A 54,644-nucleotide genomic window follows, 5' to 3' on the forward strand; every position below is an offset into this window, starting at 1 on the left:
TCACGCTCCGGCAGCGGGATGAACGTGTCCAGCGCGTCCACCAGCTTCAGGATCGCCGGCACGCCGATCTCCGACTGGTCGCCTTCCAGCGCCAGGCGGGCCGAACCGTGGATGATCGGGGTGTCGTCGCCCGGGAAGTCGTACTTGCTCAGCAGCTCGCGCACTTCCATCTCGACCAGCTCGAGCAGCTCGGCGTCGTCAACCATGTCGGCCTTGTTCAGGAACACCACGATGTACGGCACGCCGACCTGACGCGACAGCAGGATGTGCTCGCGGGTCTGCGGCATCGGGCCGTCAGCGGCCGAGCACACCAGGATCGCACCGTCCATCTGCGCCGCACCGGTGATCATGTTCTTCACGTAGTCGGCGTGGCCCGGGCAGTCCACGTGCGCGTAGTGACGGGTCGGGCTTTCGTACTCGACGTGCGCGGTCGAGATCGTGATGCCGCGCGCCTTCTCTTCCGGCGCCGCGTCGATCGAGGAGTAATCCTTGAACTCGCCGCCAAAACGCTCCGCGCCCACCTTGGTCAGCGCCGCGGTCAGCGTGGTCTTGCCGTGGTCAACGTGACCGATGGTGCCCACGTTCACGTGCGGCTTGGTGCGCTCGAACTTACCCTTGGCCATGGCTGCTTCTCAATGGTTGTGCGGATGCGTTTGAAAGGATGGTGCTCACGAATGGAATCGAACCATCGACCTCCTCCTTACCAAGGAGGTGCTCTACCGACTGAGCTACGTGAGCACGTTGTACAAGCGGGTCAAACTGTCGCGGCAATCAATGGTGGAGCGGGAGACGGGAATCGAACCCGCGCTAGTAGCTTGGAAGGCTACAGTTCTACCATTGAACTACTCCCGCGCCGGACTGACCTGCTTGGGTACTGCGCCGGCGACTGGTAAGGCCGTCGGTTTACTGCGATCTCCGCCAAGCCCCGTGGAGCTGGTGGAGGGAGGTGGATTCGAACCACCGAAGGCGTAAGCCAGCAGATTTACAGTCTGCCCCCGTTGGCCGCTTGGGTATCCCTCCGAAGAGCCCGCAATTCTGGCGGTGTTGAACGTGGAAGTCAACGCCTGAATGGCGAAAATTTTCGTTGTCACCCCGTGCGGCGGAACGGGTCCTGGATTCTAACGCGAATCCCCCACCCCTGCCGAGCGGACAGGATTCAGACGTTGAAGCGGAAGTGCAGGACGTCGCCTTCCTGTACGCGATACTCCTTGCCTTCCAGGCGCATGCGGCCGGCCTCGCGCGCGCCGGCCTCGCCCTTGTACTTCAGGAAGTCGTCGTAGCCGATGGTCTCGGCGCGGATGAAGCCCTTCTCGAAGTCGGTGTGGATGACGGCGGCCGCCTGCGGCGCGGTGGCGCCGGCCTTGACCGTCCACGCGCGGACTTCCTTGACGCCGGCGGTGAAGTAGGTCTGCAGGCCGAGCAGCTTGTAGGCGGCACGGATGACGCGGTTCAGACCCGGCTCGTCCAGGCCGAGGTCCGCGAGGAACGCGTCTCGGTCCTCATCCTCCAACTGGCTCATTTCCTCTTCGATCGCGGCGCAGACGGCCACGACCTCGGCACCCTCGGTGACGGCGCGGGCGCGCACGGCGTCCAGGTGCGGGTTGTTGTCGAAGCCATCCTCCTGCACGTTGGCGATGTACAGCACCGGCTTGAGGGTCAGCAGGAACAGGTCGCGCAGCAGGGCCTTGTCCTCGTCGGACAGGCCCAGCGAGCGGGCGGCCTTGCCGGCGTCCAAGCCGGCGCGGACGCGACCCAGCACTTCGGCACGGGCCTTGGCGTCCTTGTCGCCGGTCTTGGCCGAGCGCTCGGCGCGCTGCAGGGCCTTCTCCACCGAATCGAGGTCGGCCAGGGCCAGCTCGGTGTCGATGGTGTCGATGTCGGCGATCGGGTCGACCTTGTTGTTGACGTGGATGACGTCATCGTTCTCGAAGCAGCGCACCACGTGGGTGATGGCGTCGACTTCGCGGATGTGGGCGAGGAACTTGTTGCCCAGGCCTTCACCGCTGGCCGCGCCGGCGACCAGGCCGGCGATGTCGACGAACTCGACCGCGGTGGGGATCACGCGCTCGGGCTTTACGATTTCGGCCAGCGCGCCGAGGCGCGGGTCCGGTACGGGCACCACGCCGACATTGGGCTCGATGGTGCAGAACGGGAAGTTGGCGGCCGCAATCCCGGCCTTGGTCAGGGCGTTGAAGAGGGTCGATTTGCCGACGTTGGGCAGACCGACGATGCCGCACTTGATACCCATGACGCGTGTTCTCGCTCTGTTGTGGGGCCGGCGGGGCCGGACCCGGAAAATGCGCCTGCCCGGTGGCAGGCCCGTTGTTGCGGAGGGCCGCCTCGGCGGCCCTTGTGGTGCCTGACCGCCTCCGGCGGCCTCTTGTTGCGTATGGCTGCTTCCGGCAGCCGGATGGGCGGGATGGCGCAAGCGCCCTGCCCCGCCGAGGTCACGTCCGGGCGGTGTGCAGCCGCTTCATGGCCTCGTTGATGTCACCGGTGACGGCCAGCGGCATGACGTCGATGGCGTCGTCGATGGCGCGCAGGATGGCGGCTTCATCACCCTGGCCGGGGCGGCCCAGCACCCACGGGGTGACCTTGTCCTTGTGGCCGGGGTGGCCGATGCCCACGCGCAGGCGGTGGAACTTGCCGTGCCCGAGCAGGCGGATGGTGTCGCGCAGGCCGTTCTGGCCGCCGTGGCCGCCGTCGAACTTGAGGCGGGCGGTGCCAGGGGGCAGGTCGAGCTCGTCGTGTGCCAGCAGCGCTTCCTCGGGCTCGATCTTCCAGTAGCGCAGCGCGGCGGCGACCGACTTGCCGGACAGGTTCATGAACGTGGCGGGCTTCAGCAGCCAGACGTTCTGCCCGGCGATCTCGACCTTGGCGGTCTCGCCGAACAGCTTGGACTCCAGCCCGAAGCGCCCACCGAATTTTTCCGCGAGGGCGTCAACAAACCAGAACCCGGCGTTGTGCCGGGTCCGGGTGTGTTCGGAGCCGGGATTGCCCAGCCCGACGATGAGGCGCAAACCGGCCATCGGTCATTCGCACGCGACCCCGACCGGCATGCCGGCCGGGGTGCGGGAGTGCGGTTACTCCGCGGCTTCGCCTTCGGCGGCGCCTTCGGCTTCGACGCGGCCCGGCTTGGCGATCACGACGGCAACATCGTGCTCCTTGCCCAGCTTCAGTTCCGGCAGCTCGACGCCCTTGGGCAGCTTGAGCTGCGACAGGTGGATCACGTCGCCCGACTTCAGCGCGCCCAGGTCAACCTCGATGAACTCCGGCAGGTCCTTCGGCAGGCAGCTGACGGTGACTTCGTTGAGCTCGTGGGTGATGACCACGTCGGCGGCCTTGCCGGCCGGCGAGCTGTCCTGGTTGGTGAAGTGCAGCGGCACCGCGGCCTTCAGGGCCTGGTTGGCGTCCACGCGCTGGAAGTCCAGGTGCATGATGATCTGCTTGTACGGGTGGCGCTGCATGTCACGCAGCAGCACGCTCTCGACCTTGCCGTCGATGTCCAGGTTCAGGATCGAGGAGTAGAACCACTCGTTCTGCTGGGCGAGCCAGATCTTCTCGTGGTCGAGCTGGATGGCCTGCGGCGCGGACTTGCCGCCGTAGACGATGGCCGGGATCGAAGCAGCGTGGCGCAGGCGGCGGCTCGCACCCTTCCCCTCGACAGCGCGGCCCGTGGCCTTGATGGTGTGTTCGGACATTTCTGTATCTCACTTTGCTTGCATGGAACCCGCCTCGCGGCGGGTGGTAACGCTCATCCGCGACCAGATGAGCGGTTTGCGATGTTGGCCGAAGCCGCCATCGCGATTCACTGCGCACCCGGCCGAGAGAGCCGCGCGCGCGTCTTGATCAATCGACGTACAACGAACTCACCGACTCGCCAAAGGCGACGCGGCGGATGGTCTCGGCCAGCAGCTCGGCGACGCTGAGCTGGCGGATCTTGCCGCAGGCCTTGGCCGCATCGGACAGCTTGATGGTGTCGGTGACCACCAGCTCGTCCAGCTGCGACCTGGTGACGTTGTCGAGGGCCGCGCCCGACAGCACCGGATGGGTGCAGTAGGCGGCGACCTTGCGTGCGCCACGCTCCTTGAGGGCGTTGGCGGCGGCGCACAGGGTGCCGGCGGTGTCGACGATGTCGTCCACCAGCACGCAGGTCTTGCCTTCGACATCACCGATGATGTTCATCACGGTGGCGACGTTGGCGCGCGGGCGGCGCTTGTCGATGATGGCCAGGTCGGCGTCGTCCAGTCGCTTGGCGATGGCGCGGGCGCGGACCACGCCGCCCACGTCCGGCGACACGACCACCATGTTGTCGGTGCCGTGCGCGCGCCAGATGTCGGCCAGCAGCAGCGGCGAGGCGTAGACGTTGTCGACCGGGATGTCGAAGAAGCCCTGGATCTGGTCGGCGTGCAGGTCGACGGTCAGCACGCGGTCGGTGCCGACGGCACCGAACATCTTGGCCGCGACCTTGGCGGTGATCGGCACGCGCGAGGAACGCGGGCGGCGGTCCTGGCGGGCGTAACCGAAGTACGGCACCACCGCGGTGACGCTGGACGCCGAGGCGCGCTTGAGCGCGTCCACCAGCACCAGCAGTTCCATGAAGTTCTCGGCGGTCGGGGCATTGGTCGGCTGGATGACGAACACTTCCTGCCGGCGCACGTTCTCTTCGATTTCCACCTGGACCTCGCCGTCGGAGAAGCGGCTGACCAGGGCCTTGCCCGGACGCACGCCGAGTTCCTTGCACACGGCGTCGGCAAGCGGGCGGTTGGCGTTGCCGCTGAACACCAGCAGGTTGCGATCGGTCTGCACGGAAAAACTCCAGCGGTTGCGGGCGTCGGGGGGCGAATTGGCAGGGGCGGTAGGATTCGAACCTACGGATGCCAGGATCAAAACCTGGTGCCTTGGGCCTCTTGGCGACGCCCCTGCGGTGACTCGTTCAGCAGTTGGCTTCGAGCGCGGCGTGCAGCGGTGAACGCGCAGCGCCCGCCGCCACCCAGGCCTGCAGGCCGGGGGGCAACGCCGCCAGTGCAGCCCCGGCCGACTCGCGCGAGGCGAATTCGACGAAGACCACGCTGCCGGACCCGGTCAAACGCGGCGTGCCGACGCGCGACAGGGCCTGGAACACGGCTTCGACCGCCGGTTCACGCCCGCGCAGCACCGGCTCGAACGCATTGCCGAGCGGTACACCCGAAACGAAGTCCGACATTGTCGCGGGCGCGGCATTGCGCGTCAAATCGGGGGACTGGAACAGCGCGGCGGTGGGCGCATGCACGCCTGGGGCAACGAGCAGGTACCACGCCGGTGGCAGGGATATGGGGGTGAGCTGCTCGCCCACGCCTTCGGCCCAGGCGTTGTCGCCACGAACGAAGACCGGGACGTCGGCACCCAGCCGCAGGCCGAGTGCGGCGAGGCGATCGACGTCGAAACCCGTGCCCCAGAGCCGGTTGAGCGCCACCAGCACAGTGGCGGCGTCGGATGAGCCGCCGCCGAGCCCGCCGCCTGCCGGGATGCGCTTTTCGATGACGATGTCGGCACCTTTGGTACAATTCGCCTCAATTTGAAGCAGCTTGGCGGCACGAACGGTCAAATCATCGGCTTCGGCGACACCTTCGACCGAGCCGCCGTGGCGGACGATCCGGCCGTCATCGCGGACTCGCAGGCGCAGGCTGTCGCCCCAGTCGAGGATGCGGAACACGCTCTGCAGCAGATGGTAGCCGTCGGCGCGGCGGCCCACGATGCGCAGGAACAGGTTGAGCTTGGCCGGGGCTGGCCAGACCGTCCAGCCAGAGGGATTGGCGGGGTGCATGGCGGTTACCGGCTGTCCTGGGCGCCGGCTTCTCCCCACTGGTCGACGATGAGGCGGACGCGGGCGTCGCCGCGGCGGGCATCGATGCGGGAAGGAAACGCGTGGTCGAGGCTGGCCTCGGGCCAGGTATAGGCAATGTCCCACCCTCCCTGGGCGATGCGCGCCGGGCGCAGGTCGGGGCCGAACTGGATCACCGCCCCGCCCGCCGCGGGCGAGCGCAGGCCGCGGACCCAGTCGCCCAGCGAGGTGACGGGGATGTCCCAGCCGGTGGCCTCGCGCAGCAGGAGCGCGGCATCGGAGCCGGTGCGCGGGCCGCCTTCCAGGCCTTCCAGGCGTGCGACGCCTGTCGCGCCGTCAACGCTGAGCTGCCAGCTCTGGCGGGTGACCGGCGCGCTGAGTGCCACCCGGTAGCCGTCACGGTCCTGCGTCCAGTCGATGCGGCCGCTGCCGCCGTTGCTGCCGTTGGACACCGCGATGCGACCGGCCAGTGACCAGTCGGTCCGGGGGCGCAGTTCGGCTTCACGGGCGGCTTGTTGTTGCTCGGCCACGGCCTGCCGCTCGGGCGACAGCACGGTGGCGGACGGCACGGTGACGCAGCCGGCCAGTGTCGCGGCCAGCAGGCCGGGTAGCAGCAGGCTGCGGCGGGAGGCATTCGACGGGGAGGTCATGCGCCCACATTCTCCATCGCGCGCTTGAGCGAGCGGTTGTCAGGATCGAGCTTGCGCGCCTCGTCAAAGTACTTGCGCGCTTCGTCGGTCCTGCCCAGCTTCCACAGCACCTCGCCCAGGTGCGCGGCGATCTCGGGATCCTTCTGCAGGGTGAAGGCGCGGCGCAGTTCGACCAGTGCGTCCTGCAGGCGGCCGAGGCGGTACAGCACCCAGCCGTAGCTGTCGATGATGGCGGCGTTGTCCGGCTCGGCGGTGCGGGCGCGGTCGATCAGCTCCAGCGCCTCCTGGTAGCGGTCGGTGCGGTCGGCCAGGGTGTAGCCCAGCGCGTTGAGCGCGGCCACGCTGTCGGGTTCCACGACCAGGATCTTGCGGAAGTCGGCCTCCGCGCGGGCGATGTCGTCGCGGCGCTCCCAGCCCAGGGCTCGGGCGTAGAGGATTTCGAGATCGTCGGGAAAGGCGGCCAGGCCGCGGGCGAACGCGTCCAGCTCGCCGGCGTCGTTGCGATCCTTGGCGAGCAGCGAAGCTTCCAGCAGATAGGCATCGCGGCGGGCGTCATCGGGGGCCGAGCCATCGGCCTGCAGTTCGCGCAGCGCCCGGAATGCCTCCGGCGCGCGGCCGATCTCATGCAGCACACTGGCGGTGCGCAGCCGCGCCAGCCAGCGCAACGGGCCACCAGGCACGCCGCCGTACCAGTCCAGGGCCTGCTCGTGGCGGTCCAGGAACTCGGCGATCTGGCCCAGCAGCAGGCGGCGCTGCGGGTCTGGACGCGATGCACCGCGCGCCAGCTCGTCGTACAGGCGGCCCAGCCCCTGCTTGTCTTCGGCCTGCGCCATCAGCGAGGCGCGATGCGCAAAGCTTTCGTCATCCTGCGGGCCGGTGGCGAGGATCGCCTCTGCGCGGCGCAGGTCACCCAGCTGCGCGTATTCCTGCGCCAATGCCGTGCGGAGGCTGACGTCGACGGCTGCACCGCCGGCGACCGAATCGAGCGCTGCCTTGGCCTCGCCGACCTTGCCGGCCTCGCGCAGTTGGCTGGCGCGCAGCAGGGCCACGCGCGGTTCACCCGGGAAACGCTCCACCACCTCCGCCACGATGCGCTCGGCCAGTTTGGGCTGGTCCAGGCGCTGGGCGAGGCCACCGAACGCCAACCAGGCCTGCAGTTGGTTGGGCAGCAACCTGCGATCCAGGATGTAGGTGAGCAGGCGCGACGCCTGCGCGGGCTCGCCGGCGCCACTGCCGAGCACCGAGAGCGCCTGGCGCCAGCCCTCCTGGTCGCCGCTGCGCAGCAGGATGGTCAGATGCTTGCGGGCAATGCGCTCCCTGCCCTGGCGCAACGCCAGCGTGGCCTCGGCGGCGGTCAGGCCGTGGCCGCTGCCACCCAGGCGCCGCCACAGCACGAGGGCCTCGTTGGCGCGTTCATCGTCCTTGGCCAGCAACGCGATGCGGGTAGCTCGCTCGGCCAGCGCCACGTCCTGGGCGGTGCGTGCGGCATCGAGGTACCAGCGCGATGCCTCGTCGAGCTTGCCTGACTGCAGTGCGAACTCACCGGCGAGCAACGGCTCGATGGCCTCGCCGACCCGGTCCTTCGCGGGCGCGGTGACCGGCGGCGCGGCATGCAAGGCCCCGGCCAGGCTGAGCGCGACGAGAACGGTGACGGCAATGGAACGCACGGTAGCGGGCATGGGAGGGGCTCGGACCGGTAGAATGGCGGCCCACGGTAGCCAGCAGCTTATCGCAAGCACCTGAACGGAAGTCCGCCCGAAACATGAGCCTGTTCGTCCTCGGCCTCAACCACCAGACCGCGCCGGTGAGCCTGCGCGAGCGGGTGTCGTTCTCAGGCGACGGCGTCACGTCGGCGCTGGAAGCATTGCGCGGGCTGCCCACCGTCAGTGAGGTGGCCTTGCTGTCCACCTGCAACCGCACTGAACTGTACGCGGTGACCGAAGACGATGGCGTGGCCCTGGCGGACTGGCTGTCCACCCACGGCAGCGGCAACGCAGAGCTGGACGCCTACCTCTACCGCCACCGCGATTCCGAAGCGGTGCGCCACCTGTTCCGCGTGGCCACCGGGCTGGACTCGCTGGTGCTGGGCGAGCCGCAGATTCTGGGGCAGGTGAAGGACGCATGGGCCGCCGCGCGAGAGGCCGGCAGCCTGGGGTCGCAGTTGGATCGTCTGTTCCAGCAGGCCTTCTCCACCGCCAAGCGCGCGCGCACCGATACTCGCATTGGGGCCAACCCGGTGTCGGTGGCGTCGGCGGCGGTACGGCTGGCACAGGAATCATTTGCAAGGATCGAGGATTCCACGGTCTTGCTCATCGGCGCAGGTGAGACCATCGAGCTGGTCGCCCGCCACCTGATGCAGGGCAGGCCCAAGCGTCTGCTGGTGGCCAACCGCACCCTCGCCCACGCGCAGGAACTGGCCACGCGCCACGGTGGCGTGGCGCTGCCGCTGACCGAGCTGGAGCGCCACCTGGCCGAAGCCGACGTGGTGTTTTCCGCCACTGCCGCGCGCGATCCGATCCTGACCAGGGCGCACGTGGCTGCGGCGCTGGCCGCGCGCAGGCATCGGCCGATGCTGCTGCTGGACCTGGCGGTACCGCGCGACATCGCGCCGGACGTGGCCGACCTGCGCGATGCCTTCCTGTACACCGTCGACGACCTGGAACGCGCCATCGAGGACAACCGCCGCGGCCGTCGCGAGGCCGCCGCGGAGGCCGAGGCCATCGTCGACCTGCAGGTGGCGCGCTTCGTCGAGACGATGGCGGCCAGCACCCGCACCGCGCCACTCAAGCGCCTGCGCGCGCACGGCGAGGCAGCCAAGGCCGAAGTGCTGGCGAAGGCGCGGCAGCAACTGGCCTCCGGGCAGGATCCTTCTGAGGTGCTGGACTTCCTCGCGCACACACTGACCAACCGGCTGCTGCATGCGCCGACCATTGCCCTGCGGGAGGCCGCGCTGACCGGCAACCACGACCTGGCCCAAGCGGCAAACCGCATGTTCCCCGCCCTCTCTTCCCACGCACCCGGACCGACCCCGCCCGATGACGCCGACCCTGCGCCGTAAGCTGGAAGCACTCGCCGAACGGCGCGAGGAACTGGAACGCCTGCTGTCCGATCCCACGGTGATCGGCAACGCGGTGCAGTTTCGCAAGCTGTCGCGCGAGTTTGCCCAGTTGGAGCCCGTGGCGACCGCGCTGGCTGCCGAGGCGCACGCCAAAGCCGACCTGGAAGCGGCGCAGGCAATGCGCAGCGACCCGGCCCTGCGCGACGATGCCGGCATGCGCGCACTGGCCGACGAGGAGATCGCCAGCGCCAGCGCGCGGCTGGAAGCCCTGGACGCCGAGTTGCTCTCCCACCTGATCCCACGCGACCCGCGCGATGATGGCGACATCTATCTCGAGGTCCGTGCCGGCACGGGTGGCGACGAGGCCGCGATCTTTGCCGGCGACCTGTTCCGCATGTACGCGCGCTATGCCGAACGCCAGGGCTGGCGCGTTGAAGTGGAGTCCGCCAACCCCGGAGAGCATGGCGGCTTCAAGGAGGTGATCGCGCTGGTTCAAGGGGTAGGGGCGTATTCACGGCTGAAGTTCGAATCTGGCACGCACCGTGTGCAACGCGTGCCCGAAACGGAGTCGCAAGGTCGCATCCACACCTCGGCTGCGACGGTGGCGATCATTCCAGTCGAGCCCGAAGGCGAGCCGATCGAGCTCAATCCCGCCGACCTGAAGGTGGACACGTTCCGCTCGTCCGGCGCGGGCGGGCAGCACGTCAACAAGACCGACTCGGCCATCCGCATCACCCACCTGCCCACCGGCGTGGTGGTGGAAAGCCAGACCGAACGCAGCCAGCACGCCAACCGCGACAAGGCAATGAAGCGCCTGAGCGCGATGCTGGCCGAGGCGCAGGCCGCGAAGGCCGCGGCGGCCGTGGCCGAAACGCGCAAGCTGCAGGTGGGCAGCGGCGACCGCAGCCAGCGCATCCGCACCTACAACTTTCCGCAGGGCCGGATCACCGACCACCGCGTGGACGGCCTGACCCTGTACGACCTGCCCAACGTGCTGGCAGGCGACCTGGACGCGCTGGTGGGCCGACTGCAACAGGAACACCAGGCCGACGAACTGGCGCGGTTGACGGCCCACGCATGATGGCATCGGGCCGCAATCCGCTGGAGGCCGCGCGGCAACTGGTCGAACGCGAGCCGCACAACCCCTTTGCGTGGATCATGCTGGCCGAAACGGCGTTGGATGCCGGAGATGCCGTCGCTGGCGAAGCCGCGGTGCAACGCGCCTTGGCGCTATCGCCAGGACATCCGGAAGCGCTCGCCCGCCTGGGTCGCGCGCAATGGATGCAGCGCCGCTTCGACGAGGCCGCGCGCAGCCTGCGCGCCGCGGCGGCCGCCGCTCCCTCCCACGCGGGCATCGCGCTGTGGCTGGGGCACGTGCTGGAAGACACCGGCGAAGCCGAAGCGGCCGCCGAAGCGTATGCACGGGCCCATGCGCTGGCGCCCTTGCACCCGCAGCTGGCCGCTTACCGGCTGGCGTGGCAGCGCAAGCTGTGCGACTGGTCCGACCTGGACGCGTTGTCAGCGCAGGTGCGTGCCGCGGTACACGCGGGCACCGCGGCAGTGGAGCCGTTCGCATTCCTCAGCGAGGATGGGGGCCCGGAGGAACAATTGCGCTGTGCACGATTGCGCGCCGAACCACTGGCCAGGTCGATCGTGCCCTTCCCGCCCGGGCCAACGGCGGCTTCCGAGGCGCCGGTGCGACTGGGACTGTTGTCCAATGGCTTCGGTGCGCATCCGACGGGCTTGCTGACGGTGGCAATGCTTGAGTCCCTGCGGACCGTTCCCGGGGTTGAAACCCACCTGTTTGCGCTCAATCCCGATGATGGAAGCAGCGTGCGCGCGCGGCTGCAGGTGGCGGCGCGCCAGTGGCACGACGTGGGTGGGCTGGCGCACGCGCGCGTGGCCTCGCGCATCCGCGCCGCCGGGATCGAAGTGCTGGTGGACTTGCGTGGCTGGGGTGGTGGCGGTATGCCCGAGGTAATGGCTATGCGCCCGGCCCCGGTGCAGGTCAACTGGCTGGCATACCCCGGCACCAGCGGCGCATCGTGGATCGACTATGTCATCGCGGACCGGTTCGTCCTGCCCGACGCACTGGCACCCCACTTCAGCGAGCAGGTGCTGCGCCTGCCGCGTTGCTTCCAGCCATCGGACACCCATAGGCCGCTCCCGCCGCCGCCGCCGCGCGAGGCCTGCGACCTGCCGCCACGCGGCGTGGTCTTCTGCTGTTTCAACAACAGCTACAAACTCAATCCACGCAGCGTGGGTCGCGCGCTGGCGGTGCTGCAGCGCGTCCCCGGCAGCGTGCTGTGGCTGCTATCAGGGCCAGGGCGCGCCGATGAACGGCTGCGCGCGTTCGCCGCGACGCGCGGAGTGGCACCGGAGCGGCTGGTCTTCATGCGCAAGCAGCCGCATCCGGACTACCTTGCCCGCCTGCGGCACGCCGACCTGTTCCTCGACACCCATCCATACAACGCGCACACCACGGCGTCCGATGCGCTGTGGGCCGGCTGTCCGGTGCTCACCTGCCCAGGTGACACGTTCGCCGCGCGGGTGGCCGGTAGCCTCAACCACCATCTGGGCCTGTCGTCGTTGAACACGGCGGACGATGCGGCCTTCATCGAGTCAGCGGTGGAACTGGGCAATGCGCCGGAACGCCTGGCAGCGCTGAAGGCCTCGCTCGGGGAACGCCGCCGGACATCGGGCCTGTTCGACATGCCGGGTTTTGCCGCTGACTTCGGCGTGGCGGTTCGCTGGATGGCACATCGCCACCGCCAGGGACTGCCGCCAACGGCACACGACTTCGGCTGATTCCGCGCGAAGCCTGCTGGCCTCCCTGCCGACAGGCTCCCCTTCGCCCCGCTGGACGCCCCCCGCCCCTGCCGGGTTAGGCTGCACATGTGCCAGGACGGAGTCCGCCGATGCCCCTCGCCACCACCCTGCGCCTGCTGGCGCTCGCCCGCGGTCTCAATGCCGCCGACATCGCGACCGCCATCCCGCGCGCGGGCGTGGAAACGGTCAGTGCCTGGTTGCGCGGGGAGAAGAGTCCCGGCCGCGATCAGATCGACGCACTCGCCCGCACCTTCGGTGTCCCCGTCGGCACGCTGCTGTCCGAACTGGCCAGTACCTTCGACCCGGCGCGCACCACGGGTGAGCACGAATTACTTGCCGCATACCGCGAGCTGGACGAACGCCAGCAAGGCGCGTTGCTGGAGGTGGCGTGCGCGATGGCCGGAGCCACGCACCGCCGCGCGCGCGCAACCGTGGCGCCCTCCCCCGCCACGCCGCCACGCAAGCCCGCCGCGCGCAAGCCCGCCGCGGCCTCGCCGGCCAGGCCGCGCGGTCGAGGGACCAGCGCATGAGCGGGCTCAAGCGCAAGGACTACGAGGCTGAGCTCGAGCCATTGAAGCTGGAACTGGTGGCGATGGCGCGCTGGGTCCAGCACACGGGGCAGCGCGTGGTGGTGATCTTCGAAGGCCGTGACACGGCGGGCAAGGGTGGCGCGATCAATGCCATTGCCGACACCCTCAGCCCGCGCCAGTGCAGGATCGCCGCACTGCCCAAGCCAAGCGAGCGCGAGACGACGCAGTGGTATTTCCAGCGCTACGCGGCGCACCTGCCTGCCGCTGGCGAGATCACCCTGTTCGACCGCAGCTGGTACAACCGCGCCGGCGTGGAAAAGGTGATGGGTTTCGCCAAGCCGGCGCAAGTCAAGGCGTTCCTGGGGCAGACGCCATTGTTCGAGAAGCTGCTGGTGGACGATGGCATTCTGTTGTTCAAGTATTGGCTGACCTGTGACCAGGCGATGCAGGAGAAAAGGTTCGCGGAGCGGCTCGAGGACCCGCTGAAGCGCTGGAAACTGTCTGCCATCGACGTCAAGGCGCGGGAGCGCTATGCCGACTACACGCGTGCGCGCGAGGCCATGCTTGAAGCCACGCACACTCCGCATGCACCCTGGACGCTGGTGGATTTCAACGACCAGCGCCGCGGCCGGCTTACTTTGATACGCGACCTGCTCGACCGCCTGCCGGACACCCACGTGCCGCCGGACGGCGTTTCCCTCCCGCCGCTTGAGGGCAAACCGCAGAAGGAACGGTTCGGCATCCTGAAGCCGCTGGCGCCGTATCCGATCGACTGAGCCCCCTCGGCCAGCGCCGGAGGCATCGTCGGATCGCAGCGACGGGCAGGCGACCGGCGCGGCCGCGGGAGGGGGGCCGGACGTGGCGGTTCATGCCGCGAACCACGATGTGGTTTCTATCAAGCGGCTCAGCCGGCCTTGGGTCCGCCGGCCTTGGTGATCGCCGCCTCGATGCTACCGGCGGTGACCGGCCCCAGCACTTTTTCCACCACCTTGCCATCGGGGCCAATCAGGTAGGTCATCGGCAATCCACGCGGTGTGTCGAAGTCAACCGGTGGATTGAAGGTATCGACGATGGCAATGGGATACGCCACCGGATGCTCCTTCAAGAAGGCCTGCATCGCCGCGGCGTCGATTTCCTCGTAGGCCAGGCCGATGACCTCGATGTGGTCGCGCATGGCATCGAGCGCCGACAACTCGGGCATCTCCTTCAGGCAAGGACCACACCAGGTTGCCCAGAAGTTGACCACGACCCACTTGCCGCGGTGTGCGGCCAGGTCGTAGGCCGTGCCATCGAGCAGTTGCACCTTGAGCGTTGGCACGGCTACGGCAGCGGAAGTTTCGCCGGGAGCGACCGTGGGTGACGGGGTCGGTGCCTTCGGCCCATCGACCGGGCCGCTGGCATCCGCGGCCGACTCCACGGGTGTCACACCGGAACCAGCCGCCGCCGTAGGCGCCTCCGGACGCTGGCTGCATGCCGCCAGCAGGCACAGGGACGCGGCGACCGCCGCACTACGCAGATACGACATCGGTTACTCCTCGGATTGGGCATGGATCGAAGCCACGCGCCGTTTCAGCAATTCCCGCAAGGGCATTCGCAATGTGTCCATCGCCGCCACGGCAGAGCGACCCAGCGCATCATCGCGGCATGGCAGGTGCGCCTCGGCGATCGGAATGCGCAGCCGGCACGCTTCGTACAACTCGGCCATCGACAGTTCGTCCAGGTCGCGCGCCAGCCACCACTCGCCGTCCTCGGCGCGGCGCAGCACGCGGATGTCGTTGAGTTGACCCAGCATCTCCTGCACCAGGCTGTCGGTCAGGATCGGCTCGAGGTGCTGGATCGAGTCGCTGTGTAGCCCGCGACCCTGGCTGCGGGCCTCCTGGAAGCGCCCCAGCAGGCGCAACAGGCCGTACATTTCGTAGCCCAGCGGCAGGCGCATCGCCGCCGGCTGGTAGCGGAACGCGGAAATCGACGAGGCCAGCGAGGCGCCGAGCAGGATGGCGATCCAGCCCATGTAGATCCACAACAGGAAGATCGGCACGAACGCCAGCGTGCCGTAGATCTTCGAATACGTCGCGAAACTGCCCAGGTACAGGCTCATCACCGCTTTCACCGACTCCAGCAGCAGCGTCGCCAACAGCGCGCCGGCCAGGGCATGGCGCCACTTGACCGTACGATGTGGCACCACCCGGTAGATCGCGGCAAAGGCCAGCAGCTCGATGGCCATCGGCGCCAGCCGCAGCATGGCGTTCTCGAGCAGGTGGCCGGCGTCGGTCTCGAACAGCGCCAGCGCGAAGAACCGTGCCGACAGAGCAAGGCTGGCCGCCGCCATCAGTGCGCCGAGGGTCAGTACCGTCCAGTACACCAGGAAGCGACCCAACTGCGGACGCGCCGCATGCACCCGCCAGATGCGGTTGAAAGTGGCCTCCACCCCATTGAGGGTGATGAGCAACGAAATCACCAGCGCGATCACGCCCGCGGTGGTGAGTTGGCCAATGTTCGCCGACAGTTGCTTGAGGTAGGCCTCCACCGAGCGCGCGGACGACGGCACGAAGTTGGAGAACACGTAGTCGCTGAGCTTGTCGCTCCACTCGGAGAACACCGGGAACGCCGACAGCACGCCGAACACCACCATCGACAGCGGCACCAGCGCGAATACCGTGGTGAACGAGAGCGCGCCCGCCGCCTGGAACAGATTGTCGTCAAGGAAGCGGCGCGCAAGGAACCGGAAGAAGGTACCCACGCGCGCCCGGTCACGCACGCGCTCGCTCCAGCGGTTGAGGGTATCCAGAGGCTCCATTGCCGGCAGCGTAACCGATGGGCAGCGCCAGCGGCATCGCCTATGCTTCACGCTGGCGTCGCCCCGCGGCAACGAGAACACGATGATCGAGATCCTGGTGCTGTACTACAGCCGCGGCGGCTCCGTGGCCAAGCTCGCGCGACAGATCGCACGTGGCATTGGCGAGGTGGAAGGCGTGAGCGCACGACTGCGCACCGTGCCCCCGGTGGCGGCGGTCACCCAGGCAGCCGCGCCACCCGTTCCCGACGAGGGCGCACCGTACGTGGAGCCAGACGACCTGGTGGAGTGTGCCGGGCTAGCCCTGGGCAGCCCCACCCGCTTCGGCAACATGGCCGCACCGCTCAAGCATTGGCTGGACGGTCTGGGCGGCGAATGGGCCAGCGGGACGCTGGTTGGCAAGCCGGCGGCGGTGTTCACCTCCACCGCCACCCAGCACGGCGGCCAGGAAAGCACCTTGCTGTCGATGATGTTGCCGCTGCTGCACCACGGCTGCCTGATCACCGGCATCCCCTTCACCGAACCGGTGCTGAGCACCACGCGCAGCGGCGGCACGCCCTACGGCGCCAGCCACGTAGCCGGCGTAGAGGACGATCCGCGCACCACTGATGACGAAGCCGTACTGGCCCGGGCGCTGGGCCGCCGGTTGGCGCAGACCGCCGCGAGGCTTGCCCGATGAACGACCCCACTGTCCTGCGCGCCCGTGCGCGCGGCGTGCTGCTGTTTTCGCTGGTCACGCTGGCTGCACTGTACGTGGCGTGGTTTGCCGGCGACGCCACGCCATGGGCCGAGTGGCTTGTGTTCGCACTGCCCCCGGTGCTGCTGGCATTGGGGGGGTGGCGGCGCAGGCGCACGGCCGGCTTCTGGTCGGCGGTGCTGGCGCTGTTCTGGTTCAGCCACGGGGTGATGGTGGCCTGGAGCCGCCCGGCCGAGCGTGGCTTCGCACTGGCCGCGGTGGCCTTGGCAGTCGTGATCGTATTCGCGGCCAGCCTGCCGGGATTGCAGGCGCGCTTCGGCGGGAAGCGCAAGGGCTGACGGCCGGCGGACTATAATTGCGGCCCCGAACCTGAAAGACCCTGCGCGATGGACCAGCTCTGCGTCGTCACCACCGGCGGCACGATCGACAAGATCTACTTCGATGACAAGTCGGACTACCAGGTCGGCGAGCCGCAGATCGGCCACATCCTCGACGAGCTGGGCGTGGCGTTCCGATACAACGTGATCCCGATCATCCGCAAGGATTCGCTGCACATCACCGATGAGGACCGCGAGCTGATCCGCGCCGCCATCGCCGCGCAGGAGGCCCGCCACGTGCTGGTCACCCACGGTACCGACAGCATGGTCGCCACCGCCAAGGTGCTGTCCAGCATCAAGGACAAGACCATCGTGCTGACGGGCGCGCTCAACCCGGCGCGCTTTCGCGGTTCAGATGCGGAGTTCAACATCGGCACGGCCGTGGGCGCGGTGCAGTCCCTGCCCCCGGGTGTGTACATCGCGATGAACGGCCGCATCTGGGACCCGGCGAAGGTGCGCAAGAACGTGGAAGCCAACCGGTTCGAAGCCGCCGACTGATCCCGGCGATGTGAGCGGATCGCCGCAACGTGGCTTGAGGCACCCAGGCCACGGGCGTGGAGCCGTGCCCATGCAGTGTTCGAGCGTGGCGACGTGGCAGACCCTTCAACTGCCGTTGCCGTGCACAACCCGGTGAAAAGCCCCGGGAATAACCCCGGGGCGTTCTTGTTGCCGCTGACCGGCGACCGCGATCAGAAGTTGATGCTCCAGCTGTTGATGTAGCCGGTATCGCCCGTGCCACCGTCGTACACGCGCAGCTTCCAGGTGCCGTTGATGGCTTCACTGGTCAGGTTGAACGTCATTGTCTTGATGACGTTGTCGGTGCTGCTGCCGGTGCGGTTGTGGATGTTGTACAGCGAGCCATCCGGAGCCACCAGGTCCACCTTCAGGTCACCCTGGTAGGTGTGGCGGATGTCCACCGACACCGAAGCGTCTGACGGTCCGTTGCCACTGCGGCCCGACACCGTAATCGGGCTGTCGACGGTAGCGTTGTCGGCAATCGTGTAGTCCGCGGCGTTGCTGTAGGTCTGGCGGCTGCCACCGGTGGCGACGGTGTAATCGCCCAGCAGGCTGACGCCCGAGAAGGCCGAGTACGCCTTGATGTTGACGTAGTACTTGCCCGCAGACGGCGCGGCGAAGGTGCAGGTCTCGGCGTTGCCGGTCTTGTACGGGCGGCAGTCATACACGCTGTCGGTCGGCTCGCTGCCGAACTTGACGTACATGTCGCCGTCTCCGGTGCCGCCGGACATCGTGAACGTCAGGTTGGTCGCGCCCGCCGGCACGTCCATCGTGTACTTCACGTAGCCACCGGTGGAGGCAGACAGACCGGTCACGGCCACGCCCTTGGTCAGGGTGTTGCCGGTGGGCGGCGGCGTGGTGCCGTTGGTGGCATCGACCACGGCCTTGGCATTGAGGATGCCCGGGCCGATCGGCTGCGACGGGGTGGACGGGAACGCGGTGACGTTGCCCTTGAGCAGCGCCTCGACCTGCGCGGGGGTCTTGGGCGTGGTTGCCACCGACTGGATCAGGGCCACGACACCCGCGACATGCGGGGTTGCCATCGACGTACCGTTGTACGAGGCATACGACTCGGTCGACGGAGTGGTGGTACCCGAGTTCAGCGTCGACATGATGCTGGAACCGGGCGCCGCGATATCGATCAGCGAACCATAGTTGGAGAACGAGGAACGCGCGCCCGTGCTGGTGATCGAAGCCACAGCGACGACGTTGTTGCAGTTCGCCGGGGATGCGTTCGACACGTTGGTGTTGTCGTTGCCAGCGGCGATGACCAGGGTAGTGCCGCGGCCGACCGCGCTGTTGATCGCGTTCTGCGTGGTGGTGCCGCACGCGCCCGAGCCACCCAGGCTCAGGTTGATGACCTCGGCCGGGTTGGCATTGGCGGGCACGCCGGTGACGGCGCCACCCGAGGCCCAGATGATGGCGTCGGCGATGTCGGAGTCGTAACCGCCGCAGGTACCCAGCACGCGCGCCGGCACGATCCTGGCGCCATGCGCGGTACCGGCTACGCCCTTGGCGTTGTTGGTCACCGCGGCGATGGTTCCGGCCACGTGCGTGCCGTGCCAGCTGGAGTTCTGCGCCGCGTGCGTGCCGCCGCACTGGTTGGCGGTCACCCAGTCGCCCGGGTCGCTGGCGTCGCTGTCGCGGCCGTTGCCGTCGTTGGACACGGCGGTGTCGCCGATGAAGTCATACCCCGGCAGCACGTTGGCGTTGAGGTCGCTGTGGTTGGTGATACCGGTGTCCAGCACCGCCACGACCGCACCGGTACCGGTGGTCACGTCCCACGCCTGCTCGGCCTTGATGCCGTAGGTGCCGTTGAAACCCCACTGCTGCGAGTAGTTGGTGTCGTTGGGGACGAAGATCGCCCGGTTGAGCTTGTCGACCTCGACGTACTCGACGTTCGGATCGGCGGCGATCTGGCGCATCAGCGACTCGGCCTCGGCGCGGTCCAGTTTGCGGCTGGCGCGCACGGCCTCGGCGCCGGTGGCGATGTGGCGAACATGGTTCAGGCCCAGACCCCGGCCGGCACCGGCCGCGGCTGCCTGCAGCGAGCGGTGCATGATCGAGGGATCGGTCCGCTCCGCGCTGCCGTCGCGATACTTGACGATGAATCGGTCGGTCGGCTGGCCGGCCTGCAGGCCGCTCAGGTCCATGCGGCCGGCAGCGTGCGAGGGCGCGAGGATGGACGTGGACAGGACAAGCGCCGTGGCAGCGGCAAGCACGTGCACGCGGACAGGACGCGAAACTGACTTGGTCATTGCAATAAACCCCGAAATTGGATTGGAATCGCCGCGCTTCCAGCGCGGCGGCGGTGATGGCTTCGCGGCCACCGGCGGACCCAGGACCAGCGGCCCCGGGTCTACTCGTGAACGGACGGGAGGGGCCAACTCCCCCCCAGGGATTGGCCGGATTGGGACGCCAAGCCGGTTTTTCGCACCGGCTCACATTGCAGGCGCGGCAACTTTCACGGCCTCGTTCGCGACTTCCGATATCGCCGTGGATGACCGGCGGGAGCCGGCCAAATGACCGCGCAGACAAAGGCCCCCGACAGGCGCCGGGGCCAATGGATCGCCCTGATGCCGCCGGCCGCCATTGTCATGCAGTGATCGGGAGCCACGCGCGCGGCCTTCCCCGAGCGCACGGGCATGCACGGCGCAATGCTGGCGTGGACGGCACCGCGCGCTGGGCGGGCCAAGTGGGCCATCACCCGGGTGCAGGCGGCACCCGCACGCCGGGCAACGCAGCCGTCAGAGCATGCCGGTTTCGAGCCGGGCGACCTCGGACATCATGTTCCGGTTCCACGGCGGGTCGAACACCAGTTCGACGTCGGCCTCGGCCACGGTGGGGATCATCTCCACCTTGTCGCGGACATCGGCCACCAGGATGTCGCCCATGCCGCATCCGGGCGCGGTCAGGGTCATGCGGATGGCGACCTCTCGCTGGCCGTCCTCGCGCGGTTTCACCGATGCCTCGTACACCAGCCCCAGGTCGACGATGTTGATCGGGATTTCCGGATCGAAGCAAGTCCGCAGCTGGTTCCACACCATCTGCTCGACCGCCTCGTCGTCGGCGCCTTCGGGCAACTCAAGCGGCGGCACGGGCTCCTTGCCGATGGCGTCGGCATCGCCACCCGCCACGCGGAACAGGTTGCCTTCCACGAAGACGGTGTAACTGCCACCCAGGGACTGGGTGATGTAGCCGACGCTGCCGGCCGGCAGGGTGACCTGGTCGCCCTGCGGGACCATGACGACGTCGCAATCGCGCTCGAATCGGACAGGCTCGCTGCTGCGGGAATACATTGGGAAAAGGAGGATGGGCTTGAATGGGACCATTCTAGTCCAAATTGACCCCGGCCGGGTCCCGGCTATGCTGTGCGGCCTGTTCCCCAGTCCGCCCTGCATGCCCCCCGCGTCCCCATCACCCTCCCGCCGCGTCCCCTGGCTTTCCCCCCTGCTGCTGGCGCTGGCCACCGTCGGCTTCGCGGCGATCTGGACACTCGTGGCGCTGTACACCAACCGGCAGGTGAGCTGGCTGGCGGTGATCGGTGCACTGGACATGGCCTGGATGCTGCGGCTGAGTGGCTGGCCCGCCGGCCGTGGCCGGATGGCGGCGGCGGTAGCCGCCACGGCTGCGATGATCGTGCTGGCCAACTGGTCGATCATCGCCGCTCACCTGGGCGGGGCGATGGGGCTCAAGCCATGGGAATCCATCACCCGACTGGGCAGTGACCACGCCTGGACATTGGCTCAACTCGCCAATGGCCCGATGGACTTGCTGTGGATGGCCGTGTCGCTGGCGACGGCCGCCTGGCTGGCACGCTGAAGCGGCGAAGTACCGACGTCCTCGCTACCTCCTCTCCCGCTTGGCAGCGGGGCGTTGCCCCACCGGCACCGGACGACGGGTTCGAGCCGGCATCCGAGGGGCTAGGCTCGCCCGTCAGTGCCCGCCACCGTCCAGCGCCTTCAGTTCGCTGACCAGCGCCGACACCATGCTGGCCGCATCGCCGTACAGCATGCGGGTGTTGTCGGCATAGAACAGCGCATTCTCGATACCGGCAAAGCCCGTGCCCTTGCCGCGCTTGATCACGATGGTGTTCTTCGAGTTGACCACGTCCAGGATCGGCATGCCGAAGATGGGCGATGCCGGGTCGGTCTTGGCCACCGGGTTGACCACGTCGTTGGCACCGATCACCAGTGACACGTCGGTGGCCGGGAACTCGGGGTTGATATCGTCCATGTCGGCGATCAGGTCGTAAGGCACGCCCGCTTCGGCCAGCAGCACGTTCATGTGTCCGGGCATGCGCCCCGCCACCGGGTGGATGGCGAACTTCACCTTGACCCCGCGCTCCATCAGCTTCTGGGTCAGCTCCCATACCTTGTGTTGCGCCTGCGCCACGGCCAGGCCGTACCCGGGCACGATCACCACGCGTTCGGCATAGGCCATCATCGCGGCCACGTCACCGGCTTCGATCGGCTTCTGGCTGCCGGCGATTTCCTGCGCCTGGCCACCGCCGCCGAAGTTGGAGAACAGCACGCCCGTGATTGGCCGGTTCATCGCCTTCGCCATCAGCTGCGTGAGCAGCGTACCGGCCGCGCCGACCATCATGCCGGCGATGATCAGCGCCTCGTTGCCCAGCACGTAGCCTTCGAAGGCGACCGCCAGGCCGGTGAACGCGTTGTACAGCGAAATGACCACCGGCATGTCGGCGCCACCGATGGGCAGCGTCATCAACACGCCCAGCGCCAGCGCCAGCACGAAGAAGGCGATGATCCACGGCGTCGCCAGCGTGGTCATCGCCATCACGCCGCAGGCCACCGCCGCCAACGCGACCAGCGCGTTGAACCACTGCTGGCCGGGGAACGTGTAGCGCTTGTCCATGCGCCCGTCGAGCTTGGCCCAGGCAATCACCGAGCCAGTCAGCGACACCGCGCCGATCAACGCGCCAACGACCGCCAGTGCGAGCGTGAAGGTGGACGGCACCGGTTCGCCGACCGAGAAACGGACCAGTTCCACCGCGCCGATCGCCGCCGCCGAGCCGCCGCCCATGCCGTTGAAGAGCGCCACCATCTGCGGCATGTCGGTGATGGCCACCTTCCTGCCCCAGGCCCAGTTGACCGCCACGCCGATGACGATGGCCACCACCATGAGGCCGAGGTTGTGCAGGCCCGGCAGGAAGAACGTGGCCACCGTGGCGATCAGCATGCCCACGCCGGCCCACTGGATGCCGCTGCGCGCGGTCCTTGGGCTGGCCATGCGCTGCAGGCCCAGCAGGAACAACGTGGCAGCGACGAAATAGCTCAGCTTCACCACGGTCAACGCGGTCATGCTTGTCTCCTGTCCGCGGGCGATGCGGGCTGCAGGCAACTCAATTGGTGGAAAACCTCGCGGGCCGGAACGCGTGAAGGCGCCGGCACGGCAGGCACCGCGCCGCTCACTTGCCACCCGCCGGCGGCTTGCTGCTCTTGAACATTTCCAGCATGCGCTCGGTGACCACATAGCCACCGGCGGCGTTGCCCGCGCCCAGCAGCACGGCCAGGAAACCGATCACCTTCTCCGGCGTGGTGTCGGCATGCCCCAGCACCACCATCGCGCCGATCAGCACGATGCCGTGGATGAAGTTGGAGCCCGACATCAGCGGCGTATGCAGGATCACCGGCACCCGCGAGATGATCACGTTGCCGGCGATCGCCGCCAGCATGAAGATGTACAGCGCGACGAATCCATCACCCATCGGTCCACCTCCCCAACCGGCCGGTGCCGGCATCCCTGAATCGGATCATAACCGTCCCGGAAGGCGCTTTCGCGCCGTATTCCGGTTCTGTCAACCCGGAGCCCGCCCGGGCGTTATCGCCTACGTCAACGGCACTGTGCCACCCGGCAAGGGTTGCCGCTGGAACCGTCCGTGACGCCCGCCCCCGGTGGACCATGCCCTATGCTGCTGCGCGTGACCCGTGATGCCGACAATGCGCCCGCGCCCGATGCTGCCGCCGGCAACGCGTCGCCGGAGCCGCCGCCCAGCCTGGACGCCTTCCTGGCGGACATCGGGCCGCGTGCATTCCGCTTCGCCGAACTGGGCCTGCGCGACCGCGAGGATGCGCTGGACGCGGTTCAGGACGCGATGGCCAAGCTGCTGGGCTATGCCGATCGCCCCGCCGCGGAGTGGACGCCGCTGTTCTGGAGCATCCTGCGCCGCCGCATGGTGGACCTGCAGCGTCGACGGACATTCCGGTTGCGCTGGTTGCTGCCGAACCAGCCACTGGACGACGACGCCATGCCGGACTGGGCCGACGACGGCCCGGATCCAGCGCGCACCCACGACGGCCGCGAAGCCTACGCGCGGTTCGCCGATGCGATGACCGCTCTGCCCCGTCGCCAACGCGAGGCCTTCAACCTGCGCGTGCTGGAGGAGCTGGACGTGGCTACCACCGCACAGGTGATGGGCTGCAGCGAAGGCTCGGTCAAGACCCACCTTTCCCGCGCGCGCGAAGCGCTGCAGCGACAACTGGAGGACTGGCGATGAACGCCAACCACACGCTGGATGAGAACCCGATGGCCGCACCAGGCGACGACACAGCCTTCGATGCCCGAGCCCGCGCCTGCCACGGTGCCTCGCTGCAGCGGCTCTCGGCGCGGACACAGGCCCGCCTGGCGCAGGCGCGACGCCCCGCCGCCCAACCTGCGCCGCGCCACGGCGCGGCCTGGGCGGTGCCCACGGTATTCGCGGCGATCGCGGCACTGGCCATCACTGCGCAACTTCGTACCGACCCGCGCACCCCACCGCCGGCAACCGGACCTGCTACGGCGCTGGCCAGCGGCGATACCGCGTCCTCCGACCCGGCCGCGGCACTGGATGAAAACCCCGACTTCTACCTCTGGCTGGCGTCCGCCGACGACGTCATGCCCACCAACCGGGAGTACTGAGATGCCACGCTTTTTCGCGATCCCGCTGGTGCTGGCTGGCCTGCTCACACCGTCGGCGCACGCGGCGGCCGGTGAGCAGCCATCCGCCACGCCACTGCCCGCCTGGGAGCAGCTGACCCCGGCGCAGCGCGAAACGCTGGTAGCACCGCTGCGCGAACGCTGGAATGCCGAACCGGAAAGCCGCCAGCGCATGCTCGACCACGCCAGCCGCTGGCAGGCGATGACGCCCGAGCAGCGCAAACGCGCGCGCCACGGCATGCACCGCTGGCAGGAGATGCGCCCGGAGCAGCGCGAGGAGATGCGTGCGCTGTTCGCGAAGATGCGCGCGCTGGATCCCGAGGGCCGCGCTGCGCTCAAGGCAAAGTGGCGCCAGATGACGCCGGAGCAGCGTGCCGACTGGGTCAAGGCCAACCCGGCGCCGACGCGAGATGAACATCCGCTCCATCCATGACGAAACGCGCCAGGCGCGCCCGGCCATGCGCGCGCTCAGCCGGTGGCGCGCTCCGGCCACACGGTGCGCGCCAGGAGCTCGTCCCCCCAATCGAACTGCAGTTGGCCGTCCTTCAGCAGCAAGCTGGCGAAGTTGAATACGTTGCGCGCGTACATCTCGCTGGCGTGCACGGCACCGCTGCTGGCCAGGTTGAGTGGGCCGGAGACCACCACGCCTGCCCTGTCCACGGTCTCGCCCGGCTGGGTGAGCTCGCAGTTGCCGCCCGTTTCCGCCGCAAGGTCCACGATCACGCTGCCCGGCTTCATGCCCGCGACCATGGCCGCGCTGATGATCTTCGGCGCCGGCCGACCCGGCACCGCGGCGGTGCACACCACCACGTCCACGCCCTTGAGGTGCTCGCCCAGGCGCCGCTGCTGCTCGGCGCGCTCGTCGTCCGATAGTTGTCGTGCATAACCGCCTTCGCCGGCCGCACTGACCCCGAGATCGAGGAACCTGCCGCCCAGCGATTCGATCTGTTCGCGGGTCTCCGGCCGTACGTCGAACCCCTCGACCTGCGCGCCCAGTCGCCTGGCGGTGGCAATGGCCTGCAGTCCGGCCACCCCCGCACCCACGATCAGCACCTTGGATGGGCGGATGGTGCCGGCCGCGGTGGTCAGCATCGGGAAGAAGCGCGGCGCCAGTTGCGCGGCGACCAGCACGGCCTTGTAGCCCGCCATGCCGGCCTGCGAACTCAGCACGTCCATCGCCTGCGCGCGCGTCGTGCGCGGCAAACGCTCCAGCGGGAAGGCCACCAGCTTGCGCGCGGTGATGGCCGCGCCACGATCGGCGTCGGCCTGTGGCGCCAGCAGCCCGATCAGCACGGTGCCTTCACGCAAGTCATTGAGCGCGGTGGCCGCGGGAGGCTGTACACAGAGCACGACATCGGCACCGTTGAGCGCCGATGCCGCATCGGCCACCACCAGCGCGCCAGCCTGGCGATACGCTTCGTCGGTCATGGCCGCGCCCGCGCCGGCGCCCGCTTCGATACGGACCTCGGCACCGGCGGCGACCAGCTTCCTGCAGGTTTCCGGCGTCATTGCGACGCGCCGCTCACCGGGCGCGGTCTCCCGCGCCACGCCCACCTTCACTCCCTGGCCCGCTGCCGACATGCCATCGCTCCGGATACTGGTCGCAGCATCCTAACCAAACGCGGCTTGAGGGGTGAACAGTTGCGGGGGATAGCGTCAGCCGGTCGCCCGGCGAGTGTCAGCTGCCCGCGCGCCGCAGGCGCTCACCCACCTCGGCCAGCGCCCGGGAGAATGCGCGCGGCGGAGGGGCGACGTGCAGGCGCCCCTGCTCCGCCAGTGCGGCCAGCTCCTCGACCGCGGCCACCAGCACGCGGCCGCCGCGGTCGTTGACCAGCAGCCGGCGGGATGTCAACGGGCTGATCCAGCCCACCTTGGCATTGACCAGGACCCCGTCGGCGTTTTTCAGGCGCAGCCAATCGCCCACCGCCAACGCGCGCAACGACTGCACCATGGCGGGGGCAAGCGTCGCCACGGTGTCGGTGCCACCGGCAAGCCACAGCTTGCGGTCCTCGCCATCGTCCCCGGCCTCGATGCGGGGTGGCAACGCGTGCACGCTGCGCGGCGCGTCCGGCCATGCCAGCCCGCGCACCAGTGACACCAGCCCGTGCTGGGCGGCGGAGTCGTCCAGGCCAGAGCTGGCCAGGCAATCCACGATGGTCCGCTCCAGCGTCAACAGCCGCGTGGCCAGCGCCCGGCCCTCGGCACGCGCGGCCAGCATATCCGCCTCGGCCAGGGCGTCGCCAAGCGCCAACGCCTCGGCAAAACGTGCACTGTCCACACCGTCGCGCAGCAGTACCTGCACCAGGTGGTGGCGCCACGACGTCCCCAGGAAGCCGGCGATCGCCTCGCACAACGGCTGCGCGGACAGGCGACGACCAACCACGGCATCGGCCTGTTCACGGGCGTGCTGCAGGCGCTCGCGGCCATGCACGGCCTGGGCGGCGCGCTCCTCCTGCAGGAACACGCGTTGGCGCTGCTGCAACAGCAGGGCGTCGAGCTCGGCGAACGCCTGCTCGAACACCGCCATGTTCTCGTGGTATTCCACCGCCACGCGCTGCGCCGACAACGCCGCACGCTCGAACAGTTCACGCTCGAAAGGGGTCTCGGCATTGTTGCCGGCACAGGCCTCGGTGATCGCGTCCAGCAGCTTGCGCGCGGGGTGTTCGGCCCTGTCGAACAGCGCGCGATCGCCCAGCGCGACCTTCACGTAGGGCAGCACCAGCCGCGCATACAGGCGACGGCAGCGCTCATGCAGGTCCTGGGTCGCGAACAGCGACTCGAACACCATCGCCACCAGGTCGATGGCGTCCTCGCTGTCGCGGCCGATGGTGGTGTGGTCGGGGCTCAGGCCCAGGCGTCGCGCGCCTTCGCCCAGGCGTTCGCGGATGCTCCTCCCGAGTTCGCCGGTTCCCGCCAGCGCGCGGGCGAAGGTATCGGTGGGCTCCCCGTGCAGCAGCGAGGCAACGCTCACGACTTCCTCGACACGCAGATCGCGGCGGCCCTGCAGCGCACGTTGTGGCGCGTGCGACGCGGGGACATTCTCCGGGCGTACCGTGCCCTCCCGCCACGCGTGCAGCAGGCTGCGCAGTTCGTCCAGCGTGACGTCCTGTCCTGGTTCCTGCTGGAGCGCAGCGCCACCGGAACTGCCTGGCGCCACATGCGGCGCGACGTCTTTCGATCCTTCCCGCGTAACGCCGTAGCCGGCCTGCGCAAGCAAGGCGTCAGCCTGCCCATACAACTCGTCGAGCGTGCGGGCCAGGTGGTCTTCGTAGAACTGGAACAGGTGGCTACGCAATTGCCCGGGCACGCGCACGCCGTCAAACGCGTCGACAAAGGCGGTCGCCAGCCGGCCCGGCCCCACCGGGTTCACCATGGCCTGCAGGCCCAGGGTCTGCGCCAGTACATGCAGGCGCGCCTCCAGCGCCTCCAGCGGCTTCTGGTAGCGCTGCGACAACACCTCGGCCATGCGTTCGCCGGCGATGTGCATGTCCAGTTGGGCCTCGTCCAACAGCCCCATCGAAAGGAAACCGCGCCGCGACGCCGCGCGCATCGTGCGGAATTCGTCGAAGCCCTTCGCCAGTTGCTGGCGGTAGCGCATCACCTGCGCGGCCTGCTGGTGGCGCAGGCTCCACAACGCTGCCTGGTCCTCGTACTGGAAAGCATTGCGTTCGAAATGCGTGGCGGACAGCGCCAGCGCATCCTCGATGGGACCGTACAATGCCCCGGGAAGCCCGCCCAGACGCTCCAGCGTCAGGCGCTTGACCTCCTCCAGTACGCGGAACGGATCCGTTCTGGTGGCGTTGGCAGCGCCGAGCGGATAGTTGGACACGTTGGCTCCCGACAAAAAACTGACGTTTTGCGTCACATTACCCTGCACCGACGCAGGATAGTGGCAAGCTACGGCAGTTTGCATCCTCTCCCAAGGAATTCTGTGACGCATGCCTGATTCCACGCCTGAAGATCGCCTTGCCTGCCTTGACCGCCGGCGCTCCACCCCGGCGCGCCACTTGGCCGAGCCCGCCCCCGACCAGCCCACCCTGCTGAGGATGCTGGCTTCGGCGGTCCGCGTGCCCGACCACGGCAAGCGGGTCCCCTTCCGCTTCATTACCGTACGCGGCGATGCGCGCCATGTGCTGGGCGAACGCCTGGCGGCACGCAGCATCGAGCGCGACCCCGCCGCCAGCGAGAGCACGGTGGAAAAGGACCGGCAACGGTTCTCGCTTGCCCCGCTGGTGGTGACGGTCGTGGCCCGGCTGGGACCGGATGCGCAGATCCCGGAGCAGGAGCGGCTGCTGTCGGCCGGCAGCGTCTGCTTTGCGCTGTTGCAGGCGGCCCAGGCCTTCGGCCATGGCGCGACCTGGCTGACGGGCTGGCCGGCCTACGATCCGGTCGTGCACGGCTGGCTGGGCCTGGAGGCGGACGAACGCGTGGCGGGCTTCATCCACATCGGTACCCCCACGCTGGAAGCGCCTGAGCGCGAGCGCCCCGACCCGGCCACGCTGCTGACCGAGTGGAGCCCGACGTGAGCGCGCCGATGGCCTCGCGCCCAGCGCTGTACCTGGTCGACGCCAGTCTGTACGTGTTCCGGGCGTGGCACTCGATGCCCGACGAATTCCAGGACGACGAGGGCTGGCCCACCAACGCCGTCCACGGCTTCGCCCGGTTCCTGCTGGACCTGGTGGAGCGCGAGCGCCCGCGGCACATAGCGGTGGCGTTCGATGAGGCGCTGGACAGCTGTTTCCGCAACGCCATCTATCCGGCCTACAAGGCCAACCGCGAACCCGCACCGGAAGCGCTCAAACGTCAGTTCGGACATTGCCGCGCCCTGTGCGAAGCCCTCGGCCTGCCCGTGCTGGCGCACCCTGAGTTCGAGGCCGACGACCTGATCGGCAGTGCGCTGGCCACGATGCGCGTCAGTGGCTACCGCGGCGTGATCGTGTCAGCGGACAAGGACCTGTCGCAGCTCCTGGACGGCGACGACCAGCAATGGGACTTCGCTCGCGACCAACGCTGGGGCGTGGATGGCGTGCCCGCGCGCCACGGCGTTCAGGCGCGGCAGATTGCCGACTACCTGGCACTCTGTGGCGATGCGGTCGACAACATCCCGGGCGTGCCGGGCATCGGCGCGAAGACGGCGGCCGCCCTGCTCGCGCACTTCGACACCCTGGACGCCGTGCTGGCCCGGGTGGATGAGATACCGTTCCTGCGCCTGCGCGGCGCCGCCAGCACCGCGGCCAAACTGCGTGCGCACCGCGAACAGGCATTGCTGTGCCGGCAGTTGACGACCATCGCGCTGGACGCGCCGCTGACCGGCCACGACGAGCACTTCACGCGCGACCGCGCCAACGCGGCCCGACTGGGTGCGCTCTGCGAGACGCTGCGCTTTGGCCCGATGACCCGCCGACGCCTGCACCAGGCCGCCGGCGTGGACTTCGCGGCGTCATCGCCCGCGGCGTAGCATCGGCCTCAGCCCCCGCGACCCGCTCGCGGGCACGCCCGGCACCACACTACCGCCGCAACGGACTGGACATGCACGCCAACCAAGACCCCGCCCCACGCATCGACCTGGACACCACGCCCTGCCACGTCGACGCACCGGCACAGGGACACGCCGTGCAGGGCGATGGCGACGCCGCGGTGGAGAGGCTGTACGAGGGCCAGTGGTTGCGCATGCTGCGCCGCGGCCGCTGGGAGTACGCCGAGCGGACCCACGGCAACGGCATGGCGGTGATCATAATCGCGGTGACGCCACAGGACCGGATCATCTTCGTCGAGCAGTTCCGCATTCCGCTGCAGGCACGGACCATCGAGATGCCGGCGGGGCTGGTGGGCGACCAGGCCGGGGAGGACACCCTGGAAGATGCCGCCCGGCGCGAACTTGAAGAGGAAACGGGCTGGTATCCCGCGCAGGTGGAAGTACTGCTCGTCGGACCCACGTCGTCTGGCATGAGCAACGAACGCATCGCCTACGTGCGTGCCACCGACCTGCGCAAGGTCGGTGATGGCGGCGGCGTGGACGGCGAGGAGATCATCGTCCATGAGGTGCCGCTGTCCGAGGCGCCTGCCTGGCTGATGCAGAAGCAGCGCGAGGGCTACGAACTGGACCTCAAGCTGTGGGGTGGACTGTGGATGGTGGATCGTAATCCGGATGGATCGCCGGCCTGAGGCGTGGGTTGGGGCCGGCGATACCAAGCCTGGGATCGGGCCGCGACTTTCGGCGGCCCCAACGCCTTCCCGTCAGCCGACAACAGCTGATCAGGCAAATCGATCCGTCGCCGCCACCAGCGCGTCGATGTTCTCCGCCTCGAACGCCGAGTGGCCCGACGCCGGGGTGATCACCAGTTCGCCCTTCGGCCACGCCTTGTGCAAATCCCACGCATTGGCAACCGGACACACCACGTCGTAGCGGCCGTGCACGATCACGCCGGGGATGTGCGCGATCTTGTGCGCATCGCGCAGCAGCTGGTCGTCGACCTCGAAGAAGCCGCTGTTGACGAAGTAGTGGTTCTCGATCCGGGCGAAGGCCAGGGCGAACTGCGGGTCTTCGTGGCTGTTGGCGAAATCCGCATCCACGTGCAGGAAGCTGGTGGCGCCTTCCCACACGCTCCACGCCTTGGCGGCGGCCAGGCGCACGGTTTCGTTGTCACTGGTCAGGCGACGATGGAAGGCGCTGATCAGGTCATGGCGTTCCACCACCGGAATCGCGGCCAGGTAGTATTCCCACGCATCCGGGAACAGGCGCGAGGCGCCTTCCTGGTAGAACCATTCCAGCTCCCAGCGGCGCAGCATGAAGATGCCGCGCAGCACCAGCTCGGTGACGCGCTGCGGGTGGGTCTGCGCGTAGGCCAGTGCCAGCGTGGAACCCCAGGAACCGCCGAACACCTGCCAGGAGTCGATGCCGAGCTTTTCGCGCAGCGTCTCGATGTCGGCCACCAGATGCCAGGTGGTGTTGTCCACCAGGTCGGCATGCGGGGTGGAGCGGCCGCTGCCGCGCTGGTCGAACAGGATGATCCGGTACTTGGCCGGGTCGTGGAAGCGGCGCATCTTGTCACTGCAGCCGCCACCCGGGCCGCCGTGCAGCATCACCACCGGCTTGCCCTGCGGGTTGCCGCACTGCTCGTAGTACAGCGTGTGGCGGTCGTCGACCTTGAGTTGGCCAACGTCGTAGGGCTGGATCTCGGGGTACAGGGTGCGCATGGGCGGCCTCGGAGGATGAACCGGGGAAGTGTAGCGCCGGCGCAGCCAAGACTCGTCCGGTTCGCGGCCACCCGCCGCGCGCGCACCTGCTGGCGCCGCGTGCGGCGAGAGGGCTCGCCTCTCCAAGCGAGCGGTCGATCAGCCGGGCCAGCGCCCCAGGGTGACGCGATCGCGCTGTTCCAGGTCGGTCTGCGTGGCGACATCGACGAACCCTGCCCGGGCGAACAACGCGCGCACGGCTTCGCCCTGGTCCCATCCGTGCTCTACCAGCAGCCAGCCACCCGGGTGCAGGTGCACCGGGGCTCCCGCCACGATCGCGCGCAGGTCGTCCAGACCATCCACGCCGGAGGCCAGCGCGCTGACGGGCTCGTGGCGCAGGTCGCCCTCGCCCAGGTGCGGGTCGCCCTCGGCAATGTACGGCGGGTTGCTGGCCACCAGGTCGAATCGCTGCCCGGCCAGCGGCGCCCACCACGACCCGTGGTGGAAGCTCACGTTGGGCAGTCGCAGCTCGTCCGCATTGGTCCGCGCCACCGCCAGGGCGCCGGCACTCGCATCCACCGCCGCCACCTGGGCCAGCGGCCGCTCCAGCGCCAGCGCCAGCGCGATCGCGCCGCTGCCGGTACCCAGGTCGGCCACGTGCAGGACGGCGCCGGCTGGCAGGTGCTCCAATGCCAGCTCCACCAGCAGCTCGGTTTCCGGGCGCGGGATCAAGGTGTCCGGCCCTACCTGCAGGTCGAAGCGCCAGAACCCCCGACGACCGGTGAGGTAGGCCACCGGTTCCCCGCCGGCGCGACGCGACACCAGGGCCTCGAAGGCGTCGCGCTCGGCCGACGCCAGCATTTCGTCGCCATGCGCGAACAGCCAGGCCGGACCACGCCCCAGCACATGGCCCATCAACAGTTCGGCCTCACCGGCCGGGAGGCGGGCGCGGGCGGCGCGGAGCAGGGACTCAATGCATTCCATAGCCATACTCTATCAATTAAATGCCAAAGATCGATTGGATTTATTTATTGAGACGTCCGAGAATGGCCCCACTGAAGTTGAACCCCTCCCCCAAACCGCTTCCCCAACCAGAAGGACGCAATCCATGTCCCTGATCAATACCCAAGTGCAGCCCTTCAAGGCCAACGCCTACAAGAACGGCCAGTTCATCGAAGTGACCGAGAAGGACCTGCAGGGCAAGTGGTCCGTGCTGATCTTCATGCCGGCCGCCTTCACCTTCAATTGCCCGACCGAGATCGAAGATGCCGCCGAGCATTACGAAGAGTTCCAGAAGGCCGGCGCCGAGGTCTACATCGTCACCACCGACACCCACTTCTCGCACAAGGTGTGGCACGAGACCTCGCCGGCGGTGGGCAAGGCCAAGTTCGCCCTGGTCGGCGACCCGACCCACGTGCTGACCAACGCCTTCGGCGTGCACATCCCGGAAGAAGGCCTGGCCCTGCGCGGCACCTTCGTGATCAACCCGGACGGCGTGATCAAGACGATGGAAGTGCATGACAACGCCATCGCCCGCGACGTGACCGAGACCGTGCGCAAGCTCAAGGCCGCCCAGTACGTGGCCAGCCACCCGAACGAAGTGTGCCCGGCCAAGTGGAAGGAAGGCGCCAAGACCATCGCGCCGTCGCTGGACCTGGTCGGCAAGATCTGATCCCGCTGCAGGCGGCCGCCTCCGGGTGGCCGCCGCGGAGCGCGGCAGGCCCGGCGGCCTGCCGCCTCTCCGCAGCACCCGCACCAACCGATTCACCCGATTCAACCGATCCACTCGCGGAATTGCCCCTCGATTCCGCCGGACGCTTGCAACAGCGGCTTGTACCTCCCCCGAAGGACAGCCCTCCCCTGCGCCGGTCCCTCCCCCGGCCATGTCCGAGGTCCAGGCCGCTCCTGCAAGCGCCTCTCTCCATCCCGTTCACGTTGGAGTACCCCCCCATGCTCGACGCCAACCTGAAAACCCAGCTCCAGGCCTATCTGGAGAAGCTGGTGCAGCCGATCGAACTGGTCGCCTCGCTCGACGCCAGCGACGCCTCGCAGGAGCTCGACGGCTTGCTGCAGGACATCGCCTCGCTGTCCGACAAGATCACCCTGCGCCGTGAAAACGATGCGCGCACCCCGTCGTTCGCCATCAACCGCGTCGGCAGCGACATCGGCGTGCGCTTCGCCGGCATCCCGATGGGCCACGAGTTCACCTCGCTGGTGCTCGCGCTGCTGCAGGTGGGCGGCCATCCGCCCAAGCTCGACGACGAGACCATCGCCCAGGTGCGTGCGCTCGACGGCGACTACCGCTTCGAAACCTACATGTCGCTGTCGTGCCAGAGCTGCCCGGACACGGTGCAGGCGCTGAACCTGATGAGCGTGCTGAACCCGCGCATCCGCCACGTGGCGATCGATGGCGCGCTGTTCCAGGACGAAGTCACCGCGCGCGAAGTGATGTCCGTGCCGACCATCTTCCTCAACGGCCAGCCGTTCGACGCCGGCCGCATGACCGTCGAGATGGTCCTGGCCAAGCTCGATACCGGCGCCGCCGCGCGCGAGGCGGAGAAGATCAAGGCCAAGGACGCCTTCGACGTGCTGGTGGTGGGCGGTGGCCCGGCCGGCGCAGCGGCCGCAATCTATGCGGCGCGCAAGGGCATCCGCACCGGCATCGCCGCCGAGCGTTTCGGCGGCCAGGTGCTGGACACGATGGCCATCGAGAATTTCATCTCCGTGCCCTACACCGAAGGCCCCAAGCTGGCCGCGGCGCTGGAGCAGCACGTCAAGGAATACGACGTGGACGTGATGAACCTGCAGCGCGCCAGCAGGCTGGTGCCGGCAGGTGAAGACGGCCTGGTCGAAATCCAGCTGGAAAATGGCGCCTCGCTGAAGTCGCGCACCGTGGTGCTGTCCACCGGCGCGCGCTGGCGGCAGATGGGCGTGCCCGGCGAGGACCAGTACCGCAACAAGGGCGTGGCCTACTGCCCGCACTGCGACGGCCCGCTGTACAAGGGCAAGCGCGTGGCGGTGGTGGGCGGTGGCAACTCCGGCGTGGAGGCGGCCATCGACCTGGCCGGCATCGTGTCGCACGTGACGCTGATCGAGTTCGACAGCCAGCTGCGCGCCGACGAAGTGCTGCAGCGCAAGCTGCGCAGCCTGCCCAACGTGACCGTGCTGGTCAGCGCGCAGACCACCGAGGTGCTCGGCGACGGCCAGCGCGTCAATGGCCTGGTCTACAAGGATCGCTTGGGCGGCGACATCCACCGCGTGGAACTGGAAGGCATCTTCGTGCAGATCGGCCTGCTGCCCAACACTGAATGGCTGAAGGGCACGCTGGACCTGTCGCCGCGCGGCGAGATCGTGATCGACGAACGCGGCCAGACTTCACTGCCGGGCGTGTTCGCCGCAGGCGATGCGACGACCGTGCCGTACAAGCAGATCGTGATCGCGATGGGTGCCGGCTCCACCGCCGCGCTCAGCGCCTTCGACCACCTGATCCGCACCTCGGCACCGGCCTCGGAACCGGTCACCGCCGCCGCCTGAGGCCAGCCGGCAACCGTTCGTGCGACAGTAATATCGGGTATCGAGCACACACACACGGGGCCGCACGACGGCCCCCGATCGGAGGCTTCCCCGCTTGAACCTGCGCGACCTCAAGTACCTGGTAGCCCTGGCCGACCACAAGCACTTCGGTCGCGCGGCCGCGGCCAGTTTCGTCAGCCAGCCCACGCTGTCCACCCAGATCAGGAAGCTGGAGGACGAACTGGGCGTGGCGCTGGTGGAACGCGCGCCGCGCAAGGTGATGCTGACTCCGGTCGGGCGCGAGATCGTGGAGCGCGCGCGCAAGGTGATCGCCGACGTCGAGCAGATGGCCGAGATCGCGAGGCGCAGCAAGGACCCCGAGGCGGGCACCGTCCGGCTGGGGCTGTTCCCGACGCTGGGCCCGTACCTGCTGCCCCACGTACTGCCCGCCGTGCGCAAGCGCTTCCCGCGGCTGGAACTGCTGCTGGTGGAGGAAAAGACCGACCAGCTGCTGGCGCGCCTGCGCGAGGGCCGCCTTGATGCGGCGCTGCTGGCGCTGCCGGTGCATGACGACCAGTTGCACATCGAGCCCTTGTTCGACGAGCAGTTCCTGCTGGCGGTACCGCAGCAACATGAACTGGCGAGCCGCGCGTCGCTGCGGGTGGACGACCTGGACGACCGTCACCTGCTGCTGCTGGAGGACGGCCACTGCCTGCGCGACCAGGCACTCGAAGTGTGCCGCCTGGCCGGCGCCGACGAACGCGACGGGTTCCGCGCCACCAGCCTGGAAACGCTGCGGCAGATGGTCGCCGCGGGCGTGGGCATCACCCTGCTGCCCGCGCTTTCGGTGCAGCCACCGGTGCCGCCATCGCCCGACATCCACCTGCTGCCCTTCGAGGGCGAGCCGCCGCACCGGCGCATCGCGATGGTGTGGCGACGCAGTTCGGCCATGCACGATTTCCTGCTGCAACTGGCCGCCGAGTTCCGCAAGCTGCCGCACCGGTTGCTGGAACCGCCTGAGCCCCGCGTGCCAGTACCCGCCGCAAGGGACGACTTCGCACACTGATCCGCGTGGCCCTGACCCTGGCCGTCCGCCAGGCGTCAACCGGCCCCGGGCGGTTCAACCGCCGGGCGTGATCCCGAGCGGACACGACACACCCGTGCCACCCAGTCCGCAATACCCATCCGGGTGCTTGGACAGGTACTGCTGGTGTTCTTCCTCGGCGTAGTAGAACGCCGGTGCAGGGAAGCGGATCTCCGTGGTGATGTCGCCGTATCCCGCCGCATGCAGGCGCTGCTGGAACGCGTCGCGGCTGGCCAGCGCCGCCCCATGCTGTACTTCGTCATCGCAGTAGATGGCCGAACGGTACTGGGTGCCGGCATCGTTGCCCTGGCGCATGCCCTGCGTGGGGTCATGGTTCTCCCAGAACGTTACCAGCAGGGCGGCGAAGGGAGTCGCGGCGGGGTCATAGACCACCAGCACGGTCTCGGCGTGGCCGGTCAGGCCACTGCAGACCTCGCGGTAGGTCGGGTTGGGGGTCACGCCTCCGGAATAGCCAGCGGCGGTGGTGAACACGCCGGGCAACGACCAGAACTTGCGTTCCGCGCCCCAGAAACAGCCCATGCCGAACTGCACCCGCGCGAGGCCTTCGAAGTCGCCGCGCAGCGGCCGCCCGAGCACGTGGTGCCGGCTGCCCAGCGCGACCGGTTCCGCGCGACCCGGCAGCGCCTCGTCAGGGCGTGGCAACCGCTGTTTCCAGGCACCGATTCCCAACATGCTCAGGTCCTCCTGTCCGGACAAGATGCGGCCGAGGCGGCGGCAATCAACCCCACGCACTCAGTAGCGCAGGGACGCTTCCAGTGGATTGGCCCCGTTCCAGCGAGCGCGACCCGCCAACCCGACCAGCTCGACCAGTACCGCCGCGCCCACCAGCGTGGCTCCCGTTCTTTCCAGTAAAGCGCGTGCCGCAAGCAGGGTGCCGCCCGTGGCCAGCACGTCATCGACCAGCAGCACGCGTGTTCCCGGACGGACGGCGTCCTCATGGATCTCCAGCCGGTCGCTGCCATATTCCAGGGCATAGTCCTGCGTGATCACCCGCGCGGGGAGCTTGCCGGGCTTGCGCACGGGTACGAACCCCGCATCCAGCGACCGCGCCAGGGCCGCGCCAAGGATGAAACCCCGCGCTTCGATCCCCGCCACGCAATCCACGCCTGCGCCGCGCCAAGGCGCTGCCAGCGTTTCGATCACCCACGCGAACCCGGCCGGGTCCGCCAACAGCGGGGTGATGTCCTTGAACTGGATGCCAGGCTTGGGAAAGTCGGGTACGTCGCGGATCAGCGCTGGGAAATCGCGCGGGGGCATCAGGGTCATGGACTTCCAGCCGGGTCGGTCACGCGGGGTCGGGCAGCATACCCGCGTCGTCCGGCGCCATGGCGTCGGCCTCTCCGGACGCATTGAGCGGCAGCGCCTCCACGATGCCGCGTGCCTCGGGCCAGGCCACATCGGGCACGCACACCGCCACCACGCCAAACAGCGGAAGCTCGCCCATCCCGCCCAGCAACTGCTCGCCGCGTAGGAACACCGGGATGTCCTCGGCCTCCAGCGCATGGCGCACCAGATGGGCATCGATCAGGTTGGCGGCTTCGTAGACTACTTTCACGGCACACCTGCACTTTGATGGCGGATCGGGGTCGCGTGGCAACCGATCGAGGCCCCATTGGAATCCGTTCACGGGCGTCCCGATGATCCAGCATACCCCCGCAGGCGGCACCGTCGCCTGCCAACGGCTAAACTGCACGGTCTCCCACGCCTTGCCGATCCCGCATGTCCGACACCCCTGCCCCGAACGCCCCCGAGACCGCCGCCGAGGCGCCGGTCAAGAACGACTTCATCCGGCAGATCGTCCGCGAGGACCTGGCCAGCGGCAAGCACGTGGCCATCAAGACCCGCTTCCCGCCCGAGCCCAACGGCTACCTGCACATCGGCCACGCCAAGGCGATCTGCCTGGACTTCGGCATCGCCCGCGAGTTCGGCGGCGAGTGCAACCTGCGACTGGACGACACCAACCCGGCCAAGGAAGACCCCGAGTACGTGCGCGCCATCCAGGACGACGTGCAATGGCTCGGTTTCGAATGGCACGACCTGCGCCATGCCTCGGATTACTTCGAAGTGCTGTACCGCGGCGCCGAGAAGCTGATCCAGCAGGGCGACGCCTTCGTCTGCGACCTCAGCGCCGATGAAGTGCGCGCCTACCGCGGCACGCTGACCGAGCCGGGCCGTAACTCGCCGTACCGCGAGCGCAGCGTGGAGGAGAACCTCGACCTGTTCCGCCGCATGCGCGCCGGCGAGTTCGCCGATGGCACGCGCACCCTGCGCGCGAAGATCGACATGGCCAGCGGCAACATCAACCTGCGCGACCCGGCCATCTACCGCATCAAGCACGTCGAGCACCAGAACACCGGCAACGACTGGCCGATCTACCCGATGTACGACTACGCGCATTCGCTCAGCGACGCGGTGGAAGGCATCACCCACTCGTTGTGCACGCTGGAGTTCGAGGACCACCGCCCGCTGTACGACTGGTGCGTGGACAAGGTCGACCTGGCGCATTCGCCGGAGCTGGTGAAGTCGCTGACCGACAAGGGCCTGCCCTTCGAGGCGGCCAAGCCGCGCCAGATCGAGTTCTCGCGCCTGAACTTCAACTACCTGGTCATGAGCAAGCGCAAGCTGATGGCGCTGGTGACCGAAGGTCTGGTCGACGGCTGGAACGACCCGCGCATGCCCACGCTGCAGGGCATACGCCGCCGTGGCTACACCCCCAGCGCGCTGCGCCTGATGGTGGACCGCGTGGGCATCAGCAAGCAGAACTCGCTGCTGGACATTTCCATCCTCGAAGGCGCGCTGCGCGACGACCTCGACGCCGCCGCGCCACGCCGCATGGCCGTCATCGACCCGCTCAAGCTGGTGCTGGCCAACCTGCCCGAGTCGCACGAGGAGCAGCTCACCTTCAGCAACCATCCCAAGGACGAGTCGTTTGGCGAGCGCCACGTGCCGTTCGCGCGCGAGCTGTGGATCGAACGCGAGGACTTCGAGGAAGTGCCGCCCAAGGGCTTCAAGCGCCTGACGCTGGGCGGTGACGTGCGCCTGCGCGGCGCCGGCATCATCCGCTGCGACGAAGTGGTCAAGGACGCCGACGGCCGCGTGGTGGAGCTGCGCTGCACGCTCGACCCCGAGTCGCGCCCCGGCATGGAAGGCGCCAACCGCAAGGTCAAGGGCACCATCCACTGGGTCAGCGCCAAGCATGCGGTGCCGGCCGAAATCCGCCTGTATGACCGCCTGTTCACCGTCCCCGATCCGGACAATGACGAGGGCGGCAAGAGCTACCAGGACTACCTCAACCCGGAGTCGCGCCGCGTGGTCACCGGCTACGTCGAGCCGGCTGCCGCGAAGGCCGCGCCGGAGCAGCCGTTCCAGTTCGAGCGCATGGGCTACTTCGTCGCCGACCGCTACGATCACCGCGCCGACGCGCCGGTGTTCAACCGCAGCGTGACCCTGCGCGACACCTGGGCCACCAGGGCCTGAGGCACGCCACGATGAACCTGCACGCCACCGCCCGGCCCAGCCGGCAACGCATCCCCGGCCACGGCCGCGCCCGGTCGCGCGTGGGCACGCGGAGCCTGCTGTGATGCTGTACGCCCAGATCCACCTCACCCTTCCCGTGTGGGTGCATGACCACGTGGACACCACGCGTGCGTACCCGGGGGACGAAGCCAAGGTGGCGTTGGCGATCGAACTCTCGCGGCTGAACATCCAGGCGGCCACCGGCGGTCCGTTCGGCGCGGCGGTGTTCGACGCGCATGACCGCATCATCGCCGTGGGCGTCAACCGCGTGCTCCCGCACACCTGCTCGCTGGCCCATGCCGAAACCATGGCCTACATGCTGGCGCAGGGTCGGACCCAGCGCCCGCGCCTGAACCAGACCCTCGACGGCGCCGCCTGCGGCCCGGTCACCCTCGCCACCTCGTCGCAACCCTGTTGCCAGTGCTACGGCGCCACCGTATGGGCCGGTATCGACCGCCTGCTGATCGGCGCACGGGCCGAAGACGTTGAATCGCTCACCGAGTTCGACGAAGGTCCGCTGCCCGCGGACTGGATCGGCGAACTGGAGCGCCGTGGCATCCGCGTGGTGCGCGACCTGCATCGCGACGCCGCGTGCGCGGTGCTGCGCGCCTACGGCGAACAGGGCGGGGCGAAATACTGATGGCACGCGTCGATTGCACGCCGCCCCTGTACCGATGAGTGCCGATGCCCTCCTGTGCCTTTGCCGCGCCGGCTTCGAGCCCGAACTCGCCGCGGAACTGACCGAGCGTGCCGCCGAGGCGGGCTTCGCCGGTTATGCCCGCACGCAACGCGCCAGCGGCTACGTCGAGTTCGTGTGCCACGAAGCGGCCGCCCTGGATCGCGCCCTGCCGCTGCGCGACCTGATCTTTGCCCGGCAGAAACTGCTGCGGCTGGCCGACCTGCGCGAGTTGAACCCCACCGACCGCATCGCCCCGATCCTGGCCGAGCTGGAGGCCGAAGCCGCCGACGGCCAACGCAGCACCTTCGGCGAACTGTGGGTTGAACACCCGGACTCCGACGACGGCAAGCCGTTGGCCGGCCTCGCCCGCGCGTTCGGCAACGCCCTCCGCCCGGCGCTTCGCGAGGCGGGCTGGCTGAGCCGCCAGGACGATGCGACGCGTCCGCGCCTGCACGTGGTGTTCCTTGATGGCGGGCACGCCATGCTCGCGCGCAGCGATACCCGCGATGCGTCGCCTTGGCCGCTGGGCATTCCGCGCCTGCGCATGCATCCCGACGCGCCCAGCCGTTCAGCGCTGAAGCTGGAAGAAGCCCTGCTCACCCTGCTCGACGCGGGCGAGCGCAGTCGCCTGCTGCGCGACGGCATGCGCGGCGCCGATCTGGGGGCCGCCCCCGGCGGCTGGACCTGGGTGCTGGTGCGCCACGGACTGCACGTCACCTCCGTCGACAACGGTCCGCTGCGCCCGCAACTGCTCGACAGCGGCAAGGTCGAACACCTGCGCGCCGATGGCTTCCATTGGCAGCCCAGGGCACCACTGGACTGGATGGTCTGCGACATGGTTGAACAGCCCCGCCGCGTGGCCGAACGCATGGCGACCTGGCTGCGCGAAGGCTGGTGCCGCCACACCATCTTCAACCTCAAGTTGCCGATGAAGAAGCGCTGGGACGAGACGCGGCTGTGCCTGGACTTGTTGCAGGCGCAGGCCGGCCGGCCGCTCACCGTGCGCGCTCGCCAGCTGTACCACGACCGGGAGGAAATCACGGTCTTCGCAACCCCGCGCTGACTACCCCACCGCCGGTTCAGGTCCGGTTGCAGGCCTTTACGCGGGATTGATGCGGGAGGGTCTAGGGTCCCCACGTCCCCCGACGCGAGGTCCCTCCCATGAAATACACGAATGCCCCCTTGTTCCTGGCGCTGGCCGTGAGCCTCGGTCTGGCCGGCCCCACCCTGGCCCAGAACCGCTCCAAGAGCGAAGCGAAGGTCCAGGCCGCGGCCGAAGCCGAGATGGCCACCGAAGATGCCACGGTCGCCCGACAGCAGGCGGAGGTCGCCCAGGAAGCCGCCCAGAGCGCCGCCCAAACCCGGGACGCGGGTGCGCTGACCGCGCAGGGCGCGGCCGGCGCTGCGCACGGCGCGCACACGGCCCACCAGGCCGCGGTGACGGCCAACACTGCTGCCAATCAGGCGGTGAACGCCGCGGACCGGGCCCAGTCCGCACGGAATGCCGCCGAGCACGGCGCCAACCCCACCGCCGCAGCGGCTGAAGCCACGGCCGCCGCCACCGAAGCGCGCGGTGCCGCATACATGGCCATGGACGCCACGGACAACGCGCGTGCCGCGGCAAGCAATGCCGAAGCGGCTGCCCAGACGCCACCGGCGCCGCCTGCCACGCCGCCTGCCGTTCCGTCCGCGCAGGGCGCCGCGCAGGCGCAGGTGACGTTCACCAACAGTCCGGCCAACTCGGTCGTGGGCGACTACAAGATCGATTTCGAGGCGCTGGATGCCAATCGCAACGGTTCGCTCAGCCGCGGTGAGGTCCGCTCCAACGCTACGCTGTCGGCCGAGTTCGGCGCGGTGGACGTCAATGGAGATGGCCGCCTGAGCCGGGATGAACTGAAGGGCTGGATGTAAGCCGCCGCCCCGGCAGTGGGCATGGGAAAGGTTCCGCCCCCAGCGGCGGGACCTGACGGCCAGTCAGGAAACCATGACTGGCCGGTGCCGCAACGTACCTTCCACGCCTGCAGCCACCGACCGCGACCCCGGTGGATCACTCAGACGCCGGCCGCGCGCCGCCAGAACAGATGCGTCAACGCCGGCACCTTGCCGACCATGCCCAGCAATGGCCCGCGGACCAGCGTCGGCAGCATCGCCTCGTTGGAAAAGAGACGGTTGATGCCGTCGAACGAATAGGCGGCGAGTGCATTCTCGCTGCGACGGCGACGCGCCCAACGCGCCAACCGCTCCGGACCGCCAATATCGCCGTCCCCGGCGGCGCGCAGGGTGCCGCGCAGCGCGGCCACGTCGCGCAGCCCGAGGTTCACGCCCTGCCCGGCCAACGGATGCACCGCGTGCGCGGCATCGCCGATGATCGCCACGCGCCCCGCCACGACGTGCCTGGCCAACTGCAGGCGCAGCGGGAACGCCGCGCGGCGCGACACCGCCCGCATCGCCCCCAGCGGCCCGTCGAAAGCTCGCTCCAGCGCCTGCAGGAACGCCCTGTCGTCCATCGCCAGCATGCGCTCGGCCTCGGCATCTGGCAGGGTCCAGACAATGGAGCTTCGCCGGCCTGCGACCCCGCCCCCGCCACCGTCCTCGACGAATGGCAGGAATGCCAGGGGGCCGGTCGGCAGGAACCGCTGCCAGCACGTGGCCTGATGGGGATGTTCGGTATCGACGAAGGCGACCACGCCGCGCTGATGGTAGGCGTGCCCCCCCACTCCCACGCCGGCCAGCTCGCGCAGGCGCGAGCCAGCGCCATCGGCCGCGACCACCAGTCGCGCCTTCAGCCGGCGGCCACTGTCCAGTTCCACCGTCGCGGACGTCGCGTCCTGCTGCAGCGCCACGACATGGTCGGGGCAGTGGATGCGCACCCCGGCGGCGGCCTGCTGCGCCCACAGGCGATCCACCAGCAGGCCGTTCTCCACGATCCAGCCAAGCTCGCTGCGGGCGAAGCCGTCGGCATCGAACTCGAGCGGCGCGCCACCTGCCGCATCCCACACGCACATGCGCCGGTAGGGTTGGGCACGCGCCTGCAACACCGGCTGCCAGGCACCCACGCTGTCCAGCAGTGCGGCATTGTCCGGCGCGAAGGCGTAAACCCGCAGGTCCGCCTCGTCCGCCCGCCACCGCACCGGTTCGCGCGCCTCCACCAGGGCGACCTGCAGGCCATCGCGGGCGAAGGCCAGCGCCGCCGCCGCGCCCACGACGCCCGCACCCACCACGACCACGTCCAACATCTCGCGCCGGCTCATGCGTCCGTCCTCCTGCACAACGCGGGCACCGCGCCCCGGTAGCCCAGCGCCCCGGCCACCACCGCCGCCTGCAGCGATGGCACGCGGCCGATCGCGAACAGCCCGATGCTGCGCAACGGCCGCATCAGCGGCGTCGGGTTACTGGTCAGCCGCGCCAGCCCATCGGAAAACGCCAGGGTTCGCTCGCGGTCTTCCTGGCGGCGGGCCACGTACCGCTCCAGCAGGGTCGGCGCGCCACAGTCGGCGGCCGCATCCGCCGCCCGCGCCGCTGCGACCAGTTCCGCCAGCGTCAATGCGTCGCGCAGCCCCAGGTTGAAACCCTGCGCGCCAATCGGATGGATGGTCTGCGCGGCATTGCCCATCAGCACCGTTCGCGGCCCGACCAGCCGCTCGGCCAGCACGCGCACCGCCGGGTACACCGAAGGCGTACCCGCCGCGAGGAAGCGCCCCGCGCGCCAGCCGAACACGCCCTGCACGCGCTGCAGGAACGCATCGGGCGGCATCGCCGCCACCGCCGCGACGTCGTGGTTGGCCACGCCATGGATCAGCCCGTAGTGGCGGTCACCGCGCGGCAGCAGCGCCGTCGGCCCGGCGTCGGTCAAGCGCTCGAAAGCATTGCCGTCCACCGCGCGATCCGTCCGCAGGCGGGTGACGAACAGGTGGTGGCCATAGTCGTGTTCGACCGTACCGATACCCAACGCCGCGCGCACGCCGCTGCGCGTGCCATCGGCCGCGACCAGCAGGCGGGTACGTACGATGCGCTCGCCGCCTTCGTCCACCAGCCGCACGCTGCGCCAGGGCGCGTCGGCGGCATCGTCCGCCAGCCCCGCGAACCGCACCGGGCGGTAGCGCACCAGCCGCACCAGCTCGGCCAGGCGGGCCTCCAGCGCCTCGCCGAAATCCCGTGCCACCACGACCTGGCCAAACGCGTCGCGCCCGTACGCCGCCGCGTCCAGCAACACGCGGCCGAAGTCGCCTTCACGGCTGACGTGGATGCGCTGGATCGCCCCGGTGGGGGTGCGCAGCTTCTGCATCACGCCCAGCGCGGTCAGCGCATTGACCGTGGCCTCGGCGAAGGACAGGTTGCGCTCGTCGAACACCGGCGGCAGGCCACCGGGCGGCGATGCCTCCACCAGGCCCACGTCCAGTCCGATGCGGTCGAGGGCGATGGCCAGGCTGGAGCCGACCAGCCCCCCACCGACGATCAGCACGTCATGCACGGGGGAAACGGTGGCGGCGGCGGGGGAATGCCCCGGCGGGGAAGAGGTCTCGGGCATTGCGTTATGCTAACGGTTCCTGCCCCACCGTACCGCGAAGACCATGAAAGCCATCGCCCCCAACGCCTCGTCCGCCCCACGCACGTTTGCCCCGGGCCCCCTGTTGCTGGCGGCGCTGATCTTCGTGGCCGCGCTGACCCGCCTGCTGCCGCATCCGCCCAACTTCTCGCCGGTGGCGGCCATCGCCCTGTTCGGCGGTGCCTATTTCTCCGCGCGCCACTGGGCGCTGATCGTGCCGCTGGCGGCGCTGCTGGTGTCCGACCTGGCATTGGCCGCGATCAACGGCGGTGACTACGCGTCCTGGTTTGGCAGTGTGTCGATGTGGCTGGTCTATGCCGCCACCGCGCTGACCACCGTGCTCGGCTTCGGCCTGCGCGGCAGGGTGGGCGGCGGTCGCGTGCTGGGCTATTCGCTGCTGGGCACGGCCGTCTTCTTCCTGGTCACCAACTTCGGCGCGTGGCTGGGCTCACCGACCTACCCGCAGACGCTGGGCGGCCTGGGCATGGCGTACGTGGCCGGCATTCCGTTCCTGAAGTGGAGCGTGGCCAGCACGCTGTTCTACGCCGCGGTCCTGTTCGGTGGTTTCTCGCTGCTGCGCCACTGGGCCCCATCGCTGCGCGTCCAGACCGCCTGACCGCGCCTCGCCATGGGCAACCGCCTCTCGAAGATCTACACCCGCACCGGCGACGACGGCAGCACCGGGCTGGGAGACGGCAGCCGCGTCGGCAAGGACTCGGCGCGGGTCAACGCCTATGGCACGGTGGATGAAGCCAACTCGTGCATAGGCCTGGTGCTGGCCAGCGATGTGTCTGATGACATCCGCAGCCTGCTGACCGCCATCCAGCACCAGTTGTTCGACCTGGGCGGCGAGCTGTGCATCCCCGGGCATGCCGCGATCTTCGACGCCGACATCGATCGCCTGGAAGCGCACATGGATGCGCTCAACGAATCCCTGCCGCCGCTGAAGGAATTCATCCTGCCCGGCGGTGGCGAAGCGGCGGCGCGCTGCCACATCGCCCGCACCGTGGTCCGCCGCGCCGAGCGCGAGGCGGTGGCGCTGGCCCGCGTGGAAGCCGTGCGTCCGGAAGCGGTGCGCTACCTCAACCGCCTGTCCGACCTGCTGTTCGTGCTGGCGCGCGTGCTGGCCAGGGCCAGCGGCCACGGCGAAGTGCTCTGGAACCACGAGCGTCGCAAAGCCTGAGCCGTGCGTGTCTACAGCCACCCCGCCTGCCTGCTGCATGACCCTGGCGATGGCCACGCCGAACGACCCGCCCGCCTGACCGCCGTCATCGAAGCCCTGCGCCAGGCCCTGCCGGCGCTCGACTGGCACGAGGCGCCCCGCGCCAGCCGCGGCCAGTTGCTGCGCGTGCACAGCGACGAACTGCTGGCGCTGGTGCTGGACACCGACCTGCACCTGCTGATGGAACCCATCGCCCTGGACCCGGACACTTTCCTGTCGGCGGGCTCGGCGGAGGCCGCACTGCGCGCCGCCGGCGCGGGCGTCGCCGCGGTGGACGCGGTGATGTCGGCCAAGATCCGGCGGGCGTTCTGCGCGGTCCGCCCACCCGGACACCACGCCACCGACGGCGTGGCCATGGGCTTCTGCCTGTTCAACAACATCGCCGTGGCCGCCGCGCATGCATGCGAGAAACACGGGTTGACGCGGGTGGCCATCGTCGATTTCGACGTGCACCACGGCAACGGCACGCAGGCCATCTTCGACACCGACCCGCGGGTGATGTACCTCAGCAGCCATCAGCTGCCGCTATACCCCGACTCCGGCCATGCCAACGAGCGTGGCGTGGGCAACATCGTCAACGTACCGCTCCCGCCGGGCACCGGCAGCGCGGAATTCCGCCGATTCTGGAGCGGACAACTGTTGCCCGCGCTGGATGCCTTCCGCCCCCAGCTGCTGCTGATATCGGCCGGTTTCGATGGCCATCGCCGTGACCCGCTGGCCCAGATGGAACTGGAGACCGAGGATTTCGGCTGGGTGACCGGGCAACTGGTCGACATCGCCCTTCGCCACGCCCAGGGGCGCGTCGTGTCGATGCTGGAAGGCGGTTATGACCTCGATGCCCTGCGGGAGGCGTCGGTGGCGCATGTGGTGGCACTGCAGGAATGATCACCTTTGCGTGGCCGGCCCGCGCGCATGCCATGGCCGGCTTCCGCCTCGCGCCAGCGCCGGTTCAGCCAACCCGCGTGGAGCGCGTCAGACGTCGCCCGGCCCTTGCGGCGTGAAGTCCAATGCCGCCGAATTGATGCAGTAGCGCAACCCCGTGGGCGGCGGCCCGTCCGGAAACACGTGGCCCAGGTGGGACCCGCAGCGCGCGCACCGGGCCTCGATCCGTTCCATGCCATGGCTGGCGTCCGGATGCTCCGTGACCGCGCCCGCGGCCAGCGGCTGCCAGTAGCTTGGCCAGCCACTGCCCGAGTCGTACTTGGCGGCCGAGCCGAACAGTGGCGCGGCGCAGGCCGCGCAGCAGTACGTACCGGGCTCCTTGTGGTTCCAGTAGCGTCCCGTGAAGGCACGCTCGGTGGCCGAGCAGCGGCAGACCGCGTATTGCTCGGGCGACAGGCGGGCCCGCCATTCGGCTTCGGTGGTGGGCAGGGGTTCGGTGGTCATCGGCATCTCCAGTCCAAGCGGTATCCTGAGGGCGAAAGCGGCCCCTCGCGCGCGTTCATTGCCCGGCGGTGGCCGGATGGGGCAAGCTAGCAGCCGTTTTCGCACAATGGATGAGCGCGTGCGCCCAAGCTTCCGCCTGTTGCCGTTATCGCTCTGTATCGCGATGGCCTTGCCGGCCCATGCCGCCGACGAGCCCCAGGACTGGGGGCTATGTCCCATCGAGGACGTCGTCCCTCCGTTCGCGGACGCCCCGCCGGCCACCGGTGGCGCCGCCTTGCGCATCCAACAGCCGACCGACATCGAGGGCGATGCCCTGAGCGCGAACGAGGCCGGCGAGTCGATCTTCCGGGGCAATGTCGCGCTCAGTCGGGGCGACCAGTTCCTGCGCACCGACACCATGACCTACAACAGCGAGACCGGCAATTATGTCGCCGAAGGCAGTGTCCGCTACCAGGACTCGGGCATGCGCATCGTGGCCGAGCGCGCCGAGGGCAACCAGGAAGCCGACACGCACACCATCCACGACCTGCGCTACCAGTTGACCCAGCGGCGCGGCAACGGCGGCGCGGAGCGCATCGAGATGCACGGCGTCAAGGGCGCGCTGGTGGGCTCGACCTATTCCACGTGCCCGCCGTCGGAGCGCGCGTGGGAATTGCGTGCGCGACGCATCGACGTCAATACCGAGGAGGGCATGGCGGTCGCGCGGGGGGCCACCCTGCGCATCGGCAAGGTGCCGGTGCTGCACGTGCCCTGGTTCATGTTCCCGGTGGACGACCGCCGACGCACCGGCCTGCTGTATCCCTCGATCTCGATGTCGAGCCGCAACGGCTTCGACTGGAAGCAGCCGATCTACCTGAACCTGGCGCCCAACTACGACGCCACGATCACCCCGCGCATCATGACCAAGCGCGGCGGGGCGCTGGGCGGCGAGTTCCGCTGGCTCTACCCGGACGGGCGCGGCCAGGTGTCCGGCAACTGGCTGCCGGACGACGCCCTGCCGCGCAACGAGCCCTGGCGCTACCTCAATGACGTGGCCGGCAACCCGATCCCGGGGGCGACCCTGCCGGACAAGAACCGCGGGCAATTCCTGCTCTCCAACCTGCACGGACTGGGGCCAAGCTGGCACACGCGGGCCGACGTGGGCTGGGTCAGCGACACGCATTACCTGGAGGACTTCAGCAACTCCTCGCTCGGCTTCTCGTCCTACTTCCTGCAGAGCACCGCGGGCCTGTATGGCCGGGGCCTGCACTGGGATGCGGAAATCAGCGCCAGCCACGCGCAACTGGCCGACTACACCCTGGACGAGAACATCCTGCCGTACGACCGCCTGCCGCGGGCGGCCCTCAATTGGTCGCAACCCTTCGCCCGGTGGTTCCAGGCGGGCCTCAGCGCGGAAGCCGTCCGCTTCCAGCACGAGGTGTTCGACGCCGGCAGCCGCATCGACATCAAGCCATTCGTCAGCATGCCGCTGGAAGGCGCCAGCTGGTTCCTGACGCCGAAGGTGGCGTGGCGCTATACGGGTTACCAACTGGACCGGGACCTGGCCGCCACGCTGGGTGACCGGTCACCCAGCCGCAGCCTGCCGATCTACTCGCTCGACGCGGGCCTGTTCTTCGACCGGCATACCGAGGTCGGTGGCGACGCCTACCTGCACACCCTCGAGCCCCGCATCTACTACCTCAACGTCCCTTACCGGGACCAGAGCGGGTTGCCGCAGTTCGACACCAACCCGATGACCTTCAGCTGGGGCCAGCTGTTCCGCGACAACCGCTACACCGGCGCCGACCGCCAGACCGATGCCAACCAGCTGACGCTTGCAGTCACCAGCCGCCTGATCTCCGAGGAGGACGGGCGCGAACGCCTCACCGCCAGCCTTGGCCAGATCCAGTACTACGACGAGAGCCGCGTCACCACACCGGGCGAGATCCCGGTGGAGCGCGGCAAGTCCGCCTGGGTGGCCGACATCGGCGTGGCGCCGAGCGACCGCTGGAGCATCAACGCCGCCTACCAGTGGGACCCCAAGCTGCGCGGCCAGGATCTCGCCAGCCTGCGCGCGCGCTACCTGTTCGGTGACAGCGGCGTCGCCAACCTCGGCTACCGCTACCGTCGCAATACAGGCTTCCGTCCCGGCGTGGACGCGCCGGACAGCAAGGACCTGCTGGAGCAGGTCGACTTCTCCTTCCTGTACCCGGTCACGTCCAACTGGAGCGTGGTGGGCCGCTACTACTACTCGGTCCTGGACAAGAAGGAACTCGAGACGATCGCCGGCGTCCAATGGGAAAGCTGCTGCCTGGCCATTCGCCTGATCGGCCGCCGCTACGTCCGCAACCGCACCGGCGACCTGAACAATTCCATCATGCTGGAGTTCGAGCTGAAGGGCCTGGGTTCGGCCGGCCAGGACACGGAGCGTATCCTGCGCCGTGGTATCCTCGGTTACGAACGTGACGACCTCTACCTCGTGCCGCCGTCCCATGCGACCCGCGGCAGCGTCGACCCCTCCCCCGACCCGAGCCCATGAAGAAACTACTCGCGCCCGTCCTCGCCGCCGCGCTGCTTGCCGCGTCCGTCCATGCCCAGGAAGTCCAGCCGCTGGACGGTATCGCCGCCGTGGTGGACGAGGACGTGATCCTGCGCACCGAACTGCAGCGCGCGGTGGCCAACATCCGCCAGCAGTACGCGGGCCGCGAGGCCCAGCTGCCCCCGGCCGAGGTGCTGGAGCGCCAGGTGATGGAGCGGCTGGTCCTGATGAAGCTGCAGGTTGCGCGCGCCCAATCCACCGGCGTGCGCGCGTCCGATCAGGAAATCGACCGCGCCATCGGCGGCATTGCCGAGCAGAACCGCGCCACCCCCGAGCAACTGCGCGCACAACTGGGGCGCGAGGGCATCGCCTACGCCGATTTCCGCGCCTCGATCCGCGACGAGCTGATGGTGCAGCGACTGCGCCAGCGTTTCGCGCAGAGCCGCATCACCGTCAGTGACGCCGAGGTGGAGAACGCCCTGGCCGCGCAAGGTGCGGGCGGGGTCCAGTACCGCCTGGCCCACATCCTGGTCGGCCTGCCCGAAGCGGCCACCGCCGAGCAGATTGCGACCGCACAGAAGAAGATCGATGGCGTGAAGGCGCTGATCGACAAGGGCGAGATGGATTTCGCGGCAGCGGCGGTGCGCTATTCCGACAGCCCGAATGCACTGGAAGGCGGCGACCTGGGCTGGCGCGGCAATGACGAGATCCCCGCAGCGTTCGGCCGCCTGATCGTCGGCATGAACGCCGGCGACGTGACCGCGCCCATCCGCGGCCCGAGCGGCTTCCAGTTGCTCAAGCTGGTCGAGGTCCGCGACGCGTCGCAGGGTGCGCCCGCCATGGTGACCCAGTACCGTGCGCGCCACATCCTGGTCCGCGTGGACGACGACACCACCGAGGCCCAGGCCAAGGCCAGGATCGAGACGCTGCGTGCGCGCATCGCGGGCGGTGCCGATTTCGCGCAGGTGGCCCGGGACAACTCCGAAGATCCGACGTCGAAGGCTGGCGGCGGTGACCTGGGCTGGTTCACCCAGGATCAGTTCGGTGCCGATTTCGGCCAGCCGGTTGCGGCGCTGGCCGATGGCCAGCTCTCGCAGCCGGTACGCACCCAGGCTGGCTGGCACCTGGTCGAGCGCCTGGAAACCCGCCAGACCAACGTGGGCGACGAGAACCGCCGCGCACAGATGCGCGAGACCATCGGTCGCCGCAAGCTGGAGGACGAGTGGAACCGCTACCTGCGCGAGATGCGCGGCGAGGCCTACGTCGACGTGCGCATCGGCAAGCCCGCCGACGCCGCGCCTCCCGCCAACGGCGGCTGAAGTGGTCGCGCCCCGGCTCGCGCTGGTACCGGGTGAGCCGGCCGGCGTCGGGCCGGAGCTCTGCGTGCGCCTGGCGCAGGAACCACGCGACTACCTGCTGACCGCGCTGGGCGATGCGGCCACGCTGCGGGCCGCGGCCGAACGGCTTGGCCTGCCCCTGCGATTGGAACCGCCCGGACACCCTGGCACCGAGCCGGGCACGCTGGCGCTGGTGGAATGGCCCAACGCCGCTGCAGTCACCTTTGGCCAACCCGACCCGCGCAACGCCCACGCCGTGGTGGGCGCGTTGCTTGCCGCGGCCGATGGCTGCCTGGCCGGCACCTTCGATGGCATGGTGACGGGCCCGGTCAACAAGGCCACGATCAACGACGGCGGGATTCCCTACACCGGAACCACCGAATTGCTGGCCGGGCGCGCCGGCTGCGACGTGGTGATGATGCTGGCCAACGACATCGTGCGCGTGGCCCTGGCCACCACCCACCTGCCCTTGCGCGCGGTCGCCGATGCCATCACGCCCGCCACGCTGGAGCGCGTGTTGCGCATCACCCACGCCGCGATGCGCAGCGACTTCGGCCTGGTCGACCCGGTGATCGCGGTGCTGGGCCTCAATCCGCACGCGGGCGAATCCGGGCACCTGGGGCGCGAGGAAATCGAGGTGATCGAGCCGGTGCTGGCCGCGCTGCGTGCCGAGGGCATGCAGCTCGTCGGCCCGCTGCCGGCGGACACCGCGTTCCTGCCGGGCAAGCTGCGCGGCTTCGACGCGGTGTTGGCCATGTACCACGACCAGGGCCTGCCCGTGCTCAAGTACAGCGGGTTCGAACGTGCGGTGAACCTGACCCTGGGCCTGCCCTATCCGCGCGTCGCCGTCGACCATGGCACCGCGTTCGACCTGGCGGGCACCGGCCGCGCCGACCCCTCCAGCCTGTTTGCCGCGGCGCGGACCTGCGCGGCGATCGCCCGCCGCCACCCGCCCCGACACCGGATTCCGACATGAGCGGCTCCCGCAAGCCCGTCCACGCCACGGCGCGCCACGGCGCGACCAGCGCCCCTGCCAGGGGCTTCACCGAACCGGCCAAGAAGAGCCTGGGCCAGCACTTCCTGGTGGACCGCAACATCATCGGCATGATCGTGCAGGCGGTGAACCCGCAGCCTGACGACCGCCTGGTGGAGATCGGCCCGGGCCAGGGCGCGATCACGTTCCCGCTGCTGGCCCGCCACGGCCGGTTGACCGTGATCGAGTTCGACCGCGACCTGATCTTCCCGCTGACCGAGGCCGCGCATGCCCATGGCACGCTGCGGGTGATCCACCGCGACGTGCTGGAGGTGGACTTCACCGCGCTGGCGCAGGACGAGGGCCACCACGCCGACCCGCGCATCCGCCTGGTCGGCAACCTGCCCTACAACCTGTCCTCGCCGATCCTGTTCCACGCCCTGGAGCACGCGGCGGTGATCCGCGACATGGTGTTCATGCTGCAGAAGGAAGTCGTGGACCGCATGGCCGCCGGGCCCGGCAGCAAGGTCTATGGCCGGTTGAGCGTGATGCTGCAGGCCTATTGCCACGTCACGCCGCTGTTCGATGTACCGCCGGGCGCGTTCCGTCCGCCACCGAAGGTCGATTCGGCCGTGGTCAGGCTGGTGCCGCGTGCCGCCGAAACCATTGGCATCCGCGACCATGCGCTGTTCGCCCGGGTCGTGCGCGACGCCTTCGGCCAGCGCCGCAAGACCCTGCGCAACGCCCTGTCGCAGGTGTGCGGCAGCGAGGCCATCGAGGCAGCCGGCGTGCGCCCCGACGCGCGAGCCGAACAGCTCCCGGTGGCCGATTTCGTGCGGCTGGCCAACCTGCTGGCCGAACAGCGGAGCGCCGCGACGGAAGGATGACGCGCGGCCAGGAACACGGACAGCATCGCGGTGCGCATTGTCCCCATCCAAAGCCGGGACATGCTGGCGGGCGCGATCCGCTGCGCGGGAATGCGCACGTTTCACGGCACATTGCTTACACTGTCCTGATGGAACGCTCCATCGAATACGCGCTGGACATCGACGTGATCACCCGCTACCTCGACGAACAGTCGGAGCCGGAGCAGGATCGCTATGTCTTCGCCTACACCATCCACATCCGCAACAGCGGCAACGTGCCCGCGCGCCTGCTTGCCCGCCACTGGATCATCACCGACGCCAACGGCAAGGTGCAGGAGGTCGAGGGCGAAGGCGTGGTGGGCGAGCAGCCATGGCTGCGCCCCGGCGAGGACTTCGAGTACACCTCCGGTGCCGTGCTGGAGACCGACCTGGGCACCATGCGCGGCAGCTACCAGTTGCTGGCCGACGACGGCACGCATTTCGATGCGCCCATCCCCGCTTTCACCCTGACCGTGCCGCGCACGCTGCACTGAGGTCCACGCCATGACCACCTGGGCCATCGGCGACCTGCAGGGCTGCTACGACGCCACGCAACGCCTGCTGGAGAAGATCCGGTTCGACCCCGCGCAGGACACGCTGTGGTTCTGCGGCGACCTGGTCAACCGTGGCGGGCAATCGCTGGAAACCCTGCGGCTGGTGCATTCGCTGCGCGCGCACAGCGTGGTGGTGCTGGGCAACCACGACCTGTCGCTGCTGGGCATCGGCGAGCGGCGCGAGGAGGAGCAGCGCAAGGTCAACCCGGACCTGCAGCGGATCGTGCTGGCTGAGGATGCGGCAGAACTGCTGGGCTGGCTGCGCATGCAGAAGCTGGTGCACGTGGACCGCAGGCTGGGTTGGATGATGGTGCACGCCGGCCTGTCGCCGCAGTGGACCACCGAGCAGGCCGAGCGCCTTGCCCGCGAGGTGGAGGAGAAACTGCACGGTCCGCAGTTCCAGCGCCTGCTGAAGAACATGTACGGCGACAAGCCCGCGTGGCACCCCAAGCTGGCCGGGATGGACCGGTACCGGGCCATCATCAACATCTGCACGCGGCTGCGCTATTGCTCTCCGCGCGGGCGGATCAGCTTCGAGGACAAGGGCGCGCCGGGCACGCAGCCCGTGGGGCTGTATCCGTGGTACGCGGTACCCGGCCGCGTCGAGCGCGACCTCAGGATCGTGTGCGGCCACTGGTCCACGCTGGGGCTGTTCATCGGCCACGGCGTGCACGCCATCGACACCGGCGCGGTGTGGGGGGGCAAGCTCACCGCGCTGCAGCTGGATGCCGACGAACTGCGCCTGGTGCAGGTACCCGGGCGCGACGTGCCGGCGACGCCTCCACGGCCGCGTCCGCCGTACCATCCCGGTGACCAACAGCATCGCCAAGACCAGGGGCAACGGCCGAACAACCACCGCGGACGCCGCGGCGGTCGCAACGGCCGGCCCCGCGATGAGCGCCGCGACAGCGGCGACAACGTGCCACGCGGCACGCCTGTCGAGCCTGAAAGCAGGAGCTAGGGAGCGCCGGTCTCAGGCGCGTTCGTAATCGACGAACTC

At 69.0% G+C, this 54,644-nt stretch carries 56 protein-coding genes, 4 tRNA genes and 1 pseudogene (1 of these 61 running past the window's edge); 31 read left to right on the top strand and 30 right to left on the bottom strand.

Translation table 11 applies throughout. The annotated features are described in order from the left end of the window. The 12 genes from IP93_RS00005 to IP93_RS00060 all read right to left on the bottom strand — a co-directional run. Positions 1-623: GTP-binding protein (locus IP93_RS00005; RefSeq protein WP_144810809.1), on the bottom strand; the 623-nt coding region annotated here is incomplete at its 3' end. A 39-nt stretch (positions 624-662) separates the two neighbouring features. Continuing rightward, positions 663-738, bottom strand: a tRNA-Thr gene (locus IP93_RS00010). A 40-nt stretch (positions 739-778) separates the two neighbouring features. Continuing rightward, positions 779-852, bottom strand: a tRNA-Gly gene (locus IP93_RS00015). 82 nt (positions 853-934) lie between these two features. Further along, positions 935-1,020, bottom strand: a tRNA-Tyr gene (locus tag IP93_RS00020). A 136-nt stretch (positions 1,021-1,156) separates the two neighbouring features. After that, positions 1,157-2,248 carry a redox-regulated ATPase YchF gene (ychF, locus tag IP93_RS00025; RefSeq protein WP_144810811.1) on the bottom strand — a complete coding sequence of 364 codons (1,092 nt, stop codon included), beginning with the start codon at positions 2,246-2,248 and terminating at the stop codon, positions 1,157-1,159. Positions 2,249-2,447: 199 nt separating this feature from the next. After that, complete coding sequence (gene pth / locus IP93_RS00030; RefSeq protein WP_144810813.1) at positions 2,448-3,029, bottom strand: aminoacyl-tRNA hydrolase; 582 nt, start codon at positions 3,027-3,029, stop codon at positions 2,448-2,450. Between the two features lie 54 nt (positions 3,030-3,083). Further along, positions 3,084-3,701, bottom strand: a complete 618-nt coding sequence (locus IP93_RS00035; RefSeq protein WP_144810815.1) for a 50S ribosomal protein L25/general stress protein Ctc — start codon at positions 3,699-3,701, stop codon at positions 3,084-3,086. Between the two features lie 148 nt (positions 3,702-3,849). After that, positions 3,850-4,809, bottom strand: a complete 960-nt coding sequence (locus IP93_RS00040; RefSeq protein ID WP_144810817.1) for a ribose-phosphate diphosphokinase — start codon at positions 4,807-4,809, stop codon at positions 3,850-3,852. Between the two features lie 38 nt (positions 4,810-4,847). Then, a tRNA-Gln gene (locus tag IP93_RS00045) sits at positions 4,848-4,924 on the bottom strand. 12 nt (positions 4,925-4,936) lie between these two features. Continuing rightward, entirely contained in the window at positions 4,937-5,806 is an 870-nt protein-coding gene (ispE, locus tag IP93_RS00050; protein ID WP_144810818.1) for a 4-(cytidine 5'-diphospho)-2-C-methyl-D-erythritol kinase, read from the bottom strand. A 5-nt stretch (positions 5,807-5,811) separates the two neighbouring features. Next, positions 5,812-6,474 (bottom strand): lipoprotein insertase outer membrane protein LolB, encoded by a 663-nt coding sequence (lolB, locus tag IP93_RS00055; RefSeq protein WP_144810820.1) that lies wholly within the window; start codon positions 6,472-6,474, stop codon positions 5,812-5,814. After that, on the bottom strand, positions 6,471-8,153 hold the full coding sequence (locus tag IP93_RS00060) for a tetratricopeptide repeat protein (RefSeq protein WP_144810821.1): 1,683 nt from the start codon (positions 8,151-8,153) through the stop codon (positions 6,471-6,473). Before IP93_RS00060 ends, lolB begins: the two co-directional genes overlap by 4 nt. Before the next feature lie 83 nt (positions 8,154-8,236). Between IP93_RS00060 and hemA the strand changes: the two genes are divergently transcribed. From hemA to ppk2, 5 genes are all read left to right on the top strand, one after another. Then, positions 8,237-9,532 carry a glutamyl-tRNA reductase gene (gene hemA / locus IP93_RS00065; protein ID WP_144810823.1) on the top strand — a complete coding sequence of 432 codons (1,296 nt, stop codon included), beginning with the start codon at positions 8,237-8,239 and terminating at the stop codon, positions 9,530-9,532. After that, the gene (prfA, locus tag IP93_RS00070) at positions 9,510-10,613 is read left to right on the top strand and encodes a peptide chain release factor 1 (protein ID WP_144810825.1); all 1,104 of its coding nucleotides are present in this window, start codon (positions 9,510-9,512) and stop codon (positions 10,611-10,613) included. Before hemA ends, prfA begins: the two co-directional genes overlap by 23 nt. Then, entirely contained in the window at positions 10,610-12,340 is a 1,731-nt protein-coding gene (locus IP93_RS00075) for an O-linked N-acetylglucosamine transferase, SPINDLY family protein (RefSeq protein WP_425480001.1), read from the top strand. Before prfA ends, IP93_RS00075 begins: the two co-directional genes overlap by 4 nt. Before the next feature lie 110 nt (positions 12,341-12,450). Next, positions 12,451-12,891 (top strand): helix-turn-helix domain-containing protein, encoded by a 441-nt coding sequence (locus IP93_RS00080; protein ID WP_242006665.1) that lies wholly within the window; start codon positions 12,451-12,453, stop codon positions 12,889-12,891. Further along, positions 12,888-13,667: a polyphosphate kinase 2 gene (gene ppk2 / locus IP93_RS00085; RefSeq protein ID WP_144810826.1), complete on the top strand. Its 780-nt coding sequence runs from the start codon at positions 12,888-12,890 to the stop codon at positions 13,665-13,667. The genes IP93_RS00080 and ppk2 overlap by 4 nt, the downstream gene beginning before the upstream one ends. Before the next feature lie 128 nt (positions 13,668-13,795). Here the strand turns inward: ppk2 and IP93_RS00090 are convergent, their stop codons facing one another. Both IP93_RS00090 and IP93_RS00095 read right to left on the bottom strand, forming a co-directional pair. Continuing rightward, complete coding sequence (locus IP93_RS00090) at positions 13,796-14,416, bottom strand: TlpA family protein disulfide reductase (RefSeq protein ID WP_144810828.1); 621 nt, start codon at positions 14,414-14,416, stop codon at positions 13,796-13,798. Between the two features lie 3 nt (positions 14,417-14,419). Beyond that, positions 14,420-15,688 (bottom strand): YihY family inner membrane protein, encoded by a 1,269-nt coding sequence (locus IP93_RS00095; protein WP_144810830.1) that lies wholly within the window; start codon positions 15,686-15,688, stop codon positions 14,420-14,422. An 82-nt stretch (positions 15,689-15,770) separates the two neighbouring features. On the opposite strand from IP93_RS00095, the gene wrbA reads away from it, so the two are divergent. The 3 genes from wrbA to IP93_RS00110 are packed head-to-tail and all read left to right on the top strand — an operon-like array spanning position 15,771 to position 17,257. Further along, positions 15,771-16,364: an NAD(P)H:quinone oxidoreductase gene (wrbA, locus tag IP93_RS00100; protein ID WP_144810832.1), complete on the top strand. Its 594-nt coding sequence runs from the start codon at positions 15,771-15,773 to the stop codon at positions 16,362-16,364. Further along, positions 16,361-16,720 (top strand): DUF2069 domain-containing protein, encoded by a 360-nt coding sequence (locus IP93_RS00105; RefSeq protein WP_199747019.1) that lies wholly within the window; start codon positions 16,361-16,363, stop codon positions 16,718-16,720. The genes wrbA and IP93_RS00105 overlap by 4 nt, the downstream gene beginning before the upstream one ends. Before the next feature lie 48 nt (positions 16,721-16,768). Next, complete coding sequence (locus tag IP93_RS00110) at positions 16,769-17,257, top strand: asparaginase domain-containing protein (protein ID WP_144810834.1); 489 nt, start codon at positions 16,769-16,771, stop codon at positions 17,255-17,257. Positions 17,258-17,448: 191 nt separating this feature from the next. On the opposite strand, the gene IP93_RS15810 is transcribed toward IP93_RS00110, so the two are convergent. From IP93_RS15810 to sufT, 3 genes and pseudogenes are all read right to left on the bottom strand, one after another. Next, complete coding sequence (locus IP93_RS15810) at positions 17,449-17,721, bottom strand: proprotein convertase P-domain-containing protein (RefSeq protein WP_242006695.1); 273 nt, start codon at positions 17,719-17,721, stop codon at positions 17,449-17,451. Positions 17,722-17,811: 90 nt separating this feature from the next. Further along, positions 17,812-19,533 (bottom strand): annotated as a pseudogene (locus IP93_RS00115) (S8 family peptidase); the annotation flags it as partial. Between the two features lie 489 nt (positions 19,534-20,022). Next, positions 20,023-20,574, bottom strand: coding sequence for a putative Fe-S cluster assembly protein SufT (sufT, locus tag IP93_RS00120; protein ID WP_144810837.1), 552 nt, complete (start codon positions 20,572-20,574; stop codon positions 20,023-20,025). Positions 20,575-20,674: 100 nt separating this feature from the next. On the opposite strand from sufT, the gene IP93_RS00125 reads away from it, so the two are divergent. Then, positions 20,675-21,097 carry a hypothetical protein gene (locus IP93_RS00125; protein WP_144810839.1) on the top strand — a complete coding sequence of 141 codons (423 nt, stop codon included), beginning with the start codon at positions 20,675-20,677 and terminating at the stop codon, positions 21,095-21,097. 114 nt (positions 21,098-21,211) lie between these two features. On the opposite strand, the gene IP93_RS00130 is transcribed toward IP93_RS00125, so the two are convergent. After that, positions 21,212-22,600, bottom strand: coding sequence for an NAD(P)(+) transhydrogenase (Re/Si-specific) subunit beta (locus IP93_RS00130; RefSeq protein WP_144810841.1), 1,389 nt, complete (start codon positions 22,598-22,600; stop codon positions 21,212-21,214). A 106-nt stretch (positions 22,601-22,706) separates the two neighbouring features. Then, positions 22,707-23,006 (bottom strand): NAD(P) transhydrogenase subunit alpha part 2, encoded by a 300-nt coding sequence (locus IP93_RS00135; protein WP_144810842.1) that lies wholly within the window; start codon positions 23,004-23,006, stop codon positions 22,707-22,709. A 201-nt stretch (positions 23,007-23,207) separates the two neighbouring features. Between IP93_RS00135 and IP93_RS00140 the strand changes: the two genes are divergently transcribed. From IP93_RS00140 to IP93_RS00150, 3 genes are read left to right on the top strand one after another with little or no spacing between them, the layout of a single operon-like run. Then, positions 23,208-23,795: an RNA polymerase sigma factor gene (locus tag IP93_RS00140; RefSeq protein WP_144810844.1), complete on the top strand. Its 588-nt coding sequence runs from the start codon at positions 23,208-23,210 to the stop codon at positions 23,793-23,795. Beyond that, positions 23,792-24,196, top strand: coding sequence for a hypothetical protein (locus tag IP93_RS00145; RefSeq protein WP_144810845.1), 405 nt, complete (start codon positions 23,792-23,794; stop codon positions 24,194-24,196). Before IP93_RS00140 ends, IP93_RS00145 begins: the two co-directional genes overlap by 4 nt. A 1-nt stretch (position 24,197) precedes the next feature. Continuing rightward, the gene (locus IP93_RS00150) at positions 24,198-24,647 is read left to right on the top strand and encodes a DUF3106 domain-containing protein (protein ID WP_144810847.1); all 450 of its coding nucleotides are present in this window, start codon (positions 24,198-24,200) and stop codon (positions 24,645-24,647) included. Between the two features lie 35 nt (positions 24,648-24,682). Here IP93_RS00150 and IP93_RS00155 read toward each other — a convergent pair whose 3' ends face one another. Next, entirely contained in the window at positions 24,683-25,795 is a 1,113-nt protein-coding gene (locus IP93_RS00155) for an NAD(P) transhydrogenase subunit alpha (RefSeq protein WP_144810849.1), read from the bottom strand. A gap of 97 nt (positions 25,796-25,892) precedes the next feature. Then, complete coding sequence (locus IP93_RS00160; protein WP_158636236.1) at positions 25,893-28,043, bottom strand: DUF1631 family protein; 2,151 nt, start codon at positions 28,041-28,043, stop codon at positions 25,893-25,895. Positions 28,044-28,152: 109 nt separating this feature from the next. Between IP93_RS00160 and IP93_RS00165 the strand changes: the two genes are divergently transcribed. The 3 genes from IP93_RS00165 (at position 28,153) to IP93_RS00175 (ending at position 30,379) form a co-directional block, all read left to right on the top strand. After that, entirely contained in the window at positions 28,153-28,740 is a 588-nt protein-coding gene (locus IP93_RS00165) for a nitroreductase family protein (RefSeq protein WP_144810852.1), read from the top strand. 8 nt (positions 28,741-28,748) lie between these two features. Next, positions 28,749-29,672, top strand: a complete 924-nt coding sequence (locus tag IP93_RS00170; protein ID WP_144811479.1) for a 5'-3' exonuclease — start codon at positions 28,749-28,751, stop codon at positions 29,670-29,672. A gap of 212 nt (positions 29,673-29,884) precedes the next feature. After that, positions 29,885-30,379 carry an NUDIX hydrolase gene (locus tag IP93_RS00175; RefSeq protein ID WP_242006696.1) on the top strand — a complete coding sequence of 165 codons (495 nt, stop codon included), beginning with the start codon at positions 29,885-29,887 and terminating at the stop codon, positions 30,377-30,379. Between the two features lie 90 nt (positions 30,380-30,469). Here the strand turns inward: IP93_RS00175 and pip are convergent, their stop codons facing one another. Together pip and prmC are read right to left on the bottom strand one after the other, a co-directional pair. Further along, positions 30,470-31,411 (bottom strand): prolyl aminopeptidase, encoded by a 942-nt coding sequence (gene pip / locus IP93_RS00180; protein WP_144810855.1) that lies wholly within the window; start codon positions 31,409-31,411, stop codon positions 30,470-30,472. 138 nt (positions 31,412-31,549) lie between these two features. Further along, the gene (gene prmC / locus IP93_RS00185; RefSeq protein ID WP_242006666.1) at positions 31,550-32,374 is read right to left on the bottom strand and encodes a peptide chain release factor N(5)-glutamine methyltransferase; all 825 of its coding nucleotides are present in this window, start codon (positions 32,372-32,374) and stop codon (positions 31,550-31,552) included. A gap of 124 nt (positions 32,375-32,498) precedes the next feature. Between prmC and ahpC the strand changes: the two genes are divergently transcribed. The 3 genes from ahpC to oxyR all read left to right on the top strand — a co-directional run bounded on the left by ahpC (position 32,499) and on the right by oxyR (position 35,969). Beyond that, positions 32,499-33,062: an alkyl hydroperoxide reductase subunit C gene (ahpC, locus tag IP93_RS00190; RefSeq protein ID WP_144810859.1), complete on the top strand. Its 564-nt coding sequence runs from the start codon at positions 32,499-32,501 to the stop codon at positions 33,060-33,062. Positions 33,063-33,340: 278 nt separating this feature from the next. After that, positions 33,341-34,924 carry an alkyl hydroperoxide reductase subunit F gene (ahpF, locus tag IP93_RS00195; RefSeq protein WP_144810861.1) on the top strand — a complete coding sequence of 528 codons (1,584 nt, stop codon included), beginning with the start codon at positions 33,341-33,343 and terminating at the stop codon, positions 34,922-34,924. Between the two features lie 94 nt (positions 34,925-35,018). Continuing rightward, positions 35,019-35,969: a DNA-binding transcriptional regulator OxyR gene (gene oxyR / locus IP93_RS00200; protein WP_144810862.1), complete on the top strand. Its 951-nt coding sequence runs from the start codon at positions 35,019-35,021 to the stop codon at positions 35,967-35,969. Positions 35,970-36,023: 54 nt separating this feature from the next. Here oxyR and msrA read toward each other — a convergent pair whose 3' ends face one another. Genes msrA through IP93_RS00215 form a run of 3 tightly spaced genes read right to left on the bottom strand, consistent with a single transcriptional unit; the run spans position 36,024 to position 37,563 of the window. Next, positions 36,024-36,680, bottom strand: a complete 657-nt coding sequence (gene msrA / locus IP93_RS00205; RefSeq protein ID WP_144810864.1) for a peptide-methionine (S)-S-oxide reductase MsrA — start codon at positions 36,678-36,680, stop codon at positions 36,024-36,026. Positions 36,681-36,740: 60 nt separating this feature from the next. Continuing rightward, positions 36,741-37,274 carry an adenine phosphoribosyltransferase gene (locus tag IP93_RS00210; RefSeq protein WP_144810865.1) on the bottom strand — a complete coding sequence of 178 codons (534 nt, stop codon included), beginning with the start codon at positions 37,272-37,274 and terminating at the stop codon, positions 36,741-36,743. A 19-nt stretch (positions 37,275-37,293) separates the two neighbouring features. Further along, positions 37,294-37,563 carry a putative signal transducing protein gene (locus IP93_RS00215; RefSeq protein WP_144810867.1) on the bottom strand — a complete coding sequence of 90 codons (270 nt, stop codon included), beginning with the start codon at positions 37,561-37,563 and terminating at the stop codon, positions 37,294-37,296. A gap of 164 nt (positions 37,564-37,727) precedes the next feature. On the opposite strand from IP93_RS00215, the gene IP93_RS00220 reads away from it, so the two are divergent. From IP93_RS00220 to IP93_RS00235, 4 genes are all read left to right on the top strand, one after another. Beyond that, a complete protein-coding gene (locus IP93_RS00220) occupies positions 37,728-39,485 on the top strand; it encodes a glutamine--tRNA ligase/YqeY domain fusion protein (protein WP_144810868.1) in 1,758 nt (585 codons plus the stop codon). A 103-nt stretch (positions 39,486-39,588) separates the two neighbouring features. Beyond that, positions 39,589-40,164, top strand: a complete 576-nt coding sequence (locus IP93_RS00225) for a nucleoside deaminase (RefSeq protein WP_144810870.1) — start codon at positions 39,589-39,591, stop codon at positions 40,162-40,164. 34 nt (positions 40,165-40,198) lie between these two features. Beyond that, positions 40,199-41,266 (top strand): 23S rRNA (cytidine(2498)-2'-O)-methyltransferase RlmM, encoded by a 1,068-nt coding sequence (gene rlmM / locus IP93_RS00230; RefSeq protein ID WP_144810871.1) that lies wholly within the window; start codon positions 40,199-40,201, stop codon positions 41,264-41,266. A 98-nt stretch (positions 41,267-41,364) separates the two neighbouring features. After that, positions 41,365-42,114, top strand: coding sequence for an EF-hand domain-containing protein (locus IP93_RS00235; RefSeq protein WP_144810873.1), 750 nt, complete (start codon positions 41,365-41,367; stop codon positions 42,112-42,114). A 140-nt stretch (positions 42,115-42,254) separates the two neighbouring features. Here IP93_RS00235 and IP93_RS00240 read toward each other — a convergent pair whose 3' ends face one another. Together IP93_RS00240 and ubiH are read right to left on the bottom strand one after the other, a co-directional pair. After that, positions 42,255-43,454 (bottom strand): FAD-dependent oxidoreductase, encoded by a 1,200-nt coding sequence (locus IP93_RS00240; RefSeq protein ID WP_144810874.1) that lies wholly within the window; start codon positions 43,452-43,454, stop codon positions 42,255-42,257. Then, on the bottom strand, positions 43,451-44,731 hold the full coding sequence (gene ubiH / locus IP93_RS00245; RefSeq protein ID WP_144810876.1) for a 2-octaprenyl-6-methoxyphenyl hydroxylase: 1,281 nt from the start codon (positions 44,729-44,731) through the stop codon (positions 43,451-43,453). Before ubiH ends, IP93_RS00240 begins: the two co-directional genes overlap by 4 nt. 43 nt (positions 44,732-44,774) lie before the next feature. On the opposite strand from ubiH, the gene IP93_RS00250 reads away from it, so the two are divergent. Genes IP93_RS00250 through IP93_RS00260 form a run of 3 tightly spaced genes read left to right on the top strand, consistent with a single transcriptional unit; the run spans position 44,775 to position 46,856 of the window. After that, positions 44,775-45,365, top strand: coding sequence for a DUF6580 family putative transport protein (locus IP93_RS00250; protein WP_144810878.1), 591 nt, complete (start codon positions 44,775-44,777; stop codon positions 45,363-45,365). A 12-nt stretch (positions 45,366-45,377) separates the two neighbouring features. After that, positions 45,378-45,932 carry a cob(I)yrinic acid a,c-diamide adenosyltransferase gene (locus IP93_RS00255; RefSeq protein WP_144810879.1) on the top strand — a complete coding sequence of 185 codons (555 nt, stop codon included), beginning with the start codon at positions 45,378-45,380 and terminating at the stop codon, positions 45,930-45,932. 3 nt (positions 45,933-45,935) lie between these two features. Continuing rightward, a complete protein-coding gene (locus tag IP93_RS00260) occupies positions 45,936-46,856 on the top strand; it encodes a histone deacetylase family protein (RefSeq protein WP_144810881.1) in 921 nt (306 codons plus the stop codon). Positions 46,857-46,943: 87 nt separating this feature from the next. Here the strand turns inward: IP93_RS00260 and msrB are convergent, their stop codons facing one another. Next, positions 46,944-47,357, bottom strand: coding sequence for a peptide-methionine (R)-S-oxide reductase MsrB (msrB, locus tag IP93_RS00265; RefSeq protein WP_144810883.1), 414 nt, complete (start codon positions 47,355-47,357; stop codon positions 46,944-46,946). Between the two features lie 118 nt (positions 47,358-47,475). Between msrB and lptD the strand changes: the two genes are divergently transcribed. From lptD to IP93_RS00295, 6 genes are all read left to right on the top strand, one after another. Further along, on the top strand, positions 47,476-49,875 hold the full coding sequence (gene lptD / locus IP93_RS00270; RefSeq protein ID WP_425480002.1) for an LPS assembly protein LptD: 2,400 nt from the start codon (positions 47,476-47,478) through the stop codon (positions 49,873-49,875). Continuing rightward, a complete protein-coding gene (locus IP93_RS00275; protein ID WP_144810886.1) occupies positions 49,872-51,194 on the top strand; it encodes a peptidylprolyl isomerase in 1,323 nt (440 codons plus the stop codon). The genes lptD and IP93_RS00275 overlap by 4 nt, the downstream gene beginning before the upstream one ends. Position 51,195: 1 nt before the next feature. Next, positions 51,196-52,188, top strand: a complete 993-nt coding sequence (pdxA, locus tag IP93_RS00280; protein ID WP_144810887.1) for a 4-hydroxythreonine-4-phosphate dehydrogenase PdxA — start codon at positions 51,196-51,198, stop codon at positions 52,186-52,188. Continuing rightward, entirely contained in the window at positions 52,185-53,072 is an 888-nt protein-coding gene (gene rsmA, locus IP93_RS00285; protein ID WP_144810889.1) for a 16S rRNA (adenine(1518)-N(6)/adenine(1519)-N(6))-dimethyltransferase RsmA, read from the top strand. Before pdxA ends, rsmA begins: the two co-directional genes overlap by 4 nt. A gap of 128 nt (positions 53,073-53,200) precedes the next feature. After that, positions 53,201-53,584 (top strand): Co2+/Mg2+ efflux protein ApaG, encoded by a 384-nt coding sequence (gene apaG / locus IP93_RS00290; RefSeq protein WP_144810890.1) that lies wholly within the window; start codon positions 53,201-53,203, stop codon positions 53,582-53,584. Positions 53,585-53,594: 10 nt separating this feature from the next. Continuing rightward, positions 53,595-54,605: a symmetrical bis(5'-nucleosyl)-tetraphosphatase gene (locus IP93_RS00295; protein WP_144810892.1), complete on the top strand. Its 1,011-nt coding sequence runs from the start codon at positions 53,595-53,597 to the stop codon at positions 54,603-54,605. A 12-nt stretch (positions 54,606-54,617) separates the two neighbouring features. Here the strand turns inward: IP93_RS00295 and IP93_RS00300 are convergent, their stop codons facing one another. Beyond that, a protein-coding gene (locus IP93_RS00300) for a dihydrofolate reductase (RefSeq protein WP_199747038.1) crosses the window boundary here: on the bottom strand, positions 54,618-54,644 show its 3' portion. The gene runs 468 nt beyond the window's last position; 27 of the gene's 495 nt are visible here — the last part of the coding sequence; the start codon falls outside the window, past its right edge; the stop codon is at positions 54,618-54,620.

This window comes from Aerolutibacter ruishenii (assembly GCF_007830115.1).
In the GTDB taxonomy this organism is placed as follows: Bacteria; Pseudomonadota; Gammaproteobacteria; order Xanthomonadales; family Xanthomonadaceae; genus Aerolutibacter; species Aerolutibacter ruishenii.

What these genes read in the sequence shown, in the direction of transcription:
- IP93_RS00295 (WP_144810892.1), top strand. Translation starts at nt 53,595, where the DNA reads ATGACCACCTGGGCCATCGGCGACCTGCAGGGCTGCTACGACGCCACG.
- IP93_RS00145 (WP_144810845.1), top strand. Translation starts at nt 23,792, where the DNA reads ATGAACGCCAACCACACGCTGGATGAGAACCCGATGGCCGCACCAGGC.
- IP93_RS00255 (WP_144810879.1), top strand. Translation starts at nt 45,378, where the DNA reads ATGGGCAACCGCCTCTCGAAGATCTACACCCGCACCGGCGACGACGGC.
- IP93_RS00165 (WP_144810852.1), top strand. Translation starts at nt 28,153, where the DNA reads ATGCCTGATTCCACGCCTGAAGATCGCCTTGCCTGCCTTGACCGCCGG.
- IP93_RS00250 (WP_144810878.1), top strand. Translation starts at nt 44,775, where the DNA reads ATGAAAGCCATCGCCCCCAACGCCTCGTCCGCCCCACGCACGTTTGCC.
- IP93_RS00125 (WP_144810839.1), top strand. Translation starts at nt 20,675, where the DNA reads ATGCCCCCCGCGTCCCCATCACCCTCCCGCCGCGTCCCCTGGCTTTCC.
- IP93_RS00140 (WP_144810844.1), top strand. Translation starts at nt 23,208, where the DNA reads ATGCTGCTGCGCGTGACCCGTGATGCCGACAATGCGCCCGCGCCCGAT.
- pth (WP_144810813.1), bottom strand. Translation starts at nt 3,029, where the DNA reads ATGGCCGGTTTGCGCCTCATCGTCGGGCTGGGCAATCCCGGCTCCGAA.
- ahpF (WP_144810861.1), top strand. Translation starts at nt 33,341, where the DNA reads ATGCTCGACGCCAACCTGAAAACCCAGCTCCAGGCCTATCTGGAGAAG.
- ispE (WP_144810818.1), bottom strand. Translation starts at nt 5,806, where the DNA reads ATGCACCCCGCCAATCCCTCTGGCTGGACGGTCTGGCCAGCCCCGGCC.
- IP93_RS00035 (WP_144810815.1), bottom strand. Translation starts at nt 3,701, where the DNA reads ATGTCCGAACACACCATCAAGGCCACGGGCCGCGCTGTCGAGGGGAAG.
- IP93_RS00225 (WP_144810870.1), top strand. Translation starts at nt 39,589, where the DNA reads ATGCTGTACGCCCAGATCCACCTCACCCTTCCCGTGTGGGTGCATGAC.
- rlmM (WP_144810871.1), top strand. Translation starts at nt 40,199, where the DNA reads ATGAGTGCCGATGCCCTCCTGTGCCTTTGCCGCGCCGGCTTCGAGCCC.
- IP93_RS00135 (WP_144810842.1), bottom strand. Translation starts at nt 23,006, where the DNA reads ATGGGTGATGGATTCGTCGCGCTGTACATCTTCATGCTGGCGGCGATC.
- IP93_RS00060 (WP_144810821.1), bottom strand. Translation starts at nt 8,153, where the DNA reads ATGCCCGCTACCGTGCGTTCCATTGCCGTCACCGTTCTCGTCGCGCTC.
- IP93_RS00240 (WP_144810874.1), bottom strand. Translation starts at nt 43,454, where the DNA reads ATGAGCCGGCGCGAGATGTTGGACGTGGTCGTGGTGGGTGCGGGCGTC.
- IP93_RS00155 (WP_144810849.1), bottom strand. Translation starts at nt 25,795, where the DNA reads ATGTCGGCAGCGGGCCAGGGAGTGAAGGTGGGCGTGGCGCGGGAGACC.
- IP93_RS00235 (WP_144810873.1), top strand. Translation starts at nt 41,365, where the DNA reads ATGAAATACACGAATGCCCCCTTGTTCCTGGCGCTGGCCGTGAGCCTC.
- IP93_RS00220 (WP_144810868.1), top strand. Translation starts at nt 37,728, where the DNA reads ATGTCCGACACCCCTGCCCCGAACGCCCCCGAGACCGCCGCCGAGGCG.
- IP93_RS00150 (WP_144810847.1), top strand. Translation starts at nt 24,198, where the DNA reads ATGCCACGCTTTTTCGCGATCCCGCTGGTGCTGGCTGGCCTGCTCACA.
- IP93_RS00210 (WP_144810865.1), bottom strand. Translation starts at nt 37,274, where the DNA reads ATGACCCTGATGCCCCCGCGCGATTTCCCAGCGCTGATCCGCGACGTA.
- IP93_RS00105 (WP_199747019.1), top strand. Translation starts at nt 16,361, where the DNA reads ATGAACGACCCCACTGTCCTGCGCGCCCGTGCGCGCGGCGTGCTGCTG.
- IP93_RS00175 (WP_242006696.1), top strand. Translation starts at nt 29,885, where the DNA reads ATGCTGCGCCGCGGCCGCTGGGAGTACGCCGAGCGGACCCACGGCAAC.
- IP93_RS00275 (WP_144810886.1), top strand. Translation starts at nt 49,872, where the DNA reads ATGAAGAAACTACTCGCGCCCGTCCTCGCCGCCGCGCTGCTTGCCGCG.
- prfA (WP_144810825.1), top strand. Translation starts at nt 9,510, where the DNA reads ATGACGCCGACCCTGCGCCGTAAGCTGGAAGCACTCGCCGAACGGCGC.
- apaG (WP_144810890.1), top strand. Translation starts at nt 53,201, where the DNA reads ATGGAACGCTCCATCGAATACGCGCTGGACATCGACGTGATCACCCGC.
- IP93_RS00110 (WP_144810834.1), top strand. Translation starts at nt 16,769, where the DNA reads ATGGACCAGCTCTGCGTCGTCACCACCGGCGGCACGATCGACAAGATC.
- IP93_RS00170 (WP_144811479.1), top strand. Translation starts at nt 28,749, where the DNA reads ATGGCCTCGCGCCCAGCGCTGTACCTGGTCGACGCCAGTCTGTACGTG.
- IP93_RS00130 (WP_144810841.1), bottom strand. Translation starts at nt 22,600, where the DNA reads ATGACCGCGTTGACCGTGGTGAAGCTGAGCTATTTCGTCGCTGCCACG.
- hemA (WP_144810823.1), top strand. Translation starts at nt 8,237, where the DNA reads ATGAGCCTGTTCGTCCTCGGCCTCAACCACCAGACCGCGCCGGTGAGC.
- ahpC (WP_144810859.1), top strand. Translation starts at nt 32,499, where the DNA reads ATGTCCCTGATCAATACCCAAGTGCAGCCCTTCAAGGCCAACGCCTAC.
- ubiH (WP_144810876.1), bottom strand. Translation starts at nt 44,731, where the DNA reads ATGCCCGAGACCTCTTCCCCGCCGGGGCATTCCCCCGCCGCCGCCACC.
- IP93_RS00090 (WP_144810828.1), bottom strand. Translation starts at nt 14,416, where the DNA reads ATGTCGTATCTGCGTAGTGCGGCGGTCGCCGCGTCCCTGTGCCTGCTG.
- msrB (WP_144810883.1), bottom strand. Translation starts at nt 47,357, where the DNA reads ATGACCACCGAACCCCTGCCCACCACCGAAGCCGAATGGCGGGCCCGC.
- pip (WP_144810855.1), bottom strand. Translation starts at nt 31,411, where the DNA reads ATGCGCACCCTGTACCCCGAGATCCAGCCCTACGACGTTGGCCAACTC.
- IP93_RS00075 (WP_425480001.1), top strand. Translation starts at nt 10,610, where the DNA reads ATGATGGCATCGGGCCGCAATCCGCTGGAGGCCGCGCGGCAACTGGTC.
- rsmA (WP_144810889.1), top strand. Translation starts at nt 52,185, where the DNA reads ATGAGCGGCTCCCGCAAGCCCGTCCACGCCACGGCGCGCCACGGCGCG.
- lolB (WP_144810820.1), bottom strand. Translation starts at nt 6,474, where the DNA reads ATGACCTCCCCGTCGAATGCCTCCCGCCGCAGCCTGCTGCTACCCGGC.
- msrA (WP_144810864.1), bottom strand. Translation starts at nt 36,680, where the DNA reads ATGTTGGGAATCGGTGCCTGGAAACAGCGGTTGCCACGCCCTGACGAG.
- ppk2 (WP_144810826.1), top strand. Translation starts at nt 12,888, where the DNA reads ATGAGCGGGCTCAAGCGCAAGGACTACGAGGCTGAGCTCGAGCCATTG.
- sufT (WP_144810837.1), bottom strand. Translation starts at nt 20,574, where the DNA reads ATGTATTCCCGCAGCAGCGAGCCTGTCCGATTCGAGCGCGATTGCGAC.
- IP93_RS00080 (WP_242006665.1), top strand. Translation starts at nt 12,451, where the DNA reads ATGCCCCTCGCCACCACCCTGCGCCTGCTGGCGCTCGCCCGCGGTCTC.
- ychF (WP_144810811.1), bottom strand. Translation starts at nt 2,248, where the DNA reads ATGGGTATCAAGTGCGGCATCGTCGGTCTGCCCAACGTCGGCAAATCG.
- prmC (WP_242006666.1), bottom strand. Translation starts at nt 32,374, where the DNA reads ATGGAATGCATTGAGTCCCTGCTCCGCGCCGCCCGCGCCCGCCTCCCG.
- IP93_RS00095 (WP_144810830.1), bottom strand. Translation starts at nt 15,688, where the DNA reads ATGGAGCCTCTGGATACCCTCAACCGCTGGAGCGAGCGCGTGCGTGAC.
- wrbA (WP_144810832.1), top strand. Translation starts at nt 15,771, where the DNA reads ATGATCGAGATCCTGGTGCTGTACTACAGCCGCGGCGGCTCCGTGGCC.